This is a genomic window from Shewanella sp. M16, from assembly GCF_018224605.1.
GTDB classification, from domain to species: domain Bacteria; phylum Pseudomonadota; class Gammaproteobacteria; order Enterobacterales; family Shewanellaceae; genus Shewanella; species Shewanella oncorhynchi.
This window is the reverse complement of the sequence record NZ_JAGTUL010000022.1, coordinates 1-57,671: the sequence shown is the minus strand read 5'-3', so window position 1 is coordinate 57,671 and position 57,671 is coordinate 1. Positions and strand designations below refer to the sequence as shown.

Genomic DNA, 57,671 nt, shown 5'->3' with positions numbered 1-57,671 from the left:
GTACGCGTGTCGGAAACAGAAGGTAATTTCAATAAAGTTTCACCTAACAAGCGACGATAAGCCGACATATCTGAAACACGAGTTTTCAGTAAGTAGTCAAAATCGCCTGAAACTAAATGACATTCTTGAATATCATCGAGTAGTTGCACTGCACGGTTAAACTTATCAAACACTTCGGGAGTATCACGGCTTAATGTGATTTCCACGAATACCAGTAGGGATGCACCCAAGAAATGAGGATTCACCAATGCGGTATAACCATTGATGTAACCTTGCTTTTCGAGACGTTTTACTCTTTCTAAACACGGAGTAGGACTTAGTCCGACTCTTTTTGACAATTCCACATTTGAAATGCGGCCATCAAGTTGTAGTTCATTAAGAATGTTGCGATCGATGCGATCCAAGTCTTTTACAGGACTCTTTTTATTATATGCCATTTATTTAACCTTGCTTTATCACTAAAACAACATTTTATTCTACGTATGCCGAAAGTTCAGCAGCATAAACTGCGTCGCCGATACTATACTAGATATCCCTGAATTAATCACGTTCAGGTCACGATAAAATAACAATTATGCCCATTAAAAGTGGGATTTCAGGCAATTGAGGCTCAAAGATGATTATTGGTGTTCCCAAGGAAATTAAAAACCACGAATATCGTGTCGGTATGGTTCCTTCTAGTGTTCGCGAGTTGGCGATCAAAGGTCACGACGTTTTTGTTGAAACAAATGCAGGCATAGGTATTGGTTTTTCAGATCAAGATTATATTGATGCTGGCGCCACAATTTTAGCGACTGCTGCTGAAGTTTTTGCTAAAGCGCAGATGATTGTAAAAGTAAAAGAGCCTCAAGCAGTTGAACGCGCTATGTTGCGTCACGATCAGATTTTATTTACTTATCTGCATCTTGCTCCAGATTTACCGCAAACTGAAGATTTAATCAAAAGTGGTGCCGTATGTATCGCTTACGAAACTGTGACAGACGATCGTGGTGGCCTGCCTTTGCTTGCTCCTATGTCTGAAGTCGCTGGTCGTATGTCAATCCAAGCTGGTGCTATGGCATTAGAGAAATCTTCTGGTGGCCGCGGTATGTTATTGGGCGGCGTACCGGGGGTTGAGCCTGCTAAAGTCGTCATTATTGGCGGCGGTATGGTTGGTACTAATGCAGCACAAGTGGCAGTTGGTATGGGTGCTGATGTTGTTGTGCTTGATCGCAGTATTGATGCTCTACGTCGTTTAAATGTGCAATTCGGTTCTGCTGTAAAAGCCATTTACTCAACTGCGGATGCAATTGAACGTCATGTTATTGAAGCCGATCTTGTAATCGGTGGTGTACTAATTCCAGGTGCTGCGGCGCCCAAATTGGTTACTCGTAGCATGATTTCACGTATGAAGCCTGGCAGCGCTATCGTTGACGTGGCGATCGATCAAGGCGGTTGTGTTGAAACTTCACATGCAACTACTCACCAAGATCCTACCTATATCGTTGATGATGTTGTGCATTACTGTGTTGCAAATATGCCTGGTGCGGTCGCTCGTACTTCAACATTTGCGCTTAATAATGCAACCTTACCGTACATTCTCAAGTTAGCAAATTTAGGCTATAAAGAAGCGCTGTTGCAAGACAAGCATTTTCTTAATGGCTTAAACGTCATGCACGGTAAAGTGGTGTGTAAGGAAGTGGCTCACGCCCTAAACTTAGCGTTCACATCTCCTGCGACACTATTAGTATAAGTTTTTAATTAACTTAACTTTTTATGTGGATTTAAGCTGGCTTTACTTAGTATGTAATTCAAATCGGTCTCGATACTATTGAGGCCGATTTTTTATTGGGTAGAAATAGGCTCCACTACGATCGCACCATCATATTTATACAAGCTCATCCCGTGCTTCATTTCGTGGTTCACACTTAAGCTATTTATTCACAGTAAAGTAAAACTGACACTCTCCATACTAAAACGGATGGACTCGATTAGTGCAATCTAAAAGAATCGCCCTCCAACACTTTACCCCCACAGGTAAATTCCCTACAATCCTTGCAATTTGCTAAAGGCACGGAGATAAAAATGAGCCAGGTCAGACATTGTAACTTATTGATTTTGGGTTCAGGCCCAGCAGGATATACCGCAGCCGTTTATGCTGCGCGTGCGAATTTAAAACCTGTGATGATCACAGGTATGCAGCAAGGCGGTCAATTAACCACGACGACTGAAGTTGAAAACTGGCCAGGTGACGCGGACGACTTAACGGGTCCAGCCTTGATGGAACGTATGCAGAAGCATGCTGAAAAGTTCGATACTGAAATCTTGTTCGATCACATTAACGAAGTCACCTTAACCGAGCGCCCTTTCCGCTTGAAAGGCGACAATGGCGAGTACACCTGTGATGCACTGATCATCGCAACTGGCGCTTCTGCCCGTTACTTAGGGTTAGAGTCAGAAGAAGCTTTCAAAGGTCGCGGTGTATCAGCCTGTGCAACCTGTGATGGCTTCTTCTATCGCAATCAAAAAGTCGCAGTGATCGGTGGCGGCAATACCGCCGTTGAAGAAGCATTGTATTTAAGCAATATTGCTGCTGAAGTTCACCTCATCCATCGCCGTGACACCTTCCGTTCAGAAAAAATCTTGATCGACCGTCTGATGGACAAAGTCGCCAATGGCAACATCATCCTTCACTTAGATCAAACCATGGATGAAGTGGTTGGTGATGCTATGGGGGTGACGGGTCTGAAGATGAAGAGCACTAAAGATGGCTCGATAACTGACTTAGCCGTTGCTGGCGTGTTCGTCGCCATTGGTCACAGCCCTAATACCGGTATTTTTGAAGGCCAGTTGGAAATGAACCACGGTTATTTAAAAGTTCAGAGTGGCTTGCAAGGTAACGCCACGCAAACCAGTATCGAAGGTGTTTATGCCTGTGGTGATGTGATGGACCAACATTATCGTCAAGCCATTACTTCTGCCGGTACAGGCTGTATGGCCGCACTCGATGCAGAGCGTTATTTAGACGCTAAAAAATAATTAGACTCGATTTTTCAACGAATAGCAGGCTTAGCCTGCTATTTTTTTAGGTCAAAATTGTTAAGCAATAGCAAAAATTTTTGCGGGCTTACCAGTCAGTACTGTTCACGCACGCACATGTCTTTCCTTTGCGATTCTTAATTCCGCACCACTTAGATAGTACTTATATAAGTTCTTAGGTAAGTAAAATCATTTCGTTGAGCCTAAAATGGCGCACAAAAAAAGGGACCAAATGGTCCCTTCTCTACAGCAACAAACTAATTTCTTAGTTTAACGCTTCTTTTGCTTTTTCAACTAAAGTTGCAAATACAACTTTATCGAATACAGCGATGTCAGCCAAAATCTTACGATCGATTTCGATAGACGCCTTTTTCAGACCGTTGATGAAACGGCTGTAAGACAGACCATTTTGACGAGCGGCAGCATTAATACGTGCAATCCAAAGTTGACGGAATTGACGTTTTTTCTGACGACGGTCACGGTAAGCATATTGACCAGCTTTAGTTACTGCTTGAACAGCAACACGGTAAGTACGGCTACGAGCGCCATAATAACCTTTAGCTAGTTTTAAAACTTTCTTGTGACGAGCACGAGCGGTTACACCACGCTTAACTCTTGGCATTTTCTAATCTCCTAAATTAAGCGTAAGGTAATTGACGCGCGATTGCTGGAACGTCAGCTTTTGATACTAAACATTTGGCACGTAAGTGACGTTTACGTTTAGTGCTTTTTTTCGTCAAAATGTGACGTAAGTGTGCTTGCTTGCGCTTGAAACCATTAGCGGTTTTCTTAAAACGCTTCGCTACACCCTTGTCTGTTTTCATTTTAGGCATTTCTAAAACTCCGCATTGGGATGTTTAATAAAAAGCAAGGCGAGCAAAGGCCATAGACCTTTGCTACTTTAAGTTTTGCCCTACTTATTTCTTTTTAGGCGCTAGCACCATAATTGCTTGTCGGCCTTCCATTTTCGGGAAAGATTCAACAACCGCATACTCGTCCAAATCAGCCTTGATACGGTTCAATAGATCCATACCCAGGTTTTGGTGTGCCATTTCGCGACCTCGGAAACGAAGCGTAATCTTCGCTTTGTCCCCGTCTTCCAGAAAACGTATCAGGTTGCGTAGTTTTACCTGATAGTCGTTTTCGTCAGTTCCAGGACGGAATTTAATTTCCTTGACCTGAACCTGCTTTTGCTTCTTCTTTTGTTCCTTGGCTGACTTAGCCTTATCAAAAAGGAACTTACCGTAGTCCATAATGCGACATACTGGAGGTTCAGCATTTGGGCTGATTTCTACTAGGTCTACACCTGCTTCATCTGCCAAATTCTGAGCATCTCTGATGCTTACCACACCAATAGCTTCACCATCAATGCCTGTTAAGCGTACTTCTGGTACACCTGTGATTTCTTCATTGATTCTATTAGGGGCCGGCTGACGCCCTGCTGTTTTTTTGATCTTTATGACCTATTCCTCCAACAATTTGAGACTACGGAGCGAAATCTGTTGATGGATTTTAGTGGCGAAATCTTCAAGTCGCATCTTACCTAAATCGATACCATCACGGGTACGCACCGCTACTTCCTTATTTTCCATTTCTTGATCGCCAACGACCAACAAATAAGGGACACGCCTTAAGGTGTGCTCGCGTATTTTAAAGCCTATTTTCTCATTCCTCAAGTCAAAAGACGCTCGAATACCTTGTTCTTTGAAGAATTTTACGACTTCTTCAACATAATCAGCCTGTTTATCAGTGATATTCATCACGACAACTTGCATTGGGGCTAACCAAGTTGGGAAACGTCCTGCATATTCTTCTATCAAGATACCCAAGAATCGTTCCAAAGAGCCTAAAATAGCACGATGGATCATCACTGGGGTCTGACGGCTGTTATCTTCGGCAACGTAAGTTGCACCAAGACGGCTTGGCAACGCATAATCGAGCTGCACAGTACCACATTGCCACGCTCGGTCCAAACAATCGTGTAAAGTAAATTCGATTTTTGGTCCGTAGAACGCGCCTTCGCCTGGCAAAATAGTGAATTCAATATTATTGGCACGCAGAGCTTGCTTAAGTGCTTCTTCCGCTCTGTCCCACATCGCATCGTCACCGATACGTTTCTCTGGGCGAGTCGACAGTTTTACTACGATATTTTCAAAGCCGAAGGTCGCGTAAGTATCGTAAACCATCTGGATACAGGCACTCACTTCCTCTTGAACTTGGCTGTCAGTACAGAAAATATGGGCGTCATCTTGCGTAAAGCCACGTACACGCATTAATCCGTGTAACGAGCCTGAAGGTTCATTACGGTGACAGCAACCAAATTCAGCCATACGCAATGGCAAATCGCGGTAAGATTTCAACCCTTGGTTGAAGATCTGCACGTGGCCTGGGCAGTTCATTGGTTTGATGGCGTATTCGCGGTTTTCGCTGCTGGTCGTGAACATGGCTTCTGAGTATTTATCCCAGTGACCAGAACGTTCCCACAACACGCGGTCCATCATTAATGGGCCTTTTACTTCTTGGTAAGTGTATTGGTTTAGCTTACGGCGAATGAATCTTTCTAATTCGAGGAAGATGCTCCAACCGTCGTTATGCCAAAACACCATACCCGGTGCTTCTTCTTGCATGTGATACAAGTCGAGCTGCTTACCGATTTTACGGTGGTCACGCTTAGCCGCTTCTTCAAGACGGGTTAAGTGCGTACTCAGGGCTTTTTTGTCGGCCCAAGCGGTACCATAGATACGTTGCAACATCTTGTTTTCTGAGTTGCCACGCCAATAAGCGCCGGCAATGCTCATTAATTTAAAATGTTGGCAGAAACGCATGTTAGGTACGTGCGGTCCACGACACATGTCAGTGTATTCTTCGTGATGATATAGCGCAGGCGTCGCGTCTTTGCTGATGTTCTCATCCAGAATGGCAATCTTATAATCTTCACCGCGCGCAGCGAATGTATCACGGGCTTCTTGCCAGCTAACGACACGTTTTACTACGTCATAGTTGGTTTTTGCCAGTTGAAGCATGCGCTTTTCTAAGGCGTCGATGTCATCTTGAGTCAACTTGTGCTCAAGGTCGATATCATAGTAGAAGCCATTATCGATAACAGGACCAATCGCCATCTTGGTTTCTGGCCACATTTGCTTAATCGCGTGACCTAATAAATGCGCGCAAGAATGGCGAAGAATTTCAACACCTTCTTCGTCTTTGGCGGTAATGATTGATAGCTCAGCATCGGTTTCAATGAGATCGCAAGCATCTTTTAATTCGCCATTAACGCGGCCAGCGATACAAGCTTTCGCTAAACCAGGGCCAATATCAGCGGCAACATCGAGGGTCGATACAGCATGGGCAAACTCGCGTTTGCTACCATCGGGAAGTGTAATTACAGGCATGAAATGTCCTTTCCAGTGGTGACCCACACGTAGGGCCACTTGGTTTTAGTTAATGTAAGAGAAATGCTCGCTAGGTTAAGACAGTACAGGAGTCTTAGCCGCCTTGCGTAGCAGGGCATTTATTCTAAGGGATTGTAGCTAAAAGGCGCAAGCATATTGACCAGAATTGGGATTGGAAACAAAAAGCAAATTCATGATTTTGCAGTGTCTTGGTAACTTCTTGGTCATCTAACTCCCCTATTCTAGCGCCAGTTTATTGGGCATCACTGAAAACATGACAAGGGAGTTGATATGTTGAACTGCATTCTACTGGCTGTAACACTCACGCACACTGCAACCGCTTTACCTGAGCCGCAGGTGAAAATTACAAGCAAATCTTTGATTGATATTCAAGTGTTACTCGTTGATATTAAAAGTGAACTTGAGCAACAGATGCAGCGTTTAACGCTGGATATTACCCAAAATACCCGCGATGGCGTGTTACACAGCAATGAAATGGAGGGGTTAGTGACGGCAAAGGACTAGTTTTTAGAAGAGATAATGATCCAACAAGAAAATATTTAACCAGAAGGTCTATCATGCTGCGTTTTGAGACCGACTTCATCTAAGTCAGTGCACTGCACTCTGCTGTATACTCAAATAGGAAGCACATAAAGCGCACTCAGGTTTCGAATATCGACAAAGCGCAGACAATATAAGCGTACGAAGTGTGAGATGCGTTGATTGAGCAGAGCGATTCGCTCTATTGGCGATAAGGAGTTGCACCATGAGAGTCATGAACAAAGTTATTGCTTGTCCCCACTGCGGGCACCATCAAGATATCAGTATCGATGCCAGCTGTGGAGACCAAGATTATTACGATGACTGCCGAATTTGTTGTAATCCGATTCACTTACGCTTACACATCGATGAATCGAGACGAACGGTTGAGCTGTATATCGATTCAGACGACGAGCAAATCTATTAAACGAGATTGCACTACACGTTGCGATGTCACAAAACTAACGTGCTTGTTCGTTAAAACGCCTGGCCAGCACGCGCTCGACTGTGTCAACGATAATTTGTGTTTGGCTGTCGATCTCAATATTGAGTTCATCCCCCACTTTGCACAGGCTTAAATTGGTCAACTTTAAGGTTTCAGGGATTAAGTGCAATTTAAAGCCTGAGTCACTCACCTCGCCAACCGTTAAACTGCAGCCGTTGACCCCAACAAAACCTTTATAAAAAATGTAATCCATCCATTTAGGCTCAATGCCCAGTGTCAGATCATAATGCTGTTCTGTATGGCTAATATCGATGACTTTGGCCTTAGTATGGATATGGCCAGAGAGAATGTGCCCACCAATTTCACTACCAAAAGTTAACGAACGCTCAACATTAACGCTTTGACCTATAGACAAATTAGCCAGATTCGTCAGTCGCAAGGTCTCTTCCACTACGTCGAAAAATACCCTATCATCAACGACCTGAGTCACAGTAAGACATACCCCGTTATTTGCCACACTTGCACCAATCGCAAGTCCCTCATGCAAATCAGGTTCGAACGCTACCTCAAGGGTATTTAGGCCATCTTTCTTATGTATTGCAACCACCTCGCAGGTGGCTTGAACTATACCTGTAAACATTTTCTGCTCGCTTAATCGTTAAAGGCTGTATTTATGAATCATTCAGGCTATCAAGCCAAACGTTTAATCCAATTGGCGCTGCCGGTGCTAATAGCTCAGGTCACTCAGACCATGATGGGCTTTATTGATACCGTTATGGCGGGCCGTGTTAGCGCGGTTGATATGGCCGCTGTTGCGGTCGGCACTAGCCTTTGGTTACCCGCTATTCTGTTCGTCCAAGGTTTACTGATGGCTTTTACGCCTTTATTTGCCCACTACAATGGAGCGAATAATCAAAAAGCCATCCAACCTTTGGCCTTTCAAGGTGCCTATCTTGCCATCATTGGCGGCATTGGCGTGATGGTTTTCCTCGCATCTGCGCCCTTTGTGCTTAGCCATATGGATTTAGAACCCGAATTATACCGCTTAACCATAGGATATCTCGACGGTATTTTATGGGGCGCACCCGCATTTGTGCTTTATCAAGTGCTACGTGGCTGCAGTGAAGGTATATCCTATACCTTACCGACCATGGTCATTGGTTTTGTCGGTCTAGCCGTAAATATCCCCGCTAACTATATTTTTATCTATGGACACTTTGGCGTACCGGCCATGGGCGGCGCAGGCTGTGGTATCGCCACTGCTCTCGTATTCTGGGCCATGCTAGTTGCCATGACTATTTACATGCAGTTACATAAAAAATTCGCAGCTTTAGCTCCCTTCAGTAAATTTCATCGCCCAGACTTTGAAACGATGAAGAAAATGACCAAACTCGGCATGCCGATAGCAATGGCGCTGTTTTTTGAAGTGAGTTTATTTGCCATCATAGCGCTATTACTCGCGCCACTTGGCGCAACAGTGGTCGCAAGTCACCAGATTGCGCTCAACTTTTCTGCCATCGTATTTATGCTGCCGTTATCTATCGGTATCGCGGTATCGATTCGGATTGGTTATTACTTAGGCCGTGATCGCGCTGATATTTCCGCGGTGGTCACTAAAGTGGGCTTATGGCTGGCACTATCCCTTGCTCTAACGACAGCGGTTTTGACCGTATTATTTAGATTCCAAATTGCGAAACTTTATAATGGTGATCCTGAAGTGGTTGCCCTAGCCGGCAGCTTGATGTTGATGGCGGCACTGTATCAATTATCAGATTCAGTCCAAGTGGTTGCCGCCGGAGCCCTACGTGGTTATAAAGATACCCGCAGTGCCTTTTATATCACGCTGTTTTCCTATTGGGGCATAGGGATGTCACTCGGTTATACTTTGGCTTATACGGACCATATCGTTCCCGCGATGGGCGCCCATGGATTCTGGGCAGGATTGATTGCGGGCTTGACCTCAGCAGCGCTGTTATTTTTCATTCGTCTGCGTTACATCCAAAAGCATGGCGTGCATTTGAGCCTTATTGAAGGTGACAGTGTTCACCATTGATTGCATTAATGGCGAGCGACAGTGCTCGCCTTTTGGTTTATCAGTTTGATTTCGATGCATTCTCTGAAGTAAAGCGAATAAGAAATTGCGGTTTTATCGGCGGCATTGTTGAAACACTGGGCAAGTTGCACAGCAATTCACCATTTGACGACAAATTTGTTTTTTTTGCTTGCCAGCCCTGCGCTATGCCCCTAATATAGCGCTCGTTCCAAGGCGCAACGCTTTTGAATAGCTTGTTAAATTTTGCGATGCACCCGTAGCTCAGTTGGTTAGAGCACTACCTTGACATGGTAGGGGTCGGTGGTTCGAGTCCACTCGGGTGTACCACTCTCTTCAAAGAGTCTAAATTTGAAATTCAAACAGTGCACCCGTAGCTCAGTTGGTTAGAGCACTACCTTGACATGGTAGGGGTCGGTGGTTCGAGTCCACTCGGGTGTACCATTTCTTATTATGTATTTCATTAATCCCCCCCCCTGCTTATCAAGCTAAATACAATTAATCTGCCTTTTAAAGCAGGTGTTTATGGTTTTCACTGCCTTTATCTTTTGATTTAAAATTCATTCCCAAATATCTCAAAGTTCAAAATCCAAAGTAATATCCTGTGCTAAATCAAATATTCGCAGTGGTATTTCTGCGCCCTCTCCAATCCTTTTAAACGAGCTGCCTAAAAATTTTTGACTAAGTACGGCATCGAACAGACACTCGACGGTTAAGGTCGCAGAATAATGCATTCAAAGTCTGTTCGTTGAAAATAGCGTTCAGACAATCATCTGCAATTATCATCACTGCTCAATAGTGAGCGATCCTATCTGCATTTAGCGAGGAAATCCCAAATGTCGAATGAAGGTTATCATGAACCCATTACTGAACTCACCGATGAAACCAAGGACATGCACCGTGCACTTACATCACTGATGGAAGAGCTTGAAGCAATAGACTGGTATAACCAAAGAGTTGATGCGTGCAAAAATAATGAGTTGAGAGAGATACTCATACATAATCGAGATGAAGAAAAAGAACATGCTGCAATGCTACAAGAATGGATAAGGAGACAAGATCCGAGCTTTGATAAACAGCTAAAACATTACCTTTTTACAGATACGCCTGTTGCTCACACAGCTATTGTTCACAAATAAGCATTCAATCTGGCTGTTTGAGTAAGCCATTTTCGTGAGCAAACGCCTTTAGTCACTAAGCTGCCGTTCTTATAATACAAACCTCTGTATGTGTTATTGCACCATTTAGCTCATTTCATACAGCCTTGCAGAATACTAGCGTGCAAATGTATTACTACGGACACTGTATTCTACGGACTTAGTGACTTTCATTTTTAGCGTGAAGGACTTCACCTCATGCTACCTTAACGAAATATCTTGCGTGTAAATCTTAGGCGTATAGGACCTTTCAATCTCAGAATGGCGAGCACTGCCGTGCAAGAAAAACGAGCGATGTCAGCCATTTTTGAACGACTAAAAACATCACTCACTATTTTTAGCTACCTACGGCAGTTAGAAATGATGACTCAATATTGAAGTCATACATCACTTAGGCTTTATCGCTCAAATTTTACCGAGTAGAAGGAATATAACGAGGATCAATACTACCAAACCTAATCCACCGCTCGGGCCGTACCCCCAGCTCTTACTGTGTGGCCAAGTCGGAGCCACACCGATCAGCATCAGAATCAAAACCACCAATAATATTGTTCCTATACTCATGAGAGTCTCCTAGACATTATGGATATAACTCGAACCAGAAATCTTAATCAATATGACTAAGATCCTTTTAAATACCCACATAAAGCTGCCAAACTTTATGCTTAAGGTGCTTACTTAATTGTAAAAGCCGCTGACATCAACTGTGTTTTTCGGCATCCTTAGCCGCTTCTTTTACATTACCAATTGCTTTTTGAGTTTTACCTTTTATTTGTTTCTGAACCCCTTTCATCTGCTGTTTCGGGTTGCCAACTATCTCACCAATTTTTTGCTGCACTTTGCCTGCTGCGTCTTTTATTGAACCTTCTATCTGGTCTTTGTTCATGGTCAATTTCCTTTTGTTGTTGATATAACATCTAAATAATAATGAGCGCTAACAATCAGCTATGAGCTATTGTTCATTTTTAGTAAATAGCTTTTAGCAAACATCTACATATTTTAAGTAAATATCTTAGTTGGTAAAATATCAGTAAAACCATATGGTAAATTAGACGGGAAAAATAAATTCCCGTGTTTTCATAAAATTGTGCGACTGGTTACACATCAATCACACCGCGTCAACTTAGGTATTAATTTTACAATATAACATTGGTTTAAATAAGGGTGGTTATGTAGCAATCTTGAATTTTATCTTAAGTATAAATTGTGGAGATTATTTTATTTACTGAAATTCAGCATTAGTCATGGCTGAATTCAATTATTTAATTATCTAGTGATTTTTCAGCTAAAGCTGACATCCTAATGATGAGCCAAAACATCAAGCTAAACAACATAAACCATCTTATTAAGATAAAGCTTACCCATTAAAGGCATATCAATCTAAACTCTGTATCCAATTTATAATTTATCTAAAAGTGTGTCTATGCGATAGCGTACACATTATAAATATTTTAATCTGCAATTTAACTTAAAACACAATGAAACATCAGCTGATACCTAATGTAGCTACATTTTGGTATGTCATCGATGCCATTAAAAATATGTATATGAGTGTTCAGTGGATAAACTCAGAAGGAACTAAGAGGTATAACTCTAAAACGTTAAAATGATCTAGAGGTGTTTATAGCATCTTGTAGAGCTTAGAAAACCACAGCTGGTAGTCTAAGGTTGTTTAGCACCAATTAGCCTCGACTGCTGATTTTTACAATAATGCTTCTATATTCGCAAGAAGAACACGATAACCTACGTTACCATAAAATATTTGTCTACCTTCGTCGATAATATAACTTGGACTGCCTTGTAGATTTTGTTGTGCTGACTTTTGGTAGTTGCTCATTAATGCGGCTATAGCAGAACCATCATGAACGCTTGAGGTGATTTTTTTCTGTTCCAGCCCATAGAAATCAACCAGATCATAAAGTATTTCAAGCTTACCAATATCCAATGCGTCGATAAAAAATGCACTCCGAAATTTCAATGCCATATTGATACTGGTGTTTTTGTCATAGATAAGTTCAATGGCTTTAAGCACTAAATGAGCATTGGCCGACGTTGTCGGTCTGACTTCAGTCCATATTTTTGAGTTTGTAGGAACGTCATCACGGATAGATGCAGATTTATGTACATGCTCTGCAAAACCATTATATTGACCTTTCTGTTTCCATTGTGTCTCAATTTTTGTTTGAACATCACCAAATACATCAAGATAATGATATTTAAAATGAATTTTATTTTCTAACTTTTTATTTAACTCCTCAATACGTTGTTATGCAACCCAAGCCCATACACAAAGAATATCAGAGTAGTAATCAATGATCAGGGGTTGATTCATGTTAATCCTTAATAAGGTGGCAGTTTAAGTCATACACTCTAGTTTCAAGGCTAATCAATAATTATTGTGATGGCAGATCTACTTGTTACCCACAGAAGTCAAGATTTCAATATCTGAACTACAGAATAAATACCGAGGCTACACCGAGCAATAGGTACAAGGATGTGATTTTTAGCAGACATACTAGAAGTCATCGATTTGTTTCATATTACGTGCCAGCAATCGCTTTTCAGCTTCTTCAAGAGACAGTATATTGCTAAGAAATTCAGTTACGGAAGGTGCAGAACTGCAGTTTTGTAGATATTCAAACAGCCCTACAATATTTTTATGATACTCAAGTGTGGCCATCGCTATTTCATCCGTATCCATCCTCTTAAATGGATGTTCACCTATGGTGTTAAAAGGAATAGCGGTTTTTTCATAATAATGCCGACAATAAGTGTTAAGTGCATTGCTATTGCCATTATCTTCGAACTGTCTGATAACCAGTGCCATTTTTTGCTCGTGGGCTGAAATATACTCCAACAGTAATCCGCTTCTTTCGCTATCATTTGTAAGTGCGCAATGTGCCGCAAATGCATGCAGCTGTTGGTGTATACTTCTAGTCCATTGCATAACATCATAAAGCGTTTCTATTTGCATATTATTCTCCTCAAAACGGGAGTCCTTGGTCTTTACTGTGAAAAATGAATCACTTTTCTATGCATTGATGAAAGTAAACTTACTAAACAAGCCCATATTTACTATGACATTATGTCTCATTAAAAGTGCAGTTTTGAAATGATTATTAACTAAATAGTCAAAAGCTGATGGCTATTATTGATATGAATTGTTGACATCTTGTCATCAACATAAAATACTTTATCAGTCCAATAACTGCTTAATCTATGTAACATCTGGTCTTTAGCTTAAAAAGCTGGCGATAAACCACAACCTTGTAATAAGGCTAATGGCATGAGTATACCTATATTTTTCTATTGACTCTGTTCGTTGCCGCACTGATTCTTGACAATACAATGCGCACAATAAAGAGGGAAAACTACCAATACAATATGTTGCACTTCCATAACTAGATTGAAGGGCATCATCTTCCCGTTTTCAGTTAATAACAGTATTAGATTTGGGAACGAACCATAGGTGAGCTAGCCCAATATTTACCGATATCAGTACTGAGTCGTTAATACGCACGAAAAAAGCCATCAAAATATTTAGAATAACAATAATAGAAGATAAAAAAGGAGTAGCCGATAAATCGGCTACTCCTTTTATTTAGCGGAAAATTTAAAAGCGGTAATTAAAGCTCAGGGTCACATTACGTGGGGTTCCGTAATGATACACACTGTATGCAAGAGGCATATAGGATGCTGCAGACATATAGGCATAGTATTTTTCATCCAGCAGGTTTTCGAGATTTAGTTGTAGGTCCATATTTTCCGCCAGATTATAACGAGCCATTAGGTTAACGAGTGAATAAGCATCTTGCTCAATTACAACGCTATCATTTTGTGCGTAACTATCACTCTGCCAGTTAACGCCACCGCCAACAGTTAATTCAGGTAAATGATCGACAAACTGATAGGTAGTAAAGAGTTTAAACTGTTTGCGAGGGCTCGTGGTTTCAAGTTCTTTGCCTTCTGCATCTTCTGCGGTGAATTGAGAGTAACCTGCCGAAATATTCCAGCCATCAATAAACTCACCTACAACTTCTAACTCAAAGCCAGTACTTTTAGTACCTTGTATTGCATAATAAGCACTTGTCTGACCATTTGCTTTTTGCTCATCCGTCGGCTCAAAGTCTGTATCTTGCTTAGCAAAATTATCCTGTTCAATCTTAAACAGTGCCACAGTGGTGTGTAGACGGTCGTCCAGATAAGCGCTCTTTAAACCGATTTCATAGGCTTTACCTTCGAGTGGATCCAGATAGTTACCGCTAGCATCTTGTTTATTCTGCGGATTAAATATTTCGGTATAACTGGCGTAAACACGATGCTCTTCGTTTATGTCATACAAGGCGCCAACATAAGGAACGAACACGCCATCATCACCAAAGTTGGTATCAGTACCATAGCTGACCCCTTCGCGGTTCCAACTAGAAATACGGCCACCAGCAATCACTTTCAAATCATCGGTAATTGTTAGCCGAGTTGCTGCGTAGAAACCTTTCTGCTCGGTATCCATATTCAACTGACGATTGGCGTTTGTTGACCATTCAGGCTCTTCAAAGGCGTTGCTTTGCCAATCATAAAAGTTTTCAACTGCCTTTGAGTCCCAGCCTGTCATATTCTCACGGATGGGTTCATAGGTATCAGCATAGGATTTCTGTTTGCTGTATAAGGCACCAGTCACAAATTGATGCTCACGGTTAAAGAGTTGGTAATCGCCTTTCAACTGAAAATCGAAATTATCAGAGTTACTTTCACCATGGCTGTGATAACGCTGACCGCTCAAACCTGCACCGGTTTCTTTATTCAGCAAGCCAGACATATAGATCATTTTGGTGGTGGTTTCATATTCCATGCGATTATAGTTCGCCACCAACTGCCAACCATTGCTGAAATAATGGTTCAAGTTAGCAAAATAGTTGATGTTAGTCGTTTCCCAACGGCTCCAATCTGCCGCTGTTGTAGTAGAAACATCCCAATCAGTAGCCGAACCATCGCTGAATACTGCTGGTAACGCACCCCACATCGCTCCTTTGGGGTTGTTGTTATTGTAACTACCGCCGATGCGCAGCATAGTGTTGTCAGTAATGTCTGAATCAATTACGCCGTAAAGAATAGTCTTACGATCTTGATAAAGATCCTGATAAGAATCGCTATTGACATATTTCGCGACCATGCGACCGCGCACACTGCCACTGTCGTTGAGGCCATTAGAAACATCTGCGGTAACTTGTTTTTTATCCCAGCTACCCGTAGCAACATCAACATAGCCCTTAAGTTCGTCACTGTCGGCATGTTTGCGCACTAGGTTGATTGAAGCAGAAGGATCCCCTGCCCCCGTTAGTAAGCCTGTTGCACCACGCACCACCTCTACACGCTCGTACAGAGAGATATCTGACACAGTCTCACCTGCATCGCCCCCCAAGCTCCAAGATAAAGGTACGCCATCAATCTGGTAATTCTGAACCGCAAAACCACGGGCCATAAAGCCATTTCGAACGTTATCTGTTTTAGATGAAGACAAACCTACTGTGTTATTAACCACATCAACAACGGTATTGAGTGCCTGATCCTGGATCCGTTCAGCGGTCAAGATGCTCACTGACTGTGGCGTTTCCTGCAGTGACAGCCCTAAACCTGTGGCGGTATCAATGGTTCGACTCACAGTGTACTTGCCCATCACTGTTATTTTTTCAATATTTTGATCATTTGCATCTGCTGCAGAAGACGGCTCTGCAGCCAAAACTGACAAAGGGTTTAATGCCAAAGTAATGGCAGACGCGAGAGGTAGTAGATAAAAGCGCATAGTAATTTAGGGAGTTTATTTAGGATGAACATACGGTAACACTATTGCGAATCACTTTCATTTGTATTTTGGTGATGTATATAACAAATTCATCATTTATTAATGAGGAATAAACGTCCCCGCTGTGTTTATGCCTTCAAAAGTGAGAGTTTACGGTGAAAAAGGTTATTCTTTACCCGTATTCGGTTAATCATTCTTAATCTACGCCACTAAAAGCGACCCTGCGATTATTACTCCATAGGATCGCCATTAGTGTTTAGCTTTTACCTCATTCAGTGTGTCTGTACTATTAGCTCGGCAGGCAGAGGCCACTTTGCCACTTGCCACTCACCTTGCCAATTCTCTATCGATATCCACAGACTATCGGCGGAGGTTAGCGTCTTAGTTGCGATGGCGTGTACGTGTTGGCCATGCTTATTACCGTGTAAAATACCATTCTCACTGCGCTGTAAATCTGCTATTGGCAAAGCCTGCGTTCCAATATTGGCATAGCCTTGGCGTATATTGCCTACCTCACCTTTTTCAAAAACCAACATAAAATCTTTCACATAGTCATCATGATGCACATAGGGTGCTTTTAGATCTAAGGGTAAAGGGGCTATTTTAAATTCACCTAACTCTTGAGCCTGCCAGGCCGGTGGAAATGTAGGTGTTAGCGACTGATATAAAAACAATAGGGGGAGCAATAGAATAAACCCACTCAGTTTATATTTATTTTTTTGCCAAAAAGTTGAATGAATGAAAGCCATTAACGTACCTCCTCTAACCTATCTGCCACAGTACTGGGGGATTCCATTTTTTTAATTGCACGCACATTACGCAGTCCCCACATCATAAATCCCGTGATTGACATACCCGATAGGATCACCCCAAAAATAAACCAAATGATTTTTGTCCAGATACCACCTAAGGTACCGTAATGCAAAGGATCTGCGATATGCATTAGCGTTTGTATTCCTGTCATCGTCTCGGGTGATGTCGTTTTTGCAATCTCCCCCGTCCAAGGGTTAATGCTGAGGTTGTAAGAATACTGATCGTAAAAAATGTGATCGCCGCTACCACTCAGATGATACATGTCACGATTATGCTCTGGTTTCATCACATAGCTTGGTTGAAAGTCTGGAAAGTGTGTTTGCGCTAATGTTAAGGCTTGTGCAAATGACACGCTTGGATCAACGGGATTCACATCACCCTTTTGGATAAAGGGCAATTGCTCAGCAGCAACCAATGGCGCATGTGGCTCGATATCAATATCTGCATGCCAAAAAATGGCTTGGACTAAATACCATAATCCGGTAACGGCCATAATCGCGATAAACCAAATAGACCACACACCAGACAATTTATGCAAATCGGCCAATAGTGTCTTTTTACCTTGACTCACTCGCAATTTCGGAGCAAAAAAACTTCGCCAAAAACGTTTATAAACAATGAGTCCCGTCACTAAAGACGCGAGCATAAACAGCGCCATCGAACAGACAAGGTAATAGCCCAAACTGTAACCGCTTTGCCAAGGAAATAATAACCAAGCATGCAAAGATCTGATAAAGCCGGCAAATGTCATGCCTTCATTAATCTGTTGGACCTCACCAGTATATTGATTGACATAGGCCATGGCATAGGGTTTATCAGCGTCACTGAACATGATCACATTGACCATATAAGGTTCTAAGGTCATAGCGCCAGAGACTGCCGCACTTGGGTAGGCTTCCTCAACAATCGTCATCAATTCACTAACCGGTTTTACGGGTAAATCATTAGGGTTCAACGCCCTCGATGCAGGATTCGTTAACCAAGTGATCTCATGACTCAGTACCGCAATCGTCCCCGTCAAGCAGATAAAACAAAATAACAACCAAATTGGGAGCGACACCCAACCATGCAACATAAACCAGAATCGGTTACTGATCTTCGCCATTTGTGACTTTCCTAACACTTATCGTATTTCGCGAGTGTAAAGGTAATGCAAATTGTTATCAATACGATGTACTGGGAATTGTTTTCAATTAGAATGCCGGTCACAAAATACTATGATGGGGAATCATGATGGATAAAACCTTGTTAGCAGCGCTCATTTCGAGCCTATTGTTAGCGCCGAGTTCCTACGGCAAATAGCTTCTTACTACTCTAGTATCGATTTCTATAATCAAGGTTTCTTCGGCGAACCGCGAAATGTCGAACTTAGCCTGAGTTATAATTTTTAGTCTAATTGTTAATTGCCAATACCGCGCATCACTTTTATGCGCGGTATACCTAAAGCTAAACTATCCTGCATTAAAACAGCATCCGGTAAACTTCAATGGATTAACCCTTTGGGCTCAGGGGGATAATCCATTACAATGAAGTCCATTTTGAGTTCGTAAAACAGATGTTCCGCCTATGCCTAAGTCTCACACCCACATGCATCAACATTTGCAGATGCCACATGCTAAATTAGATCTGCAAGCTCTAGTGGACACTCTTGCCTTTGAGCAAGTGACCATTATTGGTAATGCTTCCGGCGATTGGCAGCCTGCGACCACAGGTACGACATTTATTTTTAACGGTACTCAATGGGCTGAAAACAGCAATGTAAATAATCAGATAGTAAATATCGCCAACGGTGGTTTTGCTGAATCAAAATATGCCTTTGTGGTACAAGGTCATCCACAAAGTGGTCTGCTTACCCAAGCCTTGACGCAAGTTGCGATTGAATTAACACCTCAGCTTGGCTGCTGGCCTTCATCTGGGTTAACCACAATAGTATTGATGCAGCAATTGTCTCGCTTTGTGCAAGTACAGCGTATGTCGCTGTTTCCGAGTTTATCAAGACCAAGTGATTTACCACCTGACGATCACTTACCTTGCATGGTGCATAATTGGTTAGGCGAACGACGGATTGCCCTGGCTTTGGTACCATCGCTCGACTGGCCTGAATTTAGCTTAGCGTCCGTATTTTTACCTCGCCTATCCGCAATAAACCAAATGCAACCATGCCAAGTCGCACCTAGGATAAACGCAGGTAATCCCTTTGATTTACTTGTGCGTTTACAAGAGTCGAGTTTATTAATCGCAGATGCGCTAAATCCAGCCACGCGGCAGATGCAACTTGAATGGCTAATCACACTGGCGCATACACCCATTAACATTTGGCTACAATTTGCTCACTCTAGCCAGCTCATCAATGCTGAAGCTTTATTTTTCAACCACATGCCAGAATCAAAACCCAGCTATTGGTATTTAATGGATACTCAGGCATCTCAATATCTTGATGCGATTCGCCATAGTTTGGCCTATTGTTGGCAAACGTTGTCGACTAAGCACGCGAGCTTGTGATTGGCAATCAGTCTTCAAACGGCTCGTGACCCTCCCCCTGTCCACTGCCATTCGCATTCAAAACACATTCAAAATACCTAAGGCGAATGTCGTTTTACATTTTGCCTTGCCCTCTAGCGACGCTAAATTAACCTCTGTTCAAATGCATGACTCAAAACGTCAACACACCCTAGTTAAGGGGATTTTTACCCAATGCGATCCCCAACGGTTCAAAGTAATTGATCAGCGCCTGAAAAATCACTTGTCTGTGGGCCTCATCGGGATAAGCCCCCTCCTTTGCCATCGCTGAAAAACGGGTTCCCGACACTAAATACGGATTTGAAATATCAGTATAGGATTCAATACAGGCTTCAAATGCTCGCGCCATCATCTCCGTTGGCCGAGAGAAGTACTGCATCCCATGTTTTTTATCTAATGCAATCGCTCGGCGAACATAATTATGGGGCTCATCACCCTCTCCACTCAACAATGTCACTTTGAAGATCTCAGATAATCGAGCATTTAATGGATGCTCTATGATGGGCAGATCGGATAGCCAAAGATCGCTCGCACACTGAAACCGCTTATTAGTGGGTTTGAATGATTTAGCGGCAATATAATGGTCAAACGCATGCCAAAACTCATGGGCTAAAGCACCTGCACCTGCATTTTTAGCCAATGCCAACTCTCGGGTCGCGGGTGCATAATGGGCCTGAACGCCCTTTTGACCGCCATGACCAAAGGCCAGGCTGACGGTTTCCCGCAGCCCTAAAGTCAAAGGTGGCAATTTTAAGATAAAGGCCAGATCGGCGAGCGAATCAAACACTAAATCCGCAGCAATGCGAGATTCATCCCGCGTCACCCAGCGGCCCACACGCACATGGCTAAAACCAAAGGTTTGTTTAATATCAAGAAAAGTGACTTGCTCACCAAATCGATAATCGGGTCCATGGCGGTTATATTGCTGATTGATTAACACGGCTTCCCTTGAACCCTATGCAGTGAGAGACAAATTAAGCTGGCTATTTTAGGTGAAAATGCACAGGAACAAAACGCTGCATTAAGTGCAATATCAAGTTAAGAATAGGAGCCAAGCAGCGCTTACCCTTGGTTTGGTATCGCGATGCTTAGATTTCGTCAACCACAGAGTTCGTTAAGTTTTAGCCGTTAATATCACATCATCCCAAACCACGACACGATTTCGCCCCGTAGTTTTAGCGTGGTACAAGGCTTTATCGGCCTCGGCCACCAGCTTTTCAGCATCTGAACGGCACTGACTCCCGATTTCAATAGGTGAAGGTACAGACTGAAGCGCTAAAATACCGCAGTTTTCTTCGATGGCATGATGAGTGATCACAGGTGTTAACGCACTCACTCCTGCCGAAAATTGATAGTGAAAATCGGCGACTATCGCTGAAATATCTTCATTCGCAAGCGCTAACATCATACGCGTCACAATTTTCTGCGCGACATCGACCGACGTTTCTGGCAGTAATAGCGCAAATTCCTCACCGCCGAAGCGACCAAAGATATCGTATGGGCGCGTGCGAGCACTGATAAATTGGGTAAAATGCTGCAATATCTTGTCACCCACTTGATGCCCATAGCGATCATTAACGAGTTTAAAATAATCGATATCCATCATGACAAGGCACAAAGGTAACTGTAGACGACTCAAGCGTTTGATTTCATGCTCTAACTGCTGGAAAAAATGCCGTCGATTGGCAATACCGGTTAATTCATCGGTGAGTGCGAGTCGATTCAACTCAGTCTGCGCATTCCTTAGGGCAAATTCGACCTGTTTTAACTGGGTAATATCGGTGCAAACAATGACCATATCGCCATTGTGATAAACCTGCTCAGAAAGTTGCAACCAGCTACCGTCGACCAGATCCACTTCAAAACGTCGAAAAGCTGATTTACGTTGATTCGCATGAATAAGTTCAAGCCATTCCTCTATGGTTTCATGATCAATTTTAGGCCCTTGCTTATGGGTAAAGGCAAAGTGCATCATGTCGTCAAAATGCCGGCCAGCCATGTCTTGATCAACAAAACCAAACATTTTCGCAAAGGTATGGTTATAAAAGATAAAATGATTGTGCTTGTCCAAAACAGCGAGGCCATTCTCGCTTAGCCGTAAGGCTTCGGTTAAAAAGGGGTAAACAGACTCAAGAGATTCTTTTTCCATCGATTATTCCTAGCAATGACGCTTTTAGAGAAGATCTCCGACATGTTTAGATTAGCAGCGTTCTACACTAATCACAGCGTCTTTGTCTTTACCCCCATATTACCGCAACGGGATTGGCTCTACCGCGATGTAAATCCCACACATTCGGCAAATAAGCTTTAAAAATCAGATCCAATACTTTGATAATTTACGATTTTACGGCCAATTTACTGAGAAATATTTCAGCACTAAAAGGTTTCTGCATGAAATGTACCTCAGGGAATAATGCTAACTCAGGAATATCATCGCTATCATTAGCTGAAAGCAAAAAGAAGCGACAGTGATGCTCAAGCTGGGTATCACTGGCAAGGTTTTGTAATGTTTGTTGCATCTGTTTGATAAGTTGCAAGCCATTCATATCTTGTAAACGGTAATCCACAATAACAATATGTGGCAATGAGTGAATCAACATCTTAAGTGCTTGCGCGGCGTTATCAACACTGAAGGTTTGAAAATGATAGTGCTCTAGCATGGCTTTGCAAATCTCAAGGTTAAACAGATTATCATCTATGATTAACACTTTTTGTTGATCATATTGAATCGTTAATCGTTCTTTCACCTCGGTAAGTTGGCAGGGAAAATGTAACAGCACTGTGGTGCCTTTGCCCTTTTGACTGCGCAACATAAACTTACCGCCAATTTGCTCAAGCAATCGATTACAAGTATAGAGTCCTAATCCCATGCCCGATGTTGTTGTATATGAGTTAGATGCGTGCATAAAGGGATCAACTAAAGCGCGCTGCGCTTCCTTTGACATTCCCTCACCAAAATCGCGGATCAGTACCCTAAGCATAGGACTATGGTCTTTATGGTGACGTTTAAGGCGTAAGTCCATATAACAATGCACTTCGCTACCCGTACTGTATTTAAAGGCATTATTGATAATGTTAGTCATGAGTTGGAATAACTTAGTCCCATCGAGCTCGATAAACTTCGGCAGAGACTCATTCACGACAACCTTTAAACGTTTACCCGATGTCGCACTAAAAGCACGATAGTAATCCTCAATATTGCTCAGATATTCGTGTAAATTGACTAAATGCCGATTCAATTTTAACTGCCCAGCTTCAGCCTTACTGTAATTCAACGTATTTTCGGCAACCGAGTAAAGTAAGTTAGCTGACCAGGTCATTTTATCGATAATTTCGTCCAGTTTTTGTGGTTGTGAGCGCGCTTTTTTTAACATGCGACTGTAGCCAAGAATGGCATTGATAGGAGTGCGGATCTCATGATTTATGCTGGAAAGTACTGCTAATCTAGATCGATTATCGAGCTTAATCTGCTCTACAATATGCTGATTTTTAGACTTAAAGTACAAAAGAAAAGACAGAGTAATACCAAGAGAAGCTATCAGTAAGATAATCACGATTAGCTCGACAACCTCTTTTTGTGGCACTTGATATTCTATGCGTAAATTCACACGGGTTTGGTATCCAGGAATATCCAAAGTTCGGCTATCTGTGTAGCTAAACATTGAAAATATGCCTGTGGAAAACTCATGGTTACAGGATGAACTTTGCAATAACGATTGTTCAAATTGATAGCTAATACATACACCCTGCTCCTGCTCAATCCGCGCTAATATCCGCTGATGAGAAATGGCATAGACTAAATAAAGCATATTAGGCCCATCGATATTAACAACTGCTAACGTGTAATCGGCAAGGCTAGCCTGAAGTTCCCCTTTACTATTCTTGACTAATTTAAGTGGCTTAAGTTCTGGCGCCATTGTCTGATCAGAGATATAGGCCAGTTCAAGTTCGGGGGTCAGTGTAAAAGCGACAGCAGATTTGATCTTCAGTAAGTCCTTAGCAAAAACCTCAAATTCCTGTGACGTTACCTCACTCGAAGCATAAAAAAACGATTTTAGCGCATCCAACATAATTTCATGTTGTAAGAACATATCCCGTGAAGAAGTAAAAACCGCTTCTGCTTTTTTATTGTAAATGGAGTCAAATTCATAACGTGAGTGGGACAAGGTTAACCACAGCACCAACAGAGTGACCCATAAGCCACTGAACATATTGATACAAGCGCTATATTTAAAGCTCATTAGCGTAATCCATTACGGCCTTTAGCAAGCTGCATAACTGATGTTCAAACTGCTCTCGCTCGCAAACATCCATGACAGACAGCATATCTTTAAGCTGCAAGTAGCGCGCAATACCCGTAAATTGATGTTTCAGGCCTTCGATACTGTCAGAGGACTCATATTGTTCTAGCCCAAGTCGCATTCGCTGTAATTCAGCAATCAGTGTCAATCGCAGTCGCGATTGCTGTTCTTGGTTGTATTGTTCAAAGAATACAGATAAGGCCTTGGGTAACTCAGTATTAGCATTCATACATTAGGCACTCCTATTATATTGAGCAATCCAATCAATAAGATAACGACCTTCAATCGGGGGGCTGTACAAATAACCTTGGGCAACATCACACCCCAACTCAGAGAGAATTAACTCTATTGCACTTGTCTCAACGCCTTCTGCAACCACCTTTACGTGCATCTTCTGCGCAAGCGCGATGGTGGACTCTACGATGAGATAATGTTGGTGATTGATATCCATATCGGAGACAAAACTTTTATCAATTTTGATCTCTTTAAAGGGAATGGCATCAAGACGATCATAAGTAGAATAACTTTTACCGAAATCATCGAGGGAAATATCAATATTATTGATGATCAGCCGTGCAATAGAGTTAAGTACTCTATCTTGGTTAATGATTTCCTGTGATTCGGTGAGCTCTAAAATCAAATGGATTTGTTTATACTCACGACCACATTCGATGATGTACTCAATGAGTTCATCACAGGTCAAATCATCTGCAGTAATGTTAATCGACAGGGCAAACGCCATTAATAACGGTTGGCGCGACCAACATTGCAATGCTTGGGAAATAACCATCCGCGAAAACAAGCTATTTAGCCCCTGCTGATTCACCAGTGGCAAAAAAACGTCGGGATAAATATAGCCATTGGATTGATCGCAAAGCCGCGAAAGCACTTCAAAACCGATGATCTCCTTTGTTTTAAGGTTAATCTTAGGCTGATAACACAAAATTAATTGTTCATTTTTGAGCAATTGCCGCACATTGATATTCGCCGCCATGTCTTGCACGATAGACTCATCTTGATGGGCACGGTTTCTATCGTCGGAGGCGTCTAGCAATGGCGTTAAAATGTCATTCACATTGATAGGTTTAGCAAATACGCCAAGCAAGTTGAGTTTCAAACCCGTGATAATGCTATCCACCAGTTCTAAAGTCCGTTTATCCGAGGAGCTTATCACCGCAATCGGAATGGCAGTAAATCGGGGCTCGGAGGCCAACATATTAATCACCGCAATACCGTCACCTTGATCCATTTTTAAATCTAAAATGACTAAATCAAGTTTTGCTTCTACAGCTAAGATCAGTTCAATTCCTTGATTACCATTACTGGCTTCATAGATCTCCACATTGTCCTCTGCTAAGTACTTATGGATATCAGCTTTCATGGTTTCTCTAATAAAGCGTTGATCATCTATGATGAGAATATTCATATATTGGTCTCTAACTGCATAAAGAAAATGGGATCGATCGTCTGGGATTTGGATGTAGGGATAACAGAAAGCTTGAGTAAATTACGATTCGCCATGACTTCTGTGCGACTGGAGAAAAACGAATAGTTTTTGACTGGTTTGAAGCCGCCTTCTATCGTTCTTACTTTAAATATGGGCAACTTAAATTGCGTCAATTTTCGTTTTAGTGACTCATCGCAGATATTAAAACTCAAAAACTTAAGTGAGCGACTCGTGGCTAATTCATTGAGATAAACAGACATCATATAATTTTCAATATAAGGCGTTACGCCAAAGGAGGAGAACACCATTAAGGTATCTGGCAAAGCTTGACTGTTATGGTTAATGACCTCAAATAAGTCCACCTCATCATTCATAAATTCGAGGGCAATTTTGCCTTGAGTGCGGCAGAATAGACTGTGTCCAATGATTTGATCCCCAAAGCTAAAAGCCACCACCAATGAGAGTCCACGAAAAAAAGGTTGAGACAACTTACGGCTCACAAAGGATAAACGCGGGTTACTTTCATAAACCAAACTGAGTTGCAGCAGGGTCATAAAGTTTTGATGGTGGCTTTCGATAAACTCGACACGATAAGGAGTATTACGGTAGTACGGATGATCACTGCGTTCTATGGTCGATGCAAAAAGGTTAATTAACGCTAAACCTTCGTTGATGAATTTCTTATCCTCCCGATAAATATCAAACAGTTCAGAGCCAAATATTTCAACGATTTCAGACTGTTTAGCTAGGGATGGAATGTTAACGCCCCGCTCCCAACGGCTAATAGTGATGGAATCTAGCATATCGAACAGGCAGCTTTTTTGCCTGAGCAGACTACATAAATCTTCTTGAGATAGATTATTCTCAGTTCTGGTGTGTTTTAAGAAATTGGAGAATGTCTGTGCACTTGTTTTGCTTTGATAGGAGATAGGTGTACAAATCATATCGCGTTCCATCTGAATTTTTTATTTTATCTAGCAGCTCCATATACGTCTTATGGTCGATGTCATCTACTGGCTCTGGATGTCTAAATGTAAAAGTAATCCAAATGCGTTGAAGTTTCTCGATGAAATAAAGTCCAGTGATTTTTTCGTCACTCATCACTCAGTTCCTCCATCTCAGCCTTTTATTCACCACGTTTTTTGCAATAGGAAAACGAGTATAAATGCCATTGTTTATCTGAGACCATGGCACAGTCAAAAAAGCGATGGAAAAAAGTGTCTAGTTATTCGTTCGGTTAAATCATTGCATCATAGATAAAACCGCAATCAACAGACCCTCCTATAAAACGCATAAAATATAAGATTCACCAGCAATGGCCATAAAACGCTAAATTGATTATTTATGCGCTAAATATTCAAAATATGGGATATAACCTCGGGATTTTTCTCACTTATCTACGTTTTTTATGCATGGTTATTCGTGTTTGGAATAGGCAAACAGCGACAGTATCAGCTTAGAGATATAAGTAGGATAGTTTTTAATGGCTTATGGCTTAAGCAAGCCAGCTGCGAAAATAAGTGGGTAATGGGCCAGTCCAGCGTTTAAAGGAACGCCTATAATCACTGGCGTCGCTGAAGAATAAAGAAGTGGTAATACTGTGGGCATCTTGCGCAGGTGTCGCTAAGTCATAGCGTGCTTTGATTAAACGGGTCTCATCAGCAAATATCGGCAAGTTGGCCAAAGTTTAAATCCATCTCGGCCAAACACCTTTTAAGGTGGGTGGTTGGGCTCATTATCAGTTTTTCAGCTATGTCAGGCAAACTTAAGTTATCCCGCATTAGACACAAACGAATACCAACCGCTAAGCCTAACCGCAGTTCGCATATAGTAGTGATTGAAATATCCCTTGGCGCTGAATGACGGCAGCGGCGTTTGGCAACAGGGAATGCTGGTGGAGCAAGACGGCTAAAACTACTTACCCAATGATAATCAAACAGTTAAATGGTTACCTTGGAGCTGTATCGTCAAACACCTTGACGTTAACTCTGGACATTTAAGCGACGAAGATGAACAAAAGGCACAAAGTATAAAGCACAGGTGTTAGAAAAGGCGCTGGTATTGGTCGTAAACATGAGCAACCGGCACCATCTGATTGCAAATTGATGAATTAACTGGTTATGCACTAGATATGCAAATCTAAAACTATAATCCCCGAGATTTTTCTCACTTCAATGCAATAAAGTGAATAGTTAATCATAAAAAAGAGGTTGGCTGTATTCAACAGCTAACCTCTTCTCTTTAAATCAGGCGATAAATCAGATGTTCTATCATACAACTAGAGCCATGACTTCAAAACGACTCTTACAAAAGCTAACTCATACCAGAGCTAATTTTTTACGGGTACGAAAATAGCAAGCTGAGGTTAGTCACTGTAAATAACGAATGTAAAACTAACGCCTGTGAAAAACCATGCCCACTCAATTCGGCAGACATGGAATTAGCCGCGTTTAGTGCCCCACGGATCGTTATCATCCGTCGATGGGCTTGGTCCTGAACGCTCAGCCATTCTTGAATCGTTTCGGGGTTCGCTGCGGCGCTGTGAGTTGCTATTCGATGAACCATATCCAGAGCCGGTGCCACGTCCACCCGTAGGTTTTTTGCCTGAGCTTTTACCTGAACCATTACCAAAGCTCTTACCTGAGCCATAACCAGAGTTAGGACGTTTATTACCCGCTTCGTACTCGGCGCTAGCTTGTGCCTGCATTTTAGCGATAGATTCTATGGTGAGTTCCATCGGTTTACGCGGCGCGATACCTGAGGCAAAACCTCGTTCGCGTGGCTTAAGATCAAACTGCTCACCGATGGCTTTAGGCATACGCTTGAATCGATACAGGTAAAAGTTTTCCACTTTCTCCCGCGCCCACTCAGTCTTCTTGAGGAAAATAATACAGGCCTCAATGGTCGGGTTGGTGTTAAAACAACCTAGCTTTAATGCCGCGTATAAAATTTTCCAGCCATAAAAATCGACTAACTCAGTGATCATTGTTTCGAGTTTGAGGCCGTGTAATGGGTTGTTCTGTTGCTCTTCAATCATGGGAATTCCAAGTTCAGCCCTATTGGCTGATTTTACTGTATTAGTTTACGGTTTTGAGTTGTTAAACGAGTGACTCAATTCGCTACTAAAATTCGCGATTAGAGAAATCACTCAAGTTATGAAGTTATAAGCCACTGACGTTGCTACAGCAATAGCATAGGGCGTTAAGCCTTATTGCTCGTGATGCTTAGATCTTAAATCCTAAGGACCTAAAGCCTCCAAACTGAGCCATTAAATATTAGCCGTAAAATCTGCTGCTCGACAAAACTGCGGGAATAATAACGGTAAATAAGCTAAACGCCTTCTTTTATTTGCGCTAGCGAGGTTTGGCATCGGCTTTAAGGCAAAGAAAATACGCCGCAGCTGACAGTTTTAATCTACATATCCGCGATATCACGCTAACAGGTATGAACTCAGCATCAAGCTCAAACCCGTTTCTAAATTTTACCTATGATCCGCTAATGCCTTGGGTCAGCCTCAAAATAAACGCAACTGAAACGGCTCGATTTATAGCTGCGCATCACATCCTTGCTCGCATCTTTAGCCCTTAGTCTGTATACTCCGCGACCTTATTATCCCAACTTTAATGTTTTGGCTTAGAGTGGGTGAAGCGCATGTTTCATTTTGAGGCTTGTTTGTCACAATCCCCGTTAGCAAATACCTAGGAAAGCTCCTTTGATCTCTACCGCGAACATCACGATGCAGTTTGGCCCTGAGCCATTGTTTGAAAACATTTCAGCGAAATTTGGCAATGGTCACCGCTATGGTTTGATCGGCGCGAATGGCTGTGGCAAATCGACCTTTATGAAGATCCTCAGCGGAGCGTTAGCGCCAACCTCTGGCAATGTGTCCATCACGCCCGGCTTAAAAGTCGGTACCCTAAGCCAAGATCAGTTCGCGTTTGAACAATACAGTGTGATCGATGCGGTGATCATGGGGGATGTTGCCCTGTGGAAAGTCAAACAGGAACGCGATGCAATCTACGCCAATCCGAATATGACCGAAGAAGATGGCATGCGCGTTGGCGATCTTGAAAGTGAATTTGCCGAAATGGATGGCTACAGCGCCGAAAGCCGCGCCGGTGAAATTCTGCTCGAAGCGGGTATTGAAGAATCTTTCCATTACGGCCTAATGCAACAAGTCGCACCGGGTTGGAAACTGCGGGTATTGTTGGCACAAGCACTATTTGCCAATCCAGATATTCTGCTGCTCGACGAACCAACCAACAACTTGGACATACATACCATTAGCTGGTTAGAAGCCGAGTTGAACAAACGCAAATGCACCATGATCATTATTTCCCATGATAGGCATTTCTTGAATGCCGTATGTACCCACATGGCCGATATCGATTACGGCGAACTGCGCATTTACCCTGGTAACTACGAATACTTCCTCGCACAATCGTCTTTGATCCGCGAGCAATTATTGTCGGGTAACGCCAAGAAGTGTGCCGAGATCGAAGAACTGCAAGACTTCGTCAACCGCTTCGGTGCCAATGCCTCTAAGGCGAAACAAGCCAGCTCGCGCGCGAAAAAAATGGACAAGATCAAACTCGATGAAGTGAAGTCATCCAGCCGTATCCACCCTTCTATTCGTTTCGATGCGGGCAAAAAAATGCATCGCCAAGCACTGATCCTCGAAGATTTGGCCCACGGTTTTGATGGCGAGCTGTTATTCGAAGGCGGCGACTTAATCCTCGAAGCCGGTGCAAAATTAGCGATTATCGGCGAAAACGGCGTGGGTAAAACCACTTTCCTACGTTGCTTAGTCAATGATTTAGAACATAATAAAGGCGTGATCAAGTGGTCAGAAAACGCATCAATCGGCTACTGTCCACAAGACAGCAGTGACGAATTTGATAATGACTACACATTAATGGATTGGATGTCACAGTGGCGCCAACCTAAGCACAACGATCTTATGGTACGCGCCATGTTAGGCCGTCTGTTGTTCACTGAAGATGACGCGAACAAGAAAGCCCGTAACTGTTCAGGCGGAGAGAAAAACCGCTTGTTATTCGGTAAGTTAATGATGCAAGATATCAATGTGCTGATCATGGACGAACCGACTAACCACATGGACATGGAAGCCATCGAAGCACTCAATAATGCGTTGAAAGATTTTGAAGGCACTTTGATATTCGTCAGTCATGACCGTGAGTTTGTATCGTCACTCGCAACACGTATCATTGATATTAAAGATAAAAAAGTGATTAACTTCCAAGGTACATTCGATGAGTACCTTTCAAGCCAAGCTGAAATGGAAGCGAGAAAGAGCGCGTAATGTTATTCGGCTAACTTACGCCGATTAACCCAGCGTTATCGCATTAAAAAGTCGTCATTGGTTATCCTGTGACGACTTTTTGTTGGGCTAAATCTGACTAGTTACTCATTAGCTTATTAATTTTTTTAACCAATATCTCGCGATTTTTAGCCAGTTTAAAAATTGTCGGCAAATGTCGAATGACTATCGGCTCAGACTCGAATACCGCATCGCGATCTTTGGCTTGAATATAATCACGGATCTGAAGCATCATCTGTTTATTAAATGCCCAAAGTGAATGACCTTTAAACTCAAGGGAATAAAATGCGTCATTGGGCCATTCAAGTCGATGTTTCTGTTTTGCCATACACTGATAACTACAAATAAAACCAAGATCTGTACCATCTGTAAAAGCACTGTTTGCCCTATGTTCCCAAGTCGAAGTACCTTGGTATTTTTCTGGCAATTTTTCCCGCCAAGAAGCATCCAATAGCGGAGGGAAAAACAGCACTCCAGGCCATTTATGGGCAAATCTTTGATTAAACAGCTTGATCTCAAACTGCCTACCCTCAAATAAATGCACATCTTTTTTCTCTAAACGAAAAACATGGGCAAAGGTAAAAGTGGCGCAGCCAGCACAATGGGGGCAAGTAACTTCAACTCCGTTTGGCAGGCTAAAAAACTCATAAAATCCTGTCATAGATACGACATTCCAAATGATTTAGAGACTAATTTGGAGCTCATCAATTTTCCAACCACCTTCATTTATCATGCTAATTCTTTGTTTTTCATTCGCCTCCGATGCATTACCACAGAGATCTTTTTGTGCATATTCAAGAACGGCCGTATCCCCTTCGATCACCTGCGACACTAAGGTGAGTGCTTTGCACTTGGCCGCGGCTTTTGAAAATGAAAGATAAGATGCGATCACTTCATCGCGGGACAGCTTCATCTGCTGCATATACTGCGGGAACTTAGACTCCACATCCGCTTGCTTACGTTGGGTATAGTAAGCCTTGTCCTCTTGATAACTTATCCCCTGCTGTACCTTAGCATTGTACTCGTCATACACTTCACTCGGCGATTTAGGCGTTGTACAACCTATCAGCACAAGCACAGATATGAGCAGTAAGAAAATCGATTTCATCATCGAACCTCCAAAACTAGACATGTATTATCAATAAATTCCATGATGCATTCATCTGCTTGTTGTCACTGAACGAGTGCGCCATATATGTCCACCAAATACTCTTTATTTTTTTTGAAATCAATTACCTTAGCAGGAAGTAAACCTTTACTATCAGCAGGTAACAAAATCAATGAAGATAAAATGTAATGCCACCAAGATAACATGTAAATAGCTCATCGATTACTTTAGCTTGGCAGCGTTGCTCACTCAATTGCAGGAACAAATGCTTTAAGATCACTCGACCTTTGGCAAGTGCTAAAAATAAGTGCCATAAAACTGTGAGCATGCTCTAAATTGCTGTATTTGACAGGTCATTGTCTAATGCATTAAAAGGCACAAAGGTCTTTTTATCGAGCCAGAGAGGCGAGCGATTTTGTCCTGCAAGCTGATAAGCCCACGTCGTAATGGCTTCAGAACGATCACTCTCACAGACGAAATATCGACTGAGTTCAGAGTGTAACGTTTGGCCATGCTGGATAATATTTTGCTCATACCAGTTATCGTTATGGTGCTGAGCGGCAAGATGATCGCGTTTTTGATTATTACAACTGCTATGTGCGAGGACAAAATTATGGCCTAAATCATTAGGATATCGTGCCCAAGGGATAAAATGATCCACTTCGCCTGTTTCTTTTAATGATTTTTGGCAATAGAAGCATTGGCCTTTTTGAATATCAAGCAGTACAGGTCTAGCATGGGTGATCGTCTGTCTGTCGCTACCAAACAGAAACTCACTTAAATTGCCTTTACTGCCTATAATGACCTGATTTGCTGGAAACTCGGCGATTTTTTGTACCCATTGAGTACGAGCCAATGACACCACTAAATCGTGAAATCGCCTGAAGCAAAATGCGATACCCGGATTCAACTCGATGTAATTTTTTGTTTTATCATGGGGATAAAGGAAACATTCCTCATTACGTGACAAGTTTTGTAAGCGCCATAAGGGGCCATCTTTAAAGGTGCCGCGCGTTTTACGCAATAAAGCTGGATAACTAAGATGCGCTTTTAACTGGGATAGACTGTTAACACCTTGATGGCGTAGTTCAATCAAACTGTTGATCAAGGCTGATTGCTTTCCACTATTTTGGATCAGGACAAAATACCCATCATTGGCACCAAAAGGCAAAGAGTGTTGCCAGTAAAGTTCAATAAACTTCTCTACCAAATCATCAATACTGATCGCGGTTTTCAGCGCAGGCTCGGCATTGAGTATTAATGGCCGTTCGATACAGATATCGGCGATCGCATGCAGTAAGGCAAATTTGTAAGTTGCAACGAAATCCCCTTCAACTAACAGACGTTGTAAATAGCTAATAAATTCAACTTGTCTTCTCGCATCAATCGGCATTCAGTCGCTCCTGAATAATAACGCTTGCTTCAGGTGCATTTACGTTTGGCATCAGTTTGGGTGTAAAAACTAACGTCTGCCAATGCACTTGTGAGCGACCGAGTTTATCGGTTTCATCTTGGCTCAAATCTAAAAGTCGTAGCTGACAATCTGCAGCAAGTGTGAGCAGTTCATCGGCACTGACTGGGTGCATAACGCGCGCATCGGGGCTTGGGCCATGGCGCAAACTGATGACTAAAAGTCCAGTCGAATTGAGTAAGCGTGAGAGTGTTGCTAGTGCAAGTGGGCGCTCTGAGGGAGATAAATGCATCCACACAGCGCTGAGTAAAATCAGATCAAACTGTTGCGCTAGGCCAACCACTTTTTGCAACTGAGGTAAACCATCCTCAATCCAACGCACGGGTAGATCCCGAGTTAACACCTGCCCCATTTTCGCTAAAACAACCGCAGGTTCGACTGCAATAATTTGTGTCTTTTTGCCCTGTGCTTTTTCGGCTAAATAATATACATCCCGGCCAGAACCAGCTCCCACATCCAATATCGACAATGTATTTTTAGTAAGTAGAGGCAAAAGATGATGCAACCAACTCGAATGCACTTCTTCAAAGGTTTTAGACAAATACTGTGCCGCGAGTATTTCGGCGTGGTCATTATAAAACACTGTGCTCACTGACAACGATCCTTTTGCAACAAGTGATTGTTTTTACAGACGCTAACTTATCACAGTCGTATTTGATAAAAAATACATGCCATCATTATCATGCTGTTTTGCATAAAATATTTAGCATTATACTGTTCGCGATCACTGTGCTGATTTCGGCTATTCGACCCAATATTCTTATCAATGCCTATGCAATCTCAGCATTTCCCCATCGTTTTTTTTGTAGTGGTTTACACTCTATGAGTGAGTGTAAAGATAAGTGCAATTGATTGAATCTGTTACATGCTTCTCCAGAGTAGTTTCCATTTCAGTGTGGGAGTAAACGGGTTTTAACGTCTTGGCGTAGCGTCTACATAGAGATTAAGACCTAGGGCTCAATTATTTAGGATATCTATTGCCTATGAGTTTTGAAGATTCGTTAGAGCAACTTAAACGACAGTTTCTACATGCACTGCCGGATAAAAAGAAACAAATCATTACCTTGTGGATTTCATTGCGTAAAAATTGGGACGCACACATGCTGTCTGCCGTATACCGAGAGGTGCATAACTTAAAAGGGTCGAGCGAGACCTTTGGGTTGTCAGATACCAAACACATAGTCGATAAACTGGAGTTGCTGCTTAAGGGGCTGCTCAATGCGCCAGCCCCCGAACTTCCTACGATCAAAGGCTTAGATACCCTCTTCCACCAGTTGTTACAAAACAATATGCGCGGCCAACCGTCGGCGCCGGTAGTGGAGGCGCAAATGCAGCAAAGCCCCTATAAACCATCAAAGGCGCGCCATGAGCACCATATTGCCATCATAGAAGACGATGGTAATGTCGGCGCTATGATCACAAAGCAGCTGCGAGAGTTCGGTTTTAGTGTGCAGCATTTTTTAAATTTCACGAGCTTTCTGGTAGTGCAAAATAAAACGCCCTTTGATCTGATTTTATTAGATTTAATTCTACCCGATTGGACTGAAGAGGCCTTGTTCGAAGCCGCCACTGAGTTTGAGAAGAATAATACCCGAGTGTTTGTTTTATCCTCGCGGGGGGATTTTGACATGCGGCTATTGGCCATTCGTGCCAATGTCAGCGAATATTTTGTCAAACCCGCTGAGACCACTTTATTGGTGCGCAAAATCCATCAATCCCTCAAAATGTCAGAGAAACAGCCCTTGAAGGTGTTACTGGTGGATGATCAACAATCTATGGTGGATTACTTTTCAAGTCTGTTACGCAGTCACGGTTTGATGGTAAAAGGGTTATCGAGTGCCGAGCAAGTCTTGCCTGCCCTTGAGCAATTTGAGCCCGATCTGTTTATCTTCGATTTGTACATGCCAGAGGTGAACGGGCTTGAGCTGGCAAAGATGATCCGTCAATTGGACAAATACACCTCGAGCCCAATTCTCGTGTTGAGCTCTGATGATACGATGCAAAATAAAGTCAGCATCATACAAGCGGGATCAGATGACTTAATTTCAAAGCAAACCGCGCCGAGTTTATTCGTCGCGCAGGTGATTTCCCGTGCGCAACGGGGTCATGATATTCGCAGTTCGGCTAGTCGCGACAGCTTAACTGGGCTGTTAAATCATACCCAAATTCTGGTGGCTGCGAGACGCTGTTTTAACGTAGCGAAACGGATTAACTCTCAAGTTTGTATCGCTATGTTCGATTTAGATCACTTCAAAAAGGTCAACGATACTTATGGTCATTCCGGTGGTGATAAGGTGTTGTTGGCATTTGCCCATCTGTTACAACAATCCTTACGTCAAACTGACTTTACCGGCCGCTACGGTGGTGAAGAATTTATGTTAGTGCTGCCAGATATGCAAAAACCACTGGCGATTGCCAAGTTGAATGCGATCCGTGAAAGCTTTAGTCATATCGTATTTGTTGAAGATGGCGTCGAATTTAAGGTGACGCTCAGCGGCGGTTTAGCCTTTTCGGATCAATGTGAAGAATTTCAAGATTGCCTGTTACTGGCAGATAAAAACCTTTACGAAGCTAAGCGTTTAGGTAGAAATCAGCTCGTGGTTTCTACGACTGACTAACCCTAAACAGAATGAGCCACTGCAGCGCACAAATCAGTTCGGCGTAATGCTCTTCCTGCGAGACTCACGCTCTATTCGTTACTTTTTAATCCCACTCAGCGTGGGCGGTCACAGTGAGCTTAAATGGTTAATGAGCTTGCTCGGCATCTGCGATAACTCCACCACATAATCTACTGCACGGCACTTTATTGCTTCTCGTGGCATGCCAAATACCACACAACTTTGTTCATCTTGGGCAAATGTAGTGACGCCTTTTTGGTGTAGCGCCACCATGCCTTCGGCGCCATCTTTGCCCATACCGGTTAAAATCATCGCGCTGATATTGGGCGCGGCACATTGGGCCAAGGCCGTAAACATCACATCGACCGAAGGTCTGTGGCCACTGACCTTTTCATCTTGGGTTAATTTGACTTTATAACTACCACCCACTTTGATGATCTCAAGGTGATGATCCCCTGGTGCAACATAGGCATAACTAGGTAAGAGTCGTTCCCCATGCTCAGCTTCTTTGACAGTGATCCGTGACTGTCGATTTAAACGTTCAGCAAAAGTGCGGGTAAACCCCGCTGGCATATGTTGGGTGATCACTATCGGCGGCATAGCCGCGGGTAAATGTTGTAATACATAAAGAATGGCTTCAGTACCGCCAGTAGATGCGCCTATCGCGACTAAATGCTGAGTCAGGGTTGTATTGGCCAATACTGGTCGCTTACTTGAAACAGGGCGTACTGGCTCAACAAATTTCTGCGGCTTGATGATTTTGGCTTTCGCGGCAGATTTGATCTTATCTAAAATCAAATCCTGATAATCATGGATACCTTGGGGCGAGTCTAATTTCGGTTTAGGGATAAAATCCACCGCGCCTAAGGCCAAGGCATTAAAGGTCGCATCCGCGCCCTGCTCGGTTAACGATGAAATCATCACTACCGCAGTGGGTCTGGCTTTCATCAAGCGGTCCAAAAATGTTAAACCATCTACTTTAGGCATTTCGATGTCTAAGGTAATCACATCGGGGCGAAATTGATTCACCAGATCCTTGGCCTCAAAGGCATCAGCAGCGAGCCCAACCAGAGACAGTTCAGAGTCAGCCTCAATCATTTTACCGAGCAAGCTGCGCATCAGCGCAGAATCGTCAACAACTAACACTTTGATCGTCATAACTTAATCACCAAATAGTTCAACGTCGCCGCCCGAAGGTAAATTACGAACCCGTAAACGGTACTCACTTTCCCTGTCAAGAATTGTACTGTTATGCATGGATTTAATTTTGCGGACTTTCACTTTTCCCGAATGGGGGAAAAAATACACTTTGCGCGGATATACATCGAGTAAATCGGCTGCAACGATAGGGATATTTTCAAGATTGAGATATTCAATCACAAACTCAGCATTACGCTCACCTATGTTGTGCACAGTAAAGCTGCGTAACATATTGCCGCCCCCAAACACCTTAGCTTCGAGTGAATTGCGCTGTGCGCCAAGCTTGAGTAAGTCGTTGATTAACAACTCCATGGCATACACGCCGTAACGGGCAGAATCGGCGAGCACCCCAGTACAATTGCTATTGTCACTTGGCAATAAAAAGTGATTCATTCCGCCAATTTTGAGCTTAGGATCATACAAGCACACTGAGACGCAGGAGCCTAATACTGTCACTATCATGGTATCTTCACGGGTTGCAAAATACTCACCGGGTAATATTTTTACCGCATCGCAACCAAAATGATGATCGTGATAGCGATTCGGCTCCGCAATGGCATATTCGATATTAGGTTTTAGCACTCATAAGCCCCTTCACTGGCCGATAGGTTGTTTGACCAACGGCAGTGATGATTTGCGGGAACATATTAAAATTTTCCGAATGTCCCGCAATATAAAGCCCATCCTCGCTAAGGGAGTTCATCATGTGTTTTAATATGACTTCCTGCGTTTCTTTATCGAAATAAATCATTACATTACGGCAAAAAATCACATCGATTGGCGTTTTTAGCGGCCAAAAAGAATCGAGTAAATTGATGCGGGTAAACTTGAGCATCTGCTTTAATTCGGGAACCACGCGCACATTGCCCAACTGTGAACCGCGTCCGCGGTGAAAAAACCGTTTCTTACGGATATCGCTGACTGTATCGATACGCTCTAAAGGATAAATGCCCATTTCAGCCTTTTTAAGCACGCCGCTGTCGATATCGGAAGCAATGATCTCAATAGGCGTTTTAAAACTGTTGAAATGTTCAGCGACAGCAATCGCAATCGAGTATGGTTCTTCCCCTGTGCTACTGGCCGCACACCAGATCCTGCGGGTATCTGGGTTATCGATTAAATATTGCTTTAACACTTCAAAGTGATGCGGTTCCCTGAAAAATGCCGTTTGATTAGTGGTTAACGCATTGATAAATTCTTGGTGTTCGTTTTCATGGCTTAGCAGATACTCAAAATAAGCCGAAAATCCGGCTAATTTCAATGTTCTGATCCGCCGCACTAAACGGCTATACACCATAGCATCCTTGCTATCGGCGAGTTTGATCCCCGCTAAGCGGTACAGTGTCGTCCTCGCGGTATTAAAGTGCACCGAGGTATAGGCAAACTCTCGTTCCAATGGTTTGTTTTCACTCAATTAAAATTCTTCCCATTCATCTTGATCTTGCTTCATGGGCTTCATCGCATTGGTTTTAGGTTTCTCTGTCACCCTTGATTTTGCCATAGGTTGAAGCTGCTGTTTGATGGGTTTCATCGCCTTCGCTTTGGGTGCCGCTAATCTCGCGTTGCTGCGTCTTGGGGCTTCATCTTCGTCGTCCACGCGAAAACTGGCGACACTGTCTGAGAGTTGCTGCGCTTGGGATTGCATGCTTTCCGCTGCGGCGGCCGCTTCTTCAACCAATGCCGCATTTTGTTGCGTCATTTCATCCATTTGCACTACGGCTTTGCTGATCTCATCGATACCGATGGCCTGCTCATTAGAGGCTGAGGCAATTTCCGCCATGATGTCGTTCACCCGTTTAATGGCGATGACGATTTCCTTCATGGTATCGCCGGACTTACCGACAAGGCTGTTGCCACTCTCGATTTTAGACACCGAATCCGAAATTAGTGCCTTGATATCTTTAGCGGCATTGGCCGAACGTTGGGCTAAGCTACGCACTTCTGACGCGACCACCGCAAAACCGCGGCCTTGTTCGCCCGCCCGCGCCGCTTCAACCGCAGCATTGAGCGCTAAGATATTGGTCTGGAAAGCAATGCCATCGATAACACCAATAATGTCGGCAATCTTACGCGCCGATTCATTAATCGATGCCATGGTCTGGACAACTTGCTGAATAAGCTCACCGCCATCCACTGCGACTTCAGCCGCTTTAGAGGCTAAGGCATTGGCTTGACTGGCGTTATCCGCATTGAGTTTCACTGTACCTGTGAGTTCCTCCATACTGGCCGAGGTTTGCTCTAGGCTGGAGGCTTGTTCTTCGGTGCGGCTGGATAAATCAGCATTACCTTGGGCTATTTCTGCCGAAGCGGTATTGGTGGTATCCGCGGCTCGTTGAATATCTTGGATCATGAAGGATAACTTTTCAGCAGTTTGATTTGAGTAATTTTTCAAATCATCAAAGGTGCCTTCATAGTCGTTATAAATACGAGTGGTCAAATCACCATCCGCAAGCGCCATCAGCACCCGCGCCACATCTTGCAATCCACGTTCCGAGGTTTCAATTAACGAGTTTAAATTGTTCGCCAGCATTAAAAAGAAACCTTGCTTGCCATCTGTTTCCGCCCTTTGGGAGAAATCACCCGCAGCTGCGGCTGTGACTATGCGGGAAATTTCCTGCTCGGTTTGGACTTCAATGGTGCGGTCGAGCCATTCAACCACAGTGCCTAAGCGCTCACCTTCTTTAGACACTATGGGGCTGGCCGTTAAGCGAAAATGGCAACTCGCGACCTTAATAAGCGATTCATATTTACGGTCTAATTTATCGAGTAAACTTGCTTGGTGAGCAGGATTGCGGTGGAAGATATCCATCGAGCTGCCGAGGATTTTATCTACGGAAAAATGCGGTAAGGCTTGTCGGATCTCACTTTCAGAATGGCGCAACATAGTTTCGACCGAGCGATTCATATAAATGATCGTACGGTTAGCATCGGCTATCATGACGTTGGTACTGGTATTATTGAGCGCTTCGAGGATACGCTGGGTTGCTCGCTCGGCTTCGATACTTTCGGTGCGATCTATCCACTCAACACCTGTACCTAAATGTTTATTTTCAGCCGTGATAATCGGCGTCAGAATCAACCTAAAAGTACGTTTGCCTATGGTGATTTGCGCGGTATGGGATTGGGTTAGGCGTTCTAATAAATTGCGCTGATGTGCAGGATTTTTATGGAAAATGTCGATATTACTGCCGATCAGTTTGGCAACCGAGAACTGAGGTAACTCTTTACGAATATCGTCCTCTGCCTCTTGCAGTAAACGGACGACGGCTTTATTCGCATAAATAATATTGCGCTGACTGTCAGCGATCATAAAGCTGTTGCCACTATTATCAAGTAGCTGAAAATAGCGCTGACGCTCTTCATCCCTTTGCTCACGCGCCTCATCATTGCCAAAAAATTTAAAGATACTCATTATTGTTACTCCTGATCAGTCAGACTATTTGCATCAATTAGACCCAGCTCATCACTGCTGATCAGAGCCTGAATATTTACTAAAATGATCATCTTATCCTCGACTGTGGCTAAGCCTTTGAGGTAGCGGCTATCGAATGCCACCCCAAATTCTGGGGCGGGTAAGATTTCCTCCGCCGATAGCTTAATCACATCGGAGACGGCATCGACCACTATGCCGACAATACGTTCAAACACGTTAAGCATAATTACGATAGTGAACTCGTTATAAGTGGCGGTTCCAACAGCAAATTTCATCCGCAAATCCACTATGGGCACTATGTCACCGCGTAGATTAATCACGCCTTTTATAAAGCTAGGGGCGTTGGCGATTTTAGTGACCGACTCATAACCGCGAATTTCTTTGACGGACATAATATCGAGGGCATAGTGCTCTTCGCCTAACATAAAGCTTAAAAACTCCACCTCATCATGGGCGTTGTATTCCACTTTGGCGGTCATAGTTGATCGACTCTCCATGGCTATTTCCTTAATTTTTAATGTGCAGAGCGAGCGATTCGACATCGAGGATCAACGCGACGCTGCCATCGCCCATGATGGTGGCGCCGGAAACACCGGGGATCCTGCGATAATGTTTTTCAAGACTTTTAATCACCACTTGCTGCTGGCCAACTAAGGCATCAACGCACAGGCCAAAGCGCTTGTGGTTGCTTTCGAGCAATACGACTATGCCCTCTTCTGGGCAGCGGGCATTGGGCTCAATTTCCATCAGCTGATAAAGATTGAGCAGAGGTAAGTACTCTTCACGTACTTTTAAGAGTCTTTCTTTGGCGAGAAATTTAAGTTGTTCCGTTTGCGGCTGAATAGATTCTATGATGTGCACTAAGGGCAAAATGTAGATCTGATTTCCCACAGAAACCGTCATACCATCGACAATGGCGAGCGTGAGTGGCAACTGGATTTCAAAGGTTGAGCCTTGGCCCTCAGTGGACTCAATATCAATGCGTCCGCCTAAGGCTTCAATATTACGGCGCACCACATCCATACCAACACCACGGCCAGACACATCTGTGACTTCCTCCGCAGTTGAAAATCCTGCGGCAAAAATCAATTGCCAGACTTGCTTGTCGCTACTGTTATCAGCCACTTGCAAACCATTTTCCCGCGCCTTTTGAATAATGCGTTCACGATTTAAGCCTGCGCCGTTATCGTGCACAGCGATAATGATATTGCCGCCCCTTTGACTGGCTTTAAGGGATAACACACCCACTTCGGATTTACCCGCTGCGAGCCGTTTTTCAGGTTTTTCGATACCGTGATCTAAACTATTGCGCACTAAGTGGGTCAGCGGATCGACGAGCTTTTCAATCATGCCCTTGTCAATTTCTGTGTTGCCACCTTCAATCACGAGATTGACGTTTTTACCCAGTTGCTCAGAAAGGTCCCTCACTAAACGGTTGAAACGGTTAAACACAAAAGATACGGGCAGCATACGCACCGACATCACTGCCTCTTGCATCTCACGGGTATTACGTTCCAATTCGTTGAGTGCGGTCTTGAGTCGCTCACCTAAATCGCCCGTCATCTCGTTACCAATGAGAGTCAACATGGACTGAGTGATCACCAGCTCGCCCGCGAGATTAACCAAAGTATCTATCTTAGAGGTTTCGACCCTTAAGGTGGCATCCTGAGCCGACACGGCTGGTTTTTTTGTCGCTGTTTTCACCTCTGTAGTATTGGGCTTTGGGGCAACAGATGAGTTTGATGTTGCGTTTGAACTCAGTATTGCAGGCGAGCTTGCTTTCACAGAAGGACTCGTGGGCACGGTTGAAATGGGTGCGGTGGGTTCAGTCGCTTTGGCTTTAAATAGGGTGTTTTTGGATTGGCTACTTCCAGTTTCCTTGGCTTGATGTGCTCGAGTGGTCGCTGGCTTAAAAACCTTCTGCACTAGCGGTTTTGAACTTAATAACTCGATTTCATTGGCGAAGGATTCTGGCGTTAGTGCTTCAAAAAAACCAAAGCCTAACTCATCATCGTCAATTGTCACATCACACAGCTCAGCAGTACGCTCTTTATTATTTGCAACACTGTCAGCGCTGATGTCTTCCGCTTGATAAGGCTCATCAAAAAATCCAAAGTCTTCACCTTCGATGGCAATATCACGTGCCATTTCATCTTCAAAAAATCCAAAACCCAGATCTTCTGCCGCCACTGGTGCGGTAAGTGTTGCATTTATGATGGGAGTGCTAGTAGCGGCGTCTGTACCATTACGTATCGCAACTGATGAACTAAAAGGCTCACCATTTAACGCTGCAACCAACTGACTTTTACTGTATTCAACCTCCTGCCAATCAATCTGCTCTTCTTCGCGGTACAAGCTCAAGATATGGGATAACGTGTCCACAGTACTCAGCAGTAAATCGATAATGGATGACGTTAATTGGAAGTTACCCTTACGGGTTTTATCCAGCAGGTTTTCCATCACATGGGTGACACTGGTTAATGCGGTAAAACCAAAAATACCACTGCCGCCTTTTATAGAATGTGCAGCACGGAAAATGGTGTTCAGTTCTTCAGGATCGGGAGAAGCAAGGTCCAATGCCAATAACAATTGTTCCATATTTTCAAGATGTTCATGACTTTCTTCAAAAAAGACCTGATGGAACTCGGCCATATTGATGGACATAGCGCACCCCGTTGCAGTTAACCCAGCACTTTAGCCGTAATAGCCAACAACTTTTGAGGATCAAAGGGTTTTACCATCCATCCCGTCGCACCCGCGGCTTTCCCTTGGGCTTTCATGTCATCGCCCGCTTCCGTGGTGAGCATAATGATCGGCGTACGCATAAATGCCGACATAGCACGTAAGGATTTAATTAAGGTCAGCCCATCCATTCGAGGCATATTTTGGTCTGTCAGAATGAAGTCAAATCTCTGCCCATTACAGATATCGAGGGCTTCTCGACCATCTTTGGCCAGTACCACTTGATAATTAGCCGATTTAAGGGTCGCTTCGACCATTTGTCGGATCGCTGCGGAATCATCAACAATTAATATTCTTTTACTCATGCGCTATTCCATTATGACTTTAGTTATATTCCCTGGCGGTACTAATTCGTAGGTCTTAGATAATGTTTTCACCAGTGAGAGACCGCGCCCAGACAACTGAGGAATGTCCGCCATCAAATTTTCATCACCCTCAAAGCCTTTGCCACTGTCAGCCACGCTAATATGTAATTCATCCTGCGATGAACGCCAGATGATGCTTACTTTTACCCAATCATTTTCCGTGAGCCTATCTGCAAAACTGTCCCTAATACTATGGTACAGTTCGAAGCCTTCTGGATCATTTTTTAGTCGAGAATCTAATTTTAGTACACCATGATCAATAGCGTTGCTAAATAACTCTGCGACAACAGTAAAAACCCGTTGACAGAAATTGGTCGCAAATCCCAATATACTGAGAAACTGATTCAATGAACTTAAATAATCAGCGCTGAGTAACATAGGCCCTGCAATACTGACATCCCAGCAGAACTCACCATCCATAATGGCTTTAATACGACTAACATCATGATCTTGATGCCAAGTGTTTAATCGTTCAAAATCTAAGGTACAAATAGTGATGTCATCGGCAATATTTTCAGCAGAACAGTACTCATGAATATTGTTCTCTAAATATTTGACTAGACCACCTGACAAATGAATAAATAGATCTTTTAATTTATCAATGCCAAATGGATTGCCGTCATGGGTATATTGCTCTATTAAACCATCACTAAAAAGGCAAGCATGCCCATGGGATGGTAAATCAACCGTAACAATATCCGCGATAAAAGTATGCGGAGGTAAAATACCAAGGGCCATATTTGTCGATTTAAATTTATCAATGGATTGATTACTGACTGAACGAGAATGGTCAGTTTCTTTAATATTGTGGTTTATTAAACAGTCAATTCCCCCCGTTTGAATATACACGGGGGGCATACCACCATTCCAAATGTGTAATTTATTACGATTAAAATCGGCTTCTAAAATAATACAAGCAACAAATCTGTCTTCAGGGTTTTCTCGGTGGAGCTTAGCATTCAGTTCATAAATAAACGTAACTAAAGAAAATCCCTTTGAAACCATAGCCCTAAATGTACTGGCAACACGCATGATGGGCATGGCTGCACTCAGGCCATGACCTGTTGAATCGGCGAGAATTAAGAAGAAATTGCCATTAGGCGCTATGCCATTGAGGATAATATCACCGCTAAAATTGGCACTGGCTTGGCAGTATGTATGTACAAAATCAAAGTCAGTATTATCAATATTGACTAAGTGCTCAAATAAATGCCGGGCCATGTGTTCTTCTCGGGCCTTTTCATAAAGCATTTTTTCAAGTTCAATTCTTTGATGCTCTACTTTATGCTGAAGTTGCACCCGGGTAAGTAAACATTCAACCTTGTACCAAAATATTTCAACATTTATAGGTTTAACAACAAAATCCAAAACCCCCATTCTAAAACAGGCTAATACGGATTGATTTTCTTTTGTCTCGCTCATGACTATAACAGGTGTTTCTTTTTTATCCTTATTTAACTTGTCCAGTAACGCCAGTGCGGTACCATCCTTTAACCAATAGTTAATCAGAATTAAATCAACCGTATTTTGCGTTATTTCAAATAAACCTTCTTCTAGATCACTACAGACAATGACGTTGTAACCTTTGCTATGAATAAAGTCACTGATCCTTTGACTCGCAATAGCGTCATCATCGATAACTAAAATAAAATGTTCCGGCTGAGTAAGCGATACCATAATGAGTGTTACTCTATGATGTAGATTTTCTGCATATTGGCAATACTAAGGATTTCATTCGCCTGACCATGTGCACCTTTTACAGACGTGGAAATATGTAACTCCTGCGCCTTACGATGCAGCAATACCATCATGCCTAAAGCAGAACTATCGAGGTAAAGCACTCGACTAAAATCTAAAATAATATGGTTAACCTCTGGAAGCGTTAAAATATCTTGATAATCACTGGTGAATTTCTTGTGGTAATAAAAGTCAAAGCGCTCTGGCAATGAAATAACTTTAATATTTGACATTGTGTTATCCCTAATTAAAAGAGTTCAATTTCACCACAGGTAATTTGATCCCTTGAAACGGGATTATGAGTCTCCTGACGTCGGCGACTCATTTGTATTGTGATGTCATCCCCCTTAATGCCAAACTCCTGTTGTGACATAGTGGTGACGCGATTAAGCGATTCTTTTAAATGGTTTAGGGACTGATTTGTGTAAATCAGGCTTTGGGAAGTAATATCACTGAACTGCAATCCCCGAATAGTATCCGAGATGGCTTGTTCTAGTTCATGTGCCGATGAATCGATACGTTCAATCACTTGAGAATCCTTCTCTGCTTTAACGATAATCTGCCTTAGTGCAGTATCTATATCCTTTTTGGCATCAATAATATAAGTCATATCTTGAGCGGCGACTTTACTCACGTGTACCGTCAATTGTTCAATCTGAATTTGAATTGATTTAAGCTGTTTTTGTATGCTTTCACTAAAACCTGCGCTACGAGTGGATAAAGCGCGCACTTCATCTGCCACAACAGCAAAGCCCCTACCTGCATCACCCGCCCGCGCCGCTTCAATTGCCGCATTTAAAGCGAGCAAATTAGTCTGGGACGAGATTTGATCTATGTCTTGCAAGGCTTTCATTGCTTGAGGCATAGACTCGTAGATGAGATTCACTTTTTCCAACAATTCCATAGTTGATGCCGACATTTCTATGGTGGATTGAATAAAGCGCTCTAACGTCATTGAGGTATTGTTGGCAAATTGCTTCATTTGATCTGAATGGAATAACTCAGCATCATCCGTACTTTGGACAAGCGCTGAAATAAATCCTGTCTGCTCCGTCATTAACCGCCCTAAACCATCGAATGACTCACCGAGCAAATTGACTGCGTCACCTTGCACCGCTAGCACACTGTCAATGTTAGCCTCGCAGCCGTTAAGCGTCGTGATTGACTCTTGATACAGACTGACATGGGCTTGCCAATCCGCGGCAAGTTGGTTGTTGAAGGACTTATCATCATGCTGTTGAACTAACTGCATTTGCTTATGCTGATAAAATTGCCACAGCAACATAATCAACACAGAAATAACCGGACCAATAGCCCACAATGTCATCAAACTCAGCGAATATCCAACGCCTGCCGCGAGCACCGCAACGACCCCATCCTTGTATGTCATATGGACTTCACAATAATTGTACAGTGATTAAAAAGTAGTTTCATATTGGGTGATTTTCAAACACGAAAGTGAAATTATTCACATTGTTACGTGTCGCTATGCGGAAAATGCAGTTATCGCGATATAAATCCTCAGCATTGAGCGCTAATTCTCAGTAAATTGCCGTAAATTCATGATTTGCTAATAAACTTGTCTTAATGGAACCCGAAACTTAACTGTGCAGTCCTCATACCCTAGGTTACACTGGAAGCGTCATGGATTGGGATGGAATCGCTTATGAGTCAACGTACATTAAACTCCTTATTTAAACCGACTTCCGTTGCCATTATCGGCGCTTCGAATACCGAAAAACGCGCGGGTAATGTGCTGATGAAAAACCTACTATCGAGTGGTTTTTCTGGGCCTATCATGCCAGTCACCCCTAAGTATCGGGCAGTGATGGGTGTGCTCGCCTATCCCAATATTGAAGCCTTACCCATCAAACCGGATTTAGCGGTTATTTGTACCCGCGCTTGCCGTGTGCCCGCCATCGTTGAAACCCTTGCGCAATTTGGCTGTAAGGTGGCCATTATTATGGCAGCAGGGATGGCGCAGGAATTTAACGAAGATGGCGTGAGCCTGCTCGACCTTGCCATGCAAAATGCTAAGCGTTACGGGATGCGCATTCTGGGGCCAAATAGCTTAGGAATGCTATTACCCCCATTGGGATTAAACGCCAGCTTAGCCCACGCCAGCGCCCTACCGGGCAAAATAGCCTTTGTGTCTCAATCGGCAGCTATTTGTACAACGGTACTCGATTGGGCCAATAACAAAGGTATTGGCTTTTCCTCCTTTATCTCCCTCGGTGATGCCACCGACATTAACTTTGACGAACTGCTCGATTACCTTGGCCGCGATAGCCGCACCAGCGCCATCATGCTTTATATCGACTCGGTGAATGAGAAGCGCCATTTCCTCTCGGCTGCTAGAGCCGCTTCACGCAATAAACCAATTCTAGTGATTAAATCAGGCCGCAGCGCCGAAGGTGCCCGCGCCGCAAAATTGCATACGGGCGGTGTTGGCGGTAACGATGCAGTGTATGAAGCGGCGTTTCGCCGTGCAGGTATGTTGCGGGTTAACGATTTAATTGAACTGTTTGCCGCGGTTGAAAGTTTAGCGCATTCCAATCCGCTGCAAGGTGAGCGCTTAGGGATTATCAGTAACGGTGGCGGCCCCGCGGTGTTAGCTGTGGATGAACTCATTATGCGCGGCGGTAAACTGGCGGAGTTATCAGAAGATACAATAGCCAAATTAGAAGCTGTGTTACCGAATACTTGGTCAAGGCAAAATCCCATCGATATTATTGGTGATGCGAACGCGTCACGATATGCTAAAGCCTTGACTATCTTGATGGATTCCAATGAACTTGACGCTATTTTGGTCTTGCACTCCCCTTCAGCACTCGGTGAAAGTGTTGAGATAGCTGATGCGTTGGTGAGTGTGATCCACGCGCATCCCAAAAAGAATCGTCTCAATATTTTGACGAACTGGAGCGGTGAAGACTCGGCTTATCAGGCACGAAAACGCTTCACTAAGGGCGGTATATCTACCTACCGTACACCCGAAGGTGCTGTGGGTGCCTTTATGCACATGGTTGAATACCGTCGTAACCAAAAACTGCTGCAAGAAGTGCCGCAATCGATCCCCGATAATATTCCGACAGATAGCCTCACGGCGCGTAAATTACTGCAAGCGGCTCAAGCTAAAGGAAAATCGGTACTGGAAACCCATGAGGCCAGCCCTATTTTGCGTGCTTATGGGCTTAACACCATAGACACTTGGTTTGTGAAAGATGCCGATGAAGCGGTGGCCATTGCGAATGAAGCGGGCTATCCCTTAGCGTTAAAAGTGCAATCCCCTAACATCTTGCATAAGTCCGATGTGCACGGAGTGATGCTCAATTTAACCTCGGCTGAAGATATCCGCCACGCCGCGAATGCGATTACCCAGAGGGTGCATCAAGCCAATCCCGAAGCCATCATTGAAGGCATGATAGTGCAGAAAATGGCGTTGACCGCTGGCGCACAGGAAATCCGCGTGGCCGTGATAAGCGATCCCGTCTTTGGTCCGGCGATTTGCCTTGGCGAAGGTGGCTCAGAATGGGACCCTACCAATGATGCTGCCGTTGCCCTGCCTCCCCTGAATATGGCACTGGCGCGTTATATGGTGATCCAAGCGTTAAAGACCCATAAGTTAAAAGACAGACATTTACCACTGGGCCTAGACATGAATGCCCTGTGCGTGATGTTAACGCAAATATCCCATATTATTATCGATTGCCCTGAAATCGCCTCGTTAGATTTAAACCCAGTACTGGCCGCGGGTGAAAATATCACTCTGCTTGATGTGAATATCCGTTTGCATGATGCCAATGCCGACAGTTCATCGCGGATGGCCATCATGCCCTATCCGAAGGAATTAGAAGAATTCGCCGAGCTTAAAAATGGCCTTAAGGTAATGCTAAGGCCGATTTTGCCCGAAGATGAGCCTAAACATTTGGCCTTCGATAATTCGCTATCCGATGAAGACAGATACAAACGCTATTTTGGGGTGCGCTCGAAAATGACCCATGAAGAAATGGCGGTATTAACTCAAATCGATTACGCCCGTGAGATGGCCTTTATCGCCACGGCGAAGGGACCCGATGGCGATGACATCACCTTAGGTGCCGTGCGTGCATCTATTGACCCTGATAATACCGAGGCAGAGTTTGCCATGGCGGTGCGTGGCGATCATCAAGGTATAGGGTTAGGCAAGTTGTTACTCGAAAAATTAATCAAATATTATCAGGCCAACGACACGCCCGTGCTCACCGGCTTTACCATGTTTGAGAATCGCAATATGGCCAGTCTTGCCAAGAGTCTCGGTTTTAAAGTGACCTTCGATATGGAGGAACATTTGATCAAAATGCACATGGATTTAAAACCGCCCAGTGATCAATAGCACCTACCCAGACGAACAAAAACGCCGCAAATCATTGCGGCGTTTTGTTATCCTAAGTAAATGATTATTTGACGAAATAGCGACCGAGCTAATACTTAACGCCTTGAAACATCGACACTCGCCCCCACATTCTCAGCCTCTAACACAGTTACGACCTTCGGACTTAGCTTGGTACAGTGCTTTATCGGCGCGACTAAACAGCGTTTCAGCATCATCCCCCTGTTGCAATGAGGCCATCCCAATCGAGACAGTAATCGCGCCAAGGGAAAGTTTTTTGTCTTTCCCTACCGTTAAGCGCCGCTCAGAAATACGTTCACGCAGATTTTCAGCCACTTGCAATGCGTCGTGAAAATGGGTGTTAGGTAGCACCACCACAAATTCTTCGCCGCCATAACGCGCAACAAAGTCATCTCCTCGCACACATTGCTTTAAGGCTAATGCGACATAGGCCAATACTTTATCACCCGTTAAATGACCATAGGTGTCGTTAAAGGCTTTAAAATTATCGATATCAATCAGTAAGAGACTACAGCGGGTCTGGTGATCTTGTGAACGGTAGATTTGATCCTGAATACTCAACTCATAGGCGCGGCGATTATGCAGAGACGTTAATTGGTCTGTCATCGCCGCGAGGCTAAGATTTTCCATTTCCGACTTAAGATTTTGTACTTCTTGACCCATGGTACACAGACTTTGCTCCATCTCACGGTTGTTGATAAGTAGCATCTGCATCTCATCGACCACACCATCAACCAGCTCGTTCAAGGTATTGATATCGGGATTAGTCTGTAATCGCAAACCAAACTCGGCTAATGAGCCAGAAAATGCCGCGGTTCCTTGACTCAACTGGCTGATTTTATTCAACAGGCTATTGATCAAGATTTGTGTTTCAATCTGAACATTTTCAATCACTTCTGGTGACTGTTCTTGGATAAAGGTTTTATAAAGACTGGTATTAACTTCCTTGGTAAAAGAGACAGAATTCGCCAAAAAACCATCAATCGCGCGATTTAAATCGAGATTTGTGCCTGCAAAATATTCATACCAAACAGTGTAATTTTCAGGAGTAACAGGAATATCGAGGGCAGACATTTGCGGCACGGCCAAACGCAAAATTTGCGCGGCAGAATCAAGTTCTTTATTTTCTGCAGTAGAAGACATAAATCGCGAACCATAGGATTGTTATGTTTTTGTATATATTAAGTTAACTCAACTGGTTCAATTTGGATATGGGAGAAATCAATTATTATGACAGGGAGCAAAAGAAAAGAGGATGTTGCCATCCTCTTCCTCATCATGGTGTTGAACCAACTAGAACGAGCAAAACCTCGCGACAATTAAGTCCACAATTAACCGCGGCAGCGAGCAAAGATATCTAATTCAGGCTGATATACCTCAGTTTTGATATTCATTAGTCCCAATAGACTATCGAATAAATTGTCATGGGAGAAACCACCTTTCGCCGCATGCTCAGCCAAACAATCCATATCCAATTGATTATCTTTGCTAAAATCTTTTGACACCCAAGCAAGCATAGGAATGCTCGTCTGCTCAATCGGTGCGATACTGTAAGGCGCGCCATGTAAATACATGCCTTTTTCGCCTAAAGACTCGCCATGATCGCTCAGATACAACATGGCTGGATCAAATTTATCTTGTTGGTTTTCTAACTTTTTAACCACTTCGCTAATAATATAGTCAGTGTACAAAATACTATTGTCATAGGTATTCATCAGCTCATCTTCACTGCAGTTTTGTATATCACTGCGCTGACAATCCGGTGTGAACTTACGGTGTTCTGCTGGATAACGTAAGAAATAAGTCGGGCCATGACTACCAATGACATGCAATACAATCACAGTATCTTTCCGTTCTGCGTTGGCTAAGGCTTCATCTAATTTGTTCAGTAACACTTGGTCGAAACAATATTGGCCAGTGCACAACTTAGGATCACTGTTCAAATCAATGGTTATGTTTTCAACTTGGTCACACACCCCTTTACAGCCAGAATCATTATCAAACCACTGCACTTTAATACCACCATGATCCAACACATCAACGGCGGTGTCTTGAGCATAGGCACGGCGTGAATCGTAATCTTCCCGTCCCATGCGAGAAAACATGCAAGGCAAAGATACCGCCGTTGCCGTGCCACATGAATGGGTATCTTTAAAGACTATTAATCCTTGGTCTTGGGTATGGGCGTTGGTTAGCTTGTCGTAGCCATAATACTGATAACTCATTGAACGCGCGGTTTCCCCCACGACGAGGACTAATAAATTCGGTTTACCATTTGAGTTGGCACTGACATTTTTTGCATCGAGGCCAAGTTGCTGATATTCCATTGGCGTTTGCAAGTACTGCACATTGATGTACTTAGACACAGCACCGATAAAATACGTCGGCACGATATAACGTTTTAGCTCGTCGTTGTTACGGCCAAAGGCCGCGTAATCTTGAAAATAGAAGAAAGCAATAATGCCCAGTCCCGCCAACATCGCCAGCATAAAAAGCACTTTATGCAGTAGTTCTTTTAGGAAAGGTTTGTACTGAATATCCGCTTTATAGATAAGGTACGCGGGTAAAATCCCCGTCAGTAACATATTCATTATCGAAGCGAAATTCACATACATGAACGCTTCGGCATGATTGGTTTGGAAAGTGTTTTCTATCATGCCGTAATCGAAGACGACATTGTATTGGTAGGCAGCGAAGAACACACTCGATGATAACAAGGTGAGTAAGATGAAAAACGGTTTAACGAGATACTTCACCGTAAATAAGGAAAATATAAAACTGAGTGCAAAGGTTAAAAACAACGGCACAGTAGCGATGAAGATAGGATCGACATCAGGTTGTTTTTCAATGCCTTTCTTAATGATGCCAAACAATGGGATATTGAAAATACAGACGTAAAATAACGCTGTGATAAAAGTGAATCGATTCACCGATAGAGTCTTAAATCTTGCTAACACTGATAGCTCTCACTCAAATTAGTTGTTTGTCGAGAATAACTTAGTATTCTTAAGGTAGTCTTAGCCTTTGACAGTGAAATTTTTTCGCAATAGTAGCAAGCTCTCGGCAATGGCTCAAATTATCTGTGGGTATTGTTAACATTAAATAATAAACTTAAAAAAACGGCCGAACCTCAATAAGTTCGACCGTTTTCTGCTCCCCAACCTATTAGGGTCTTGCTCGGTTTTACCAGTGAAGAGTTAACAATTCATGCTAACCCAGCGGTAATTATCTTAATTGCTGTAATAAGTAGGCAAACGCCATTGAATTAAGTTCCGCGGCTTGATTATTATCTGCAGCGCCGGCGTGGCCACCTTCAATATTTTCGTAGTACAAGACATCAATTCCCATGTCTTTCATCTTAGCAACCATCTTACGGGCGTGACCTGGGTGAACCCTATCATCACGGGTCGATGTGGTGAAAAAGACCTTTGGATAATGCACGTCTTTATGCAGATTATGGTACGGAGAGTAAGTTTTAATGTAAGCCCATTCCTCAGGAATATCCGGATTACCGTATTCACCCATCCAGCTGGCGCCAGCGAGTAACTTATTGAATCTAAACATGTCAAGCAGAGGTACTTGGCACACGACAGCGTTGTACAGATCCGGTCTGCGGGTAAATGCCGCCCCCATTAACAGGCCTCCGTTGCTGCCACCTTGGATGCCTAAATGTTTACTTGATGTAATTTTACGGGCAATCAAATCTTCCGCTATTGCCTCGAAATCCTCATAGGCTTTATGTCGATTTTGCTTTAACGCCGCTTGATGCCAAGCTGGGCCATATTCGCCACCGCCACGAATGTTAGATAACACATAGACGCCGCCCTGCTCTAACCAATTCTTACCAATGGTGGCCGAATAGGATGGACGCAGTGAGACTTCAAACCCACCATAGCCATAAAGTAGCGTAGGATTAGTGCCATCTAACTTAAGATCCTTAGCCATCACCACAAAGTACGGTACTTTAGTGCCATCTTTAGACGTCGCAAAGTATTGCTCAGTTTTAAACTTATCCGCAGCAAACTGTTGCGGCATACCTTTAATTTTCTTCGGATTTAAGGTTTTTGTATTAACCGTATAGAGGCTTGAAGGCTCAAGAAAACTGGTGTAATTCACGAAAAAATCATCACTGTCTTGCTCAACGTCCATTACCGTCAGGGCGCCATTCGCTTCGAATGGGACTTGGGTGCTTTGCCAAGCGCCCTTTTCGTCTTGCTCATACCGTACTAATTTGCTTTTCACGTTATCGAGCCAATTAACGAAAATCGCACTCTGACTAAAACTAAGCTGCGCTATCGATGCGGTCTGAGTCGGGCTCACAAATAAACTAAATTTGGCTTTTTGGGCGATAAGATCCGCCACATCGGCATACACGACCGCGCCTTGCTTAAAGTTACCGTCTTTATTGGTTAAATCGCTCTTTAACTCAATAAATAACTTACCTTTAAAATAACCTTTAATCTCAGCATCTTGAGGTAATGGCAACCCTATGAGTTTGCCATCTTGATAGACATATTGGCTGGCGGTATAAAAAGTATGTGCCTCGGTGACTAAACTCAGCGGCGTTTTATCATCGAATAAAACCCAGCCTGATACAGCGACTGAGGTTTTGTCGCCAGTGAAAATCGGTTTCGCTTGCTCGAGTGCTGTACCACGTTGCCAGAGTTTCACTTCCCGTGGATAACCTGAGTCAGTCATGCTTTGACCATCACCAAAATCAGTGCCAACAAAGGCGTGGTCTTTATCTATCCAGCTCAGACTTGATTTTGCTTCTTTCAAAAAGAATGGCTTATCTTTGGTGGCAACAAAGGATTTAGTATTTAAATTAAATTCTCGCACTTCCACCGCATCGGCACCGCCGCGGGAAAGTGAGACAAAACAGCGCTCATTCTCGGGATACTGACAGCTAATATCCTTAAATACCCAATTGACGGATTCAGCTTTACCTAAGGCATCGATATCAAGCACAGTCTCCCATTTGGGATCGGGTTTAGCATATTCTTCCATGGTAGTACGGCGGTAAATACCGCGCACATGGGTGTCATCCTTCCAAAAGTTGTATAACTTGTCGCCAATGTGGGTCGCGTAGGGAATGCGTTCTTTATCGTTCAGGATGGCGAGACTGTTCGCCACTAAGGTATCAAAACCTTTAAACGCTTTAATTTCGGCGGCAGATGCAGCATTTTGGGTTTTCACCCATTCCATCGGCTTTGCACCTTCAACATCTTCTAACCAAATGTATTTATCTTCTTCTGCGTGAAGTTGACCGCTCATACCGAGCACTCCTGCAATGCACCAAGGCAGTAATTTATTATTCATTCTATTCCTTTTAAACAAAGTCCATCTTGAGATCTGCCCTTACATTACCTTAATTAATATCCAGTTCAACTATTAATCCAACAAGAATGTAACAAAAGGTAAGGTACTGTAATAGCTGATTATTAATCTAGAATAAATCGCGTTTTTAAAGATGTCATGCTATAAAAAAGCGTCCACGAGGGACGCTTTTTAGTGGATGAAATAGGGTAAATTAAAACTCGTTATTCATACGAGACAACAAATTGAGCAGTACGATTCGTTCCTCACTGCTCATTTTAGCGGTGAGATCTGTGGTGAGTTGTAGATGTAATGCATCGTGTTCAAGGAACAAAGTTTGGCCCTTTTCGGTTAACTCCACCAGAATCGAACGACGATCGGTTTCATGGGGACGACGTACAACCCACTCAGCTTCTACCATTTTGTCGATTTGGACCGTTAGTGTGCCTGTTGTGACACCAATTTTATCCGCCAGTTCTTTCATCCTCATAGCGCCGTGCACGCCGAGTAACTCAATGGTGTGCACCTGCGATAGGCTAAAACCTTTGTCACGCACAATGGCGTGTTCCCAAGACGACAGCTTTTCATAAAATTCAATAATCACATGATTTAATGCATGATCTGTTGAATGAGCAGTCGTTAAATTCAGGTTTGATGAATGATGATGTTCAACAGTCATTTAGGCTTCCTTAACCATACACTCGCGCTGACGACAAGTATGGAGTTCAATAGTGATATGAGCCAATTCAGGAAATTGTGACAGTAACTGATTAAAATAACTGACATCTTTCGGTGAATGGGACACGATAGACACCATAATAGCATGGTGATCGGCACTCACTCGCCAAAGATGTAAATCGGCCACTTGATGATCCGGTACGGCCTCAAGAGTTTCCACGACCTTACGCTGCAATGACGCTTTAACACCACCGTCAAGTAAGATAGGACTCGTTTGCTGAATAAGTCCCCATGACCAACGGCTAATAATCACAGCACCCACTATACCCATAACCGGATCGAGCCAAGTCAGTCCCATGTATTTACCAAACAACAAGGCCGCAATGGCGAGCACTGACGTTAACGCATCGGCTAATACGTGAAAATAGGCGGCGCGTAGGTTGTGATCATGACCACCGTGTGCCTTCTGACTCTCATGCTCATGCTCAGCAGCATGGTGCTCCTGTTTATGATGGCTATGATCTTGATGGCTGTCATCGTGTGCATGTGAGTCATCATGTGTATGTGGACCCGCACCATGTGAATGAGCCGTATGGACGTGATCGTCATGGGAGGAGTGTGCTTCGCAGCTGTGATGAGCATGCTCGTCTTCATGATCATCTTGATGTCCATGATCGTGACTATGACCATGAGTGTGCCCATGGTCGTGGGTATGGTGATCTTTGAGTAAAAATACACTCAGCACATTCACACTCAAACCTATAACAGCCACAAATATGGCTTCGTTAAAATGGATTTGCTCAGGGTTAATCAGTCGCATTCCCGATTCAATCAACATCACCAGTGCCACAAGTCCTAGCGCTATTGCGCTGGTATAACCGCCAAGCACACTCACTTTGCCAGTACCAAAAGCAAATGCAGGATCGTTAGCGTGTTTACGGGCATACGAATAGGCGAATAGCGTGATCATAAAGGCCGCGGCATGGGTTCCCATGTGCCAACCGTCGGCGAGCAGTGCCATAGAACCGTAGATGGTTCCGGCAGCAATTTCAGCCACCATAGTGATCACGGTTAAATACAGTACATAGCGAGTGTTCTTCTCGCCATCGCGGTTCTGACTCGAAAACTCATGGGCGTGCTGCCACTGGGCGAGTGAGTGCCCTTGGCTGCTTCCCGTAGTAGCTTGATGCCCTGTCGCTTGCTCGGCTGTCATTGATTTCATTGTATGGCCCCTGTTCCATTTCTATCGCTATTAATGGTGAAAAACTCGTCGCTTGAATTATAGTTTGAAAATCAAAATATATGAAGATCAAATTAACTATTTATCAAGATATACTGTTTTCAAACTTTTAAACGTGTATTTGAATCCCCATAATGCATCTGCACACCTGCCATCAGTCGAGACACTGATATGTGAATTAAGATAGGCAGCTAGACTAGGCAAAGGATATCAGGCAAGGTTTAATGGATTAGCGCTTGATTTATGAGTAAAAACAGCTCACATAGCTGAGTTAGATTGGCTTTATTACAGCCTTACGCAGTTATAGACAGACACAGCGGTGGCTTTTCAGTGCAAGTTGAAATCCAAGTTTTAAGGTTTTTATCTAGGATATTTCGTATATTTTTCGCATGATATTAGGGTCTGTTGATCTTTCGAGAGTAATTTTTAGACAGCATGGCAAGACGTTATAATTTGCTTCGCCAAAAGTAACCATAACCTCAAGCCATGCCAAGACTTATGCTAACCGATGCACGCTGGGAAAAGCTATTTCATTTAATGAAAAGCACA

50 protein-coding genes and 2 tRNA genes (1 of these 52 running past the window's edge) are annotated in these 57,671 nt (G+C 43.3%); 12 read left to right on the top strand and 40 right to left on the bottom strand.

What is annotated here, in order from left to right; all coding sequences use genetic code 11:
- Positions 1-437: the 5' portion of a leucine-responsive transcriptional regulator Lrp gene (lrp, locus tag KFE26_RS15220; RefSeq protein ID WP_006081649.1), read on the bottom strand. 70 nt of this gene lie to the left of the window's left edge; 437 of the gene's 507 nt are visible here — the first part of the coding sequence; it begins with the start codon at positions 435-437; its stop codon lies off the left edge, out of view.
- Positions 438-616: 179 nt separating this feature from the next.
- On the opposite strand from lrp, the gene ald reads away from it, so the two are divergent.
- Positions 617-1,732 (top strand): alanine dehydrogenase, encoded by a 1,116-nt coding sequence (ald, locus tag KFE26_RS15215; protein ID WP_028759938.1) that lies wholly within the window; start codon positions 617-619, stop codon positions 1,730-1,732.
- 332 nt (positions 1,733-2,064) lie between these two features.
- A complete protein-coding gene (gene trxB / locus KFE26_RS15210; protein ID WP_007647644.1) occupies positions 2,065-3,018 on the top strand; it encodes a thioredoxin-disulfide reductase in 954 nt (317 codons plus the stop codon).
- 265 nt (positions 3,019-3,283) lie between these two features.
- Here trxB and rplT read toward each other — a convergent pair whose 3' ends face one another.
- From rplT to thrS, 4 genes are all read right to left on the bottom strand, one after another.
- On the bottom strand, positions 3,284-3,640 hold the full coding sequence (gene rplT, locus KFE26_RS15205; protein ID WP_006081652.1) for a 50S ribosomal protein L20: 357 nt from the start codon (positions 3,638-3,640) through the stop codon (positions 3,284-3,286).
- Positions 3,641-3,656: 16 nt separating this feature from the next.
- Positions 3,657-3,851, bottom strand: coding sequence for a 50S ribosomal protein L35 (gene rpmI / locus KFE26_RS15200; RefSeq protein ID WP_006081653.1), 195 nt, complete (start codon positions 3,849-3,851; stop codon positions 3,657-3,659).
- An 84-nt stretch (positions 3,852-3,935) separates the two neighbouring features.
- Complete coding sequence (gene infC, locus KFE26_RS15195) at positions 3,936-4,478, bottom strand: translation initiation factor IF-3 (RefSeq protein ID WP_012089240.1); 543 nt, start codon at positions 4,476-4,478, stop codon at positions 3,936-3,938.
- A gap of 3 nt (positions 4,479-4,481) precedes the next feature.
- Entirely contained in the window at positions 4,482-6,410 is a 1,929-nt protein-coding gene (gene thrS, locus KFE26_RS15190) for a threonine--tRNA ligase (protein ID WP_028759936.1), read from the bottom strand.
- Positions 6,411-6,701: 291 nt separating this feature from the next.
- Between thrS and KFE26_RS15185 the strand changes: the two genes are divergently transcribed.
- Positions 6,702-6,935, top strand: coding sequence for a hypothetical protein (locus tag KFE26_RS15185; protein WP_212600912.1), 234 nt, complete (start codon positions 6,702-6,704; stop codon positions 6,933-6,935).
- Between the two features lie 241 nt (positions 6,936-7,176).
- Positions 7,177-7,377: a CPXCG motif-containing cysteine-rich protein gene (locus tag KFE26_RS15180; protein ID WP_028759934.1), complete on the top strand. Its 201-nt coding sequence runs from the start codon at positions 7,177-7,179 to the stop codon at positions 7,375-7,377.
- Between the two features lie 34 nt (positions 7,378-7,411).
- On the opposite strand, the gene KFE26_RS15175 is transcribed toward KFE26_RS15180, so the two are convergent.
- Positions 7,412-8,035, bottom strand: coding sequence for a riboflavin synthase subunit alpha (locus KFE26_RS15175; RefSeq protein WP_212600911.1), 624 nt, complete (start codon positions 8,033-8,035; stop codon positions 7,412-7,414).
- Between the two features lie 33 nt (positions 8,036-8,068).
- Between KFE26_RS15175 and KFE26_RS15170 the strand changes: the two genes are divergently transcribed.
- The 4 genes from KFE26_RS15170 to KFE26_RS15155 all read left to right on the top strand — a co-directional run bounded on the left by KFE26_RS15170 (position 8,069) and on the right by KFE26_RS15155 (position 10,584).
- Positions 8,069-9,448, top strand: a complete 1,380-nt coding sequence (locus tag KFE26_RS15170) for an MATE family efflux transporter (RefSeq protein ID WP_028759932.1) — start codon at positions 8,069-8,071, stop codon at positions 9,446-9,448.
- Positions 9,449-9,698: 250 nt separating this feature from the next.
- Positions 9,699-9,775: transfer RNA gene (locus KFE26_RS15165), tRNA-Val, on the top strand.
- Positions 9,776-9,812: 37 nt separating this feature from the next.
- A tRNA-Val gene (locus KFE26_RS15160) sits at positions 9,813-9,889 on the top strand.
- Positions 9,890-10,281: 392 nt separating this feature from the next.
- Positions 10,282-10,584, top strand: a complete 303-nt coding sequence (locus KFE26_RS15155) for an encapsulin-associated ferritin-like protein (protein WP_212600910.1) — start codon at positions 10,282-10,284, stop codon at positions 10,582-10,584.
- 423 nt (positions 10,585-11,007) lie between these two features.
- Here KFE26_RS15155 and KFE26_RS15150 read toward each other — a convergent pair whose 3' ends face one another.
- The 7 genes from KFE26_RS15150 to KFE26_RS15120 form a co-directional block, all read right to left on the bottom strand.
- Complete coding sequence (locus tag KFE26_RS15150; protein ID WP_311981184.1) at positions 11,008-11,160, bottom strand: DUF3309 family protein; 153 nt, start codon at positions 11,158-11,160, stop codon at positions 11,008-11,010.
- A 142-nt stretch (positions 11,161-11,302) separates the two neighbouring features.
- A complete protein-coding gene (locus KFE26_RS15145) occupies positions 11,303-11,488 on the bottom strand; it encodes a CsbD family protein (protein WP_028759929.1) in 186 nt (61 codons plus the stop codon).
- An 816-nt stretch (positions 11,489-12,304) separates the two neighbouring features.
- Complete coding sequence (locus KFE26_RS15140) at positions 12,305-12,862, bottom strand: DsbA family protein (RefSeq protein WP_311981182.1); 558 nt, start codon at positions 12,860-12,862, stop codon at positions 12,305-12,307.
- A 255-nt stretch (positions 12,863-13,117) separates the two neighbouring features.
- The gene (locus KFE26_RS15135) at positions 13,118-13,576 is read right to left on the bottom strand and encodes a hypothetical protein (protein WP_028759927.1); all 459 of its coding nucleotides are present in this window, start codon (positions 13,574-13,576) and stop codon (positions 13,118-13,120) included.
- 639 nt (positions 13,577-14,215) lie between these two features.
- On the bottom strand, positions 14,216-16,402 hold the full coding sequence (locus KFE26_RS15130) for a TonB-dependent siderophore receptor (RefSeq protein ID WP_212600909.1): 2,187 nt from the start codon (positions 16,400-16,402) through the stop codon (positions 14,216-14,218).
- A gap of 272 nt (positions 16,403-16,674) precedes the next feature.
- A complete protein-coding gene (locus KFE26_RS15125) occupies positions 16,675-17,151 on the bottom strand; it encodes a hypothetical protein (protein ID WP_105252512.1) in 477 nt (158 codons plus the stop codon).
- On the bottom strand, positions 17,151-18,320 hold the full coding sequence (locus KFE26_RS15120) for a PepSY domain-containing protein (RefSeq protein WP_212600908.1): 1,170 nt from the start codon (positions 18,318-18,320) through the stop codon (positions 17,151-17,153). The genes KFE26_RS15125 and KFE26_RS15120 overlap by 1 nt, the downstream gene beginning before the upstream one ends.
- A 461-nt stretch (positions 18,321-18,781) precedes the next feature.
- On the opposite strand from KFE26_RS15120, the gene KFE26_RS15115 reads away from it, so the two are divergent.
- Complete coding sequence (locus KFE26_RS15115; RefSeq protein WP_212600907.1) at positions 18,782-19,717, top strand: hypothetical protein; 936 nt, start codon at positions 18,782-18,784, stop codon at positions 19,715-19,717.
- A gap of 169 nt (positions 19,718-19,886) precedes the next feature.
- Here KFE26_RS15115 and KFE26_RS15110 read toward each other — a convergent pair whose 3' ends face one another.
- The 8 genes from KFE26_RS15110 to KFE26_RS15075 all read right to left on the bottom strand — a co-directional run bounded on the left by KFE26_RS15110 (position 19,887) and on the right by KFE26_RS15075 (position 28,520).
- Positions 19,887-20,675: a CLCA_X family protein gene (locus KFE26_RS15110; RefSeq protein ID WP_212600906.1), complete on the bottom strand. Its 789-nt coding sequence runs from the start codon at positions 20,673-20,675 to the stop codon at positions 19,887-19,889.
- Between the two features lie 174 nt (positions 20,676-20,849).
- Positions 20,850-21,884, bottom strand: coding sequence for a sensor domain-containing diguanylate cyclase (locus KFE26_RS15105; RefSeq protein ID WP_212600905.1), 1,035 nt, complete (start codon positions 21,882-21,884; stop codon positions 20,850-20,852).
- A 187-nt stretch (positions 21,885-22,071) separates the two neighbouring features.
- Complete coding sequence (locus KFE26_RS15100; protein ID WP_212600904.1) at positions 22,072-23,976, bottom strand: ATP-binding protein; 1,905 nt, start codon at positions 23,974-23,976, stop codon at positions 22,072-22,074.
- Entirely contained in the window at positions 23,966-24,265 is a 300-nt protein-coding gene (locus KFE26_RS15095) for a hypothetical protein (protein ID WP_212600903.1), read from the bottom strand. Before KFE26_RS15095 ends, KFE26_RS15100 begins: the two co-directional genes overlap by 11 nt.
- A gap of 3 nt (positions 24,266-24,268) precedes the next feature.
- Positions 24,269-25,462, bottom strand: coding sequence for an EAL domain-containing response regulator (locus tag KFE26_RS15090; RefSeq protein ID WP_173496905.1), 1,194 nt, complete (start codon positions 25,460-25,462; stop codon positions 24,269-24,271).
- Entirely contained in the window at positions 25,459-26,427 is a 969-nt protein-coding gene (locus KFE26_RS15085; protein WP_212600902.1) for a helix-turn-helix transcriptional regulator, read from the bottom strand. The genes KFE26_RS15090 and KFE26_RS15085 overlap by 4 nt, the downstream gene beginning before the upstream one ends.
- A 551-nt stretch (positions 26,428-26,978) precedes the next feature.
- The gene (locus tag KFE26_RS15080) at positions 26,979-27,167 is read right to left on the bottom strand and encodes a hypothetical protein (RefSeq protein ID WP_249195761.1); all 189 of its coding nucleotides are present in this window, start codon (positions 27,165-27,167) and stop codon (positions 26,979-26,981) included.
- A gap of 756 nt (positions 27,168-27,923) precedes the next feature.
- Positions 27,924-28,520: a VF530 family DNA-binding protein gene (locus KFE26_RS15075; RefSeq protein ID WP_212600901.1), complete on the bottom strand. Its 597-nt coding sequence runs from the start codon at positions 28,518-28,520 to the stop codon at positions 27,924-27,926.
- 675 nt (positions 28,521-29,195) lie between these two features.
- Here KFE26_RS15075 and KFE26_RS15070 point away from each other — a divergent pair.
- The gene (locus KFE26_RS15070; RefSeq protein ID WP_212600900.1) at positions 29,196-30,806 is read left to right on the top strand and encodes an ABC-F family ATPase; all 1,611 of its coding nucleotides are present in this window, start codon (positions 29,196-29,198) and stop codon (positions 30,804-30,806) included.
- A gap of 97 nt (positions 30,807-30,903) precedes the next feature.
- On the opposite strand, the gene KFE26_RS15065 is transcribed toward KFE26_RS15070, so the two are convergent.
- The 4 genes from KFE26_RS15065 to KFE26_RS15050 form a co-directional block, all read right to left on the bottom strand.
- Positions 30,904-31,485 (bottom strand): hypothetical protein, encoded by a 582-nt coding sequence (locus KFE26_RS15065; protein ID WP_212600899.1) that lies wholly within the window; start codon positions 31,483-31,485, stop codon positions 30,904-30,906.
- 21 nt (positions 31,486-31,506) lie between these two features.
- Entirely contained in the window at positions 31,507-31,935 is a 429-nt protein-coding gene (locus KFE26_RS15060) for a hypothetical protein (RefSeq protein WP_212600898.1), read from the bottom strand.
- Positions 31,936-32,263: 328 nt separating this feature from the next.
- Positions 32,264-33,325 (bottom strand): HNH endonuclease, encoded by a 1,062-nt coding sequence (locus KFE26_RS15055; RefSeq protein WP_212600897.1) that lies wholly within the window; start codon positions 33,323-33,325, stop codon positions 32,264-32,266.
- Positions 33,315-33,995 carry a bifunctional 2-polyprenyl-6-hydroxyphenol methylase/3-demethylubiquinol 3-O-methyltransferase UbiG gene (locus tag KFE26_RS15050; protein ID WP_173496900.1) on the bottom strand — a complete coding sequence of 227 codons (681 nt, stop codon included), beginning with the start codon at positions 33,993-33,995 and terminating at the stop codon, positions 33,315-33,317. The genes KFE26_RS15055 and KFE26_RS15050 overlap by 11 nt, the downstream gene beginning before the upstream one ends.
- A gap of 391 nt (positions 33,996-34,386) precedes the next feature.
- Between KFE26_RS15050 and KFE26_RS15045 the strand changes: the two genes are divergently transcribed.
- Entirely contained in the window at positions 34,387-36,021 is a 1,635-nt protein-coding gene (locus tag KFE26_RS15045) for a diguanylate cyclase (RefSeq protein WP_028759909.1), read from the top strand.
- 108 nt (positions 36,022-36,129) lie between these two features.
- Here KFE26_RS15045 and KFE26_RS15040 read toward each other — a convergent pair whose 3' ends face one another.
- From KFE26_RS15040 to KFE26_RS14995, 10 genes are read right to left on the bottom strand one after another with little or no spacing between them, the layout of a single operon-like run.
- Positions 36,130-37,179: a chemotaxis response regulator protein-glutamate methylesterase gene (locus tag KFE26_RS15040; protein WP_212600896.1), complete on the bottom strand. Its 1,050-nt coding sequence runs from the start codon at positions 37,177-37,179 to the stop codon at positions 36,130-36,132.
- Positions 37,180-37,182: 3 nt separating this feature from the next.
- Positions 37,183-37,803, bottom strand: a complete 621-nt coding sequence (gene cheD, locus KFE26_RS15035) for a chemoreceptor glutamine deamidase CheD (protein WP_105252529.1) — start codon at positions 37,801-37,803, stop codon at positions 37,183-37,185.
- Positions 37,790-38,635, bottom strand: coding sequence for a CheR family methyltransferase (locus tag KFE26_RS15030; RefSeq protein ID WP_212600895.1), 846 nt, complete (start codon positions 38,633-38,635; stop codon positions 37,790-37,792). Before KFE26_RS15030 ends, cheD begins: the two co-directional genes overlap by 14 nt.
- The gene (locus tag KFE26_RS15025) at positions 38,636-40,633 is read right to left on the bottom strand and encodes a methyl-accepting chemotaxis protein (protein WP_212600894.1); all 1,998 of its coding nucleotides are present in this window, start codon (positions 40,631-40,633) and stop codon (positions 38,636-38,638) included.
- 5 nt (positions 40,634-40,638) lie between these two features.
- The gene (locus KFE26_RS15020; protein WP_049821692.1) at positions 40,639-41,151 is read right to left on the bottom strand and encodes a chemotaxis protein CheW; all 513 of its coding nucleotides are present in this window, start codon (positions 41,149-41,151) and stop codon (positions 40,639-40,641) included.
- Positions 41,152-41,161: 10 nt separating this feature from the next.
- Positions 41,162-43,318, bottom strand: coding sequence for a chemotaxis protein CheA (locus tag KFE26_RS15015; protein WP_212600893.1), 2,157 nt, complete (start codon positions 43,316-43,318; stop codon positions 41,162-41,164).
- 17 nt (positions 43,319-43,335) lie between these two features.
- Entirely contained in the window at positions 43,336-43,701 is a 366-nt protein-coding gene (locus tag KFE26_RS15010; protein WP_028759902.1) for a response regulator, read from the bottom strand.
- A 3-nt stretch (positions 43,702-43,704) separates the two neighbouring features.
- A complete protein-coding gene (locus KFE26_RS15005) occupies positions 43,705-45,438 on the bottom strand; it encodes a SpoIIE family protein phosphatase (protein ID WP_212600892.1) in 1,734 nt (577 codons plus the stop codon).
- An 8-nt stretch (positions 45,439-45,446) separates the two neighbouring features.
- Positions 45,447-45,731 (bottom strand): STAS domain-containing protein, encoded by a 285-nt coding sequence (locus KFE26_RS15000; protein ID WP_028759900.1) that lies wholly within the window; start codon positions 45,729-45,731, stop codon positions 45,447-45,449.
- Between the two features lie 14 nt (positions 45,732-45,745).
- Complete coding sequence (locus KFE26_RS14995; protein ID WP_212600891.1) at positions 45,746-46,888, bottom strand: methyl-accepting chemotaxis protein; 1,143 nt, start codon at positions 46,886-46,888, stop codon at positions 45,746-45,748.
- Between the two features lie 276 nt (positions 46,889-47,164).
- Here KFE26_RS14995 and KFE26_RS14990 point away from each other — a divergent pair, with 276 nt between their 5' ends.
- The gene (locus tag KFE26_RS14990) at positions 47,165-49,870 is read left to right on the top strand and encodes an acetate--CoA ligase family protein (protein ID WP_105252534.1); all 2,706 of its coding nucleotides are present in this window, start codon (positions 47,165-47,167) and stop codon (positions 49,868-49,870) included.
- A 132-nt stretch (positions 49,871-50,002) separates the two neighbouring features.
- On the opposite strand, the gene KFE26_RS14985 is transcribed toward KFE26_RS14990, so the two are convergent.
- The 5 genes from KFE26_RS14985 to KFE26_RS14965 all read right to left on the bottom strand — a co-directional run bounded on the left by KFE26_RS14985 (position 50,003) and on the right by KFE26_RS14965 (position 57,104).
- Positions 50,003-51,031, bottom strand: coding sequence for a GGDEF domain-containing protein (locus KFE26_RS14985; RefSeq protein WP_028759897.1), 1,029 nt, complete (start codon positions 51,029-51,031; stop codon positions 50,003-50,005).
- Positions 51,032-51,219: 188 nt separating this feature from the next.
- Positions 51,220-52,845: a phosphoethanolamine transferase gene (locus tag KFE26_RS14980; protein ID WP_212600890.1), complete on the bottom strand. Its 1,626-nt coding sequence runs from the start codon at positions 52,843-52,845 to the stop codon at positions 51,220-51,222.
- Between the two features lie 268 nt (positions 52,846-53,113).
- Positions 53,114-55,207, bottom strand: coding sequence for a prolyl oligopeptidase family protein (locus KFE26_RS14975; RefSeq protein WP_212600889.1), 2,094 nt, complete (start codon positions 55,205-55,207; stop codon positions 53,114-53,116).
- A 211-nt stretch (positions 55,208-55,418) separates the two neighbouring features.
- Entirely contained in the window at positions 55,419-55,883 is a 465-nt protein-coding gene (locus KFE26_RS14970; RefSeq protein ID WP_212600888.1) for a MarR family winged helix-turn-helix transcriptional regulator, read from the bottom strand.
- The gene (locus KFE26_RS14965; protein ID WP_212600887.1) at positions 55,884-57,104 is read right to left on the bottom strand and encodes a cation diffusion facilitator family transporter; all 1,221 of its coding nucleotides are present in this window, start codon (positions 57,102-57,104) and stop codon (positions 55,884-55,886) included.
- Between the last annotated feature and the right edge of the window lie 567 nt (positions 57,105-57,671).

What these genes read in the sequence shown, in the direction of transcription:
- ald (WP_028759938.1), top strand. Translation starts at nt 617, where the DNA reads ATGATTATTGGTGTTCCCAAGGAAATTAAAAACCACGAATATCGTGTC.
- trxB (WP_007647644.1), top strand. Translation starts at nt 2,065, where the DNA reads ATGAGCCAGGTCAGACATTGTAACTTATTGATTTTGGGTTCAGGCCCA.
- rplT (WP_006081652.1), bottom strand. Translation starts at nt 3,640, where the DNA reads ATGCCAAGAGTTAAGCGTGGTGTAACCGCTCGTGCTCGTCACAAGAAA.
- rpmI (WP_006081653.1), bottom strand. Translation starts at nt 3,851, where the DNA reads ATGCCTAAAATGAAAACAGACAAGGGTGTAGCGAAGCGTTTTAAGAAA.
- thrS (WP_028759936.1), bottom strand. Translation starts at nt 6,410, where the DNA reads ATGCCTGTAATTACACTTCCCGATGGTAGCAAACGCGAGTTTGCCCAT.
- KFE26_RS15185 (WP_212600912.1), top strand. Translation starts at nt 6,702, where the DNA reads ATGTTGAACTGCATTCTACTGGCTGTAACACTCACGCACACTGCAACC.
- KFE26_RS15180 (WP_028759934.1), top strand. Translation starts at nt 7,177, where the DNA reads ATGAGAGTCATGAACAAAGTTATTGCTTGTCCCCACTGCGGGCACCAT.
- KFE26_RS15175 (WP_212600911.1), bottom strand. Translation starts at nt 8,035, where the DNA reads ATGTTTACAGGTATAGTTCAAGCCACCTGCGAGGTGGTTGCAATACAT.
- KFE26_RS15170 (WP_028759932.1), top strand. Translation starts at nt 8,069, where the DNA reads ATGAATCATTCAGGCTATCAAGCCAAACGTTTAATCCAATTGGCGCTG.
- KFE26_RS15155 (WP_212600910.1), top strand. Translation starts at nt 10,282, where the DNA reads ATGTCGAATGAAGGTTATCATGAACCCATTACTGAACTCACCGATGAA.
- KFE26_RS15145 (WP_028759929.1), bottom strand. Translation starts at nt 11,488, where the DNA reads ATGAACAAAGACCAGATAGAAGGTTCAATAAAAGACGCAGCAGGCAAA.
- KFE26_RS15135 (WP_028759927.1), bottom strand. Translation starts at nt 13,576, where the DNA reads ATGCAAATAGAAACGCTTTATGATGTTATGCAATGGACTAGAAGTATA.
- KFE26_RS15130 (WP_212600909.1), bottom strand. Translation starts at nt 16,402, where the DNA reads ATGCGCTTTTATCTACTACCTCTCGCGTCTGCCATTACTTTGGCATTA.
- KFE26_RS15125 (WP_105252512.1), bottom strand. Translation starts at nt 17,151, where the DNA reads ATGGCTTTCATTCATTCAACTTTTTGGCAAAAAAATAAATATAAACTG.
- KFE26_RS15120 (WP_212600908.1), bottom strand. Translation starts at nt 18,320, where the DNA reads ATGGCGAAGATCAGTAACCGATTCTGGTTTATGTTGCATGGTTGGGTG.
- KFE26_RS15115 (WP_212600907.1), top strand. Translation starts at nt 18,782, where the DNA reads ATGCCTAAGTCTCACACCCACATGCATCAACATTTGCAGATGCCACAT.
- KFE26_RS15105 (WP_212600905.1), bottom strand. Translation starts at nt 21,884, where the DNA reads ATGGAAAAAGAATCTCTTGAGTCTGTTTACCCCTTTTTAACCGAAGCC.
- KFE26_RS15100 (WP_212600904.1), bottom strand. Translation starts at nt 23,976, where the DNA reads ATGAGCTTTAAATATAGCGCTTGTATCAATATGTTCAGTGGCTTATGG.
- KFE26_RS15095 (WP_212600903.1), bottom strand. Translation starts at nt 24,265, where the DNA reads ATGAATGCTAATACTGAGTTACCCAAGGCCTTATCTGTATTCTTTGAA.
- KFE26_RS15090 (WP_173496905.1), bottom strand. Translation starts at nt 25,462, where the DNA reads ATGAATATTCTCATCATAGATGATCAACGCTTTATTAGAGAAACCATG.
- KFE26_RS15085 (WP_212600902.1), bottom strand. Translation starts at nt 26,427, where the DNA reads ATGATTTGTACACCTATCTCCTATCAAAGCAAAACAAGTGCACAGACA.
- KFE26_RS15075 (WP_212600901.1), bottom strand. Translation starts at nt 28,520, where the DNA reads ATGATTGAAGAGCAACAGAACAACCCATTACACGGCCTCAAACTCGAA.
- KFE26_RS15065 (WP_212600899.1), bottom strand. Translation starts at nt 31,485, where the DNA reads ATGACAGGATTTTATGAGTTTTTTAGCCTGCCAAACGGAGTTGAAGTT.
- KFE26_RS15060 (WP_212600898.1), bottom strand. Translation starts at nt 31,935, where the DNA reads ATGATGAAATCGATTTTCTTACTGCTCATATCTGTGCTTGTGCTGATA.
- KFE26_RS15055 (WP_212600897.1), bottom strand. Translation starts at nt 33,325, where the DNA reads ATGCCGATTGATGCGAGAAGACAAGTTGAATTTATTAGCTATTTACAA.
- KFE26_RS15045 (WP_028759909.1), top strand. Translation starts at nt 34,387, where the DNA reads ATGAGTTTTGAAGATTCGTTAGAGCAACTTAAACGACAGTTTCTACAT.
- KFE26_RS15040 (WP_212600896.1), bottom strand. Translation starts at nt 37,179, where the DNA reads ATGACGATCAAAGTGTTAGTTGTTGACGATTCTGCGCTGATGCGCAGC.
- KFE26_RS15025 (WP_212600894.1), bottom strand. Translation starts at nt 40,633, where the DNA reads ATGAGTATCTTTAAATTTTTTGGCAATGATGAGGCGCGTGAGCAAAGG.
- KFE26_RS15020 (WP_049821692.1), bottom strand. Translation starts at nt 41,151, where the DNA reads ATGGAGAGTCGATCAACTATGACCGCCAAAGTGGAATACAACGCCCAT.
- KFE26_RS15015 (WP_212600893.1), bottom strand. Translation starts at nt 43,318, where the DNA reads ATGTCCATCAATATGGCCGAGTTCCATCAGGTCTTTTTTGAAGAAAGT.
- KFE26_RS15010 (WP_028759902.1), bottom strand. Translation starts at nt 43,701, where the DNA reads ATGAGTAAAAGAATATTAATTGTTGATGATTCCGCAGCGATCCGACAA.
- KFE26_RS15005 (WP_212600892.1), bottom strand. Translation starts at nt 45,438, where the DNA reads ATGGTATCGCTTACTCAGCCGGAACATTTTATTTTAGTTATCGATGAT.
- KFE26_RS15000 (WP_028759900.1), bottom strand. Translation starts at nt 45,731, where the DNA reads ATGTCAAATATTAAAGTTATTTCATTGCCAGAGCGCTTTGACTTTTAT.
- KFE26_RS14995 (WP_212600891.1), bottom strand. Translation starts at nt 46,888, where the DNA reads ATGACATACAAGGATGGGGTCGTTGCGGTGCTCGCGGCAGGCGTTGGA.
- KFE26_RS14990 (WP_105252534.1), top strand. Translation starts at nt 47,165, where the DNA reads ATGAGTCAACGTACATTAAACTCCTTATTTAAACCGACTTCCGTTGCC.
- KFE26_RS14985 (WP_028759897.1), bottom strand. Translation starts at nt 51,031, where the DNA reads ATGTCTTCTACTGCAGAAAATAAAGAACTTGATTCTGCCGCGCAAATT.
- KFE26_RS14975 (WP_212600889.1), bottom strand. Translation starts at nt 55,207, where the DNA reads ATGAATAATAAATTACTGCCTTGGTGCATTGCAGGAGTGCTCGGTATG.
- KFE26_RS14970 (WP_212600888.1), bottom strand. Translation starts at nt 55,883, where the DNA reads ATGACTGTTGAACATCATCATTCATCAAACCTGAATTTAACGACTGCT.
- KFE26_RS14965 (WP_212600887.1), bottom strand. Translation starts at nt 57,104, where the DNA reads ATGAAATCAATGACAGCCGAGCAAGCGACAGGGCATCAAGCTACTACG.